Origin of the sequence: Mesorhizobium sp. M1406, assembly GCF_040317555.1 — a bacterium.
In the GTDB taxonomy this organism is placed as follows: Bacteria; Pseudomonadota; Alphaproteobacteria; order Rhizobiales; family Rhizobiaceae; genus Mesorhizobium.
On the sequence record NZ_JAMYKW010000004.1, the window covers coordinates 171,089 to 228,577 of the forward strand.

Annotated in this window: 50 protein-coding genes (2 of these 50 only partly in view); 32 read left to right on the top strand and 18 right to left on the bottom strand. The window is 62.7% G+C overall.

All coding sequences use genetic code 11. The annotated features are described in order from the left end of the window. The 3 genes in view from NKH03_RS06065 to NKH03_RS06075 are tightly spaced (at most 31 nt apart) and all read right to left on the bottom strand, a layout consistent with a single transcriptional unit that may run on beyond the window. On the bottom strand, positions 1-390 hold the 5' portion of the coding sequence (locus NKH03_RS06065) for an enoyl-CoA hydratase (RefSeq protein ID WP_352967611.1). 384 nt of this gene lie to the left of the window's left edge; the window shows 390 of its 774 coding nt (coding positions 1-390); its start codon is at positions 388-390; its stop codon lies off the left edge, out of view. Between the two features lie 31 nt (positions 391-421). After that, a complete protein-coding gene (mutM, locus tag NKH03_RS06070) occupies positions 422-1,309 on the bottom strand; it encodes a bifunctional DNA-formamidopyrimidine glycosylase/DNA-(apurinic or apyrimidinic site) lyase (protein WP_352967612.1) in 888 nt (295 codons plus the stop codon). Then, positions 1,302-2,543 carry a phosphopentomutase gene (locus NKH03_RS06075; protein ID WP_352967613.1) on the bottom strand — a complete coding sequence of 414 codons (1,242 nt, stop codon included), beginning with the start codon at positions 2,541-2,543 and terminating at the stop codon, positions 1,302-1,304. The genes mutM and NKH03_RS06075 overlap by 8 nt, the downstream gene beginning before the upstream one ends. A gap of 240 nt (positions 2,544-2,783) precedes the next feature. Between NKH03_RS06075 and NKH03_RS06080 the strand changes: the two genes are divergently transcribed. Beyond that, positions 2,784-3,668, top strand: coding sequence for a phosphate/phosphite/phosphonate ABC transporter substrate-binding protein (locus NKH03_RS06080; RefSeq protein ID WP_352967614.1), 885 nt, complete (start codon positions 2,784-2,786; stop codon positions 3,666-3,668). A 103-nt stretch (positions 3,669-3,771) separates the two neighbouring features. Here NKH03_RS06080 and NKH03_RS06085 read toward each other — a convergent pair whose 3' ends face one another. From NKH03_RS06085 to NKH03_RS06095, 3 genes are all read right to left on the bottom strand, one after another. Further along, positions 3,772-4,365, bottom strand: coding sequence for a TadE/TadG family type IV pilus assembly protein (locus tag NKH03_RS06085; protein WP_352967615.1), 594 nt, complete (start codon positions 4,363-4,365; stop codon positions 3,772-3,774). A gap of 46 nt (positions 4,366-4,411) precedes the next feature. After that, complete coding sequence (locus tag NKH03_RS06090) at positions 4,412-4,993, bottom strand: TadE/TadG family type IV pilus assembly protein (RefSeq protein ID WP_352967616.1); 582 nt, start codon at positions 4,991-4,993, stop codon at positions 4,412-4,414. A 139-nt stretch (positions 4,994-5,132) separates the two neighbouring features. Continuing rightward, positions 5,133-5,555, bottom strand: coding sequence for a pilus assembly protein N-terminal domain-containing protein (locus tag NKH03_RS06095; protein WP_352870162.1), 423 nt, complete (start codon positions 5,553-5,555; stop codon positions 5,133-5,135). Between the two features lie 335 nt (positions 5,556-5,890). On the opposite strand from NKH03_RS06095, the gene NKH03_RS06100 reads away from it, so the two are divergent. From NKH03_RS06100 to NKH03_RS06140, 9 genes are all read left to right on the top strand, one after another. Then, positions 5,891-6,067, top strand: coding sequence for a Flp family type IVb pilin (locus NKH03_RS06100; RefSeq protein WP_352967617.1), 177 nt, complete (start codon positions 5,891-5,893; stop codon positions 6,065-6,067). Positions 6,068-6,239: 172 nt separating this feature from the next. Beyond that, entirely contained in the window at positions 6,240-6,758 is a 519-nt protein-coding gene (locus tag NKH03_RS06105; RefSeq protein WP_352967684.1) for an A24 family peptidase, read from the top strand. Between the two features lie 213 nt (positions 6,759-6,971). Beyond that, the gene (gene cpaB, locus NKH03_RS06110; RefSeq protein ID WP_352967618.1) at positions 6,972-7,784 is read left to right on the top strand and encodes a Flp pilus assembly protein CpaB; all 813 of its coding nucleotides are present in this window, start codon (positions 6,972-6,974) and stop codon (positions 7,782-7,784) included. Then, positions 7,781-9,301: a type II and III secretion system protein family protein gene (locus tag NKH03_RS06115; RefSeq protein WP_352967619.1), complete on the top strand. Its 1,521-nt coding sequence runs from the start codon at positions 7,781-7,783 to the stop codon at positions 9,299-9,301. The genes cpaB and NKH03_RS06115 overlap by 4 nt, the downstream gene beginning before the upstream one ends. Positions 9,302-9,315: 14 nt before the next feature. After that, complete coding sequence (locus NKH03_RS06120) at positions 9,316-10,053, top strand: CpaD family pilus assembly protein (protein WP_352875861.1); 738 nt, start codon at positions 9,316-9,318, stop codon at positions 10,051-10,053. A gap of 38 nt (positions 10,054-10,091) precedes the next feature. Beyond that, positions 10,092-11,381, top strand: coding sequence for a CpaE/TadZ family protein (locus NKH03_RS06125; protein WP_352875859.1), 1,290 nt, complete (start codon positions 10,092-10,094; stop codon positions 11,379-11,381). A gap of 29 nt (positions 11,382-11,410) precedes the next feature. Beyond that, positions 11,411-12,913 carry a TadA family conjugal transfer-associated ATPase gene (locus NKH03_RS06130; RefSeq protein WP_352875857.1) on the top strand — a complete coding sequence of 501 codons (1,503 nt, stop codon included), beginning with the start codon at positions 11,411-11,413 and terminating at the stop codon, positions 12,911-12,913. 29 nt (positions 12,914-12,942) lie between these two features. Beyond that, on the top strand, positions 12,943-13,956 hold the full coding sequence (locus tag NKH03_RS06135; protein ID WP_352967620.1) for a type II secretion system F family protein: 1,014 nt from the start codon (positions 12,943-12,945) through the stop codon (positions 13,954-13,956). 9 nt (positions 13,957-13,965) lie between these two features. Further along, positions 13,966-14,985, top strand: coding sequence for a type II secretion system F family protein (locus tag NKH03_RS06140; RefSeq protein ID WP_352967621.1), 1,020 nt, complete (start codon positions 13,966-13,968; stop codon positions 14,983-14,985). A 90-nt stretch (positions 14,986-15,075) separates the two neighbouring features. On the opposite strand, the gene NKH03_RS06145 is transcribed toward NKH03_RS06140, so the two are convergent. Further along, positions 15,076-15,897, bottom strand: coding sequence for a tetratricopeptide repeat protein (locus tag NKH03_RS06145; protein ID WP_352967622.1), 822 nt, complete (start codon positions 15,895-15,897; stop codon positions 15,076-15,078). Positions 15,898-16,023: 126 nt separating this feature from the next. Here NKH03_RS06145 and NKH03_RS06150 point away from each other — a divergent pair, with 126 nt between their 5' ends. The 5 genes from NKH03_RS06150 (at position 16,024) to pdeM (ending at position 22,004) form a co-directional block, all read left to right on the top strand. Continuing rightward, positions 16,024-17,388 carry a leucyl aminopeptidase family protein gene (locus NKH03_RS06150; RefSeq protein WP_352967623.1) on the top strand — a complete coding sequence of 455 codons (1,365 nt, stop codon included), beginning with the start codon at positions 16,024-16,026 and terminating at the stop codon, positions 17,386-17,388. 58 nt (positions 17,389-17,446) lie between these two features. Next, positions 17,447-17,797 (top strand): MarR family winged helix-turn-helix transcriptional regulator, encoded by a 351-nt coding sequence (locus tag NKH03_RS06155; protein WP_352870173.1) that lies wholly within the window; start codon positions 17,447-17,449, stop codon positions 17,795-17,797. A gap of 16 nt (positions 17,798-17,813) precedes the next feature. Next, positions 17,814-18,674 carry a C40 family peptidase gene (locus NKH03_RS06160; RefSeq protein ID WP_352967624.1) on the top strand — a complete coding sequence of 287 codons (861 nt, stop codon included), beginning with the start codon at positions 17,814-17,816 and terminating at the stop codon, positions 18,672-18,674. A gap of 67 nt (positions 18,675-18,741) precedes the next feature. Then, positions 18,742-21,291: a ligase-associated DNA damage response DEXH box helicase gene (locus tag NKH03_RS06165; protein WP_352967625.1), complete on the top strand. Its 2,550-nt coding sequence runs from the start codon at positions 18,742-18,744 to the stop codon at positions 21,289-21,291. Then, on the top strand, positions 21,288-22,004 hold the full coding sequence (gene pdeM, locus NKH03_RS06170) for a ligase-associated DNA damage response endonuclease PdeM (protein WP_352870176.1): 717 nt from the start codon (positions 21,288-21,290) through the stop codon (positions 22,002-22,004). Before NKH03_RS06165 ends, pdeM begins: the two co-directional genes overlap by 4 nt. Before the next feature lie 7 nt (positions 22,005-22,011). Here the strand turns inward: pdeM and NKH03_RS06175 are convergent, their stop codons facing one another. From NKH03_RS06175 to NKH03_RS06185, 3 genes are read right to left on the bottom strand one after another with little or no spacing between them, the layout of a single operon-like run. Further along, positions 22,012-22,947 carry a dimethyl sulfoxide reductase anchor subunit family protein gene (locus NKH03_RS06175; RefSeq protein WP_352967627.1) on the bottom strand — a complete coding sequence of 312 codons (936 nt, stop codon included), beginning with the start codon at positions 22,945-22,947 and terminating at the stop codon, positions 22,012-22,014. Positions 22,948-22,950: 3 nt separating this feature from the next. Continuing rightward, positions 22,951-23,685 carry a 4Fe-4S dicluster domain-containing protein gene (locus tag NKH03_RS06180; RefSeq protein WP_352967628.1) on the bottom strand — a complete coding sequence of 245 codons (735 nt, stop codon included), beginning with the start codon at positions 23,683-23,685 and terminating at the stop codon, positions 22,951-22,953. After that, positions 23,682-26,612, bottom strand: coding sequence for a molybdopterin oxidoreductase family protein (locus NKH03_RS06185; RefSeq protein WP_352967630.1), 2,931 nt, complete (start codon positions 26,610-26,612; stop codon positions 23,682-23,684). Before NKH03_RS06185 ends, NKH03_RS06180 begins: the two co-directional genes overlap by 4 nt. Positions 26,613-26,890: 278 nt before the next feature. On the opposite strand from NKH03_RS06185, the gene NKH03_RS06190 reads away from it, so the two are divergent. After that, positions 26,891-27,784: a LysR substrate-binding domain-containing protein gene (locus NKH03_RS06190; RefSeq protein WP_352967631.1), complete on the top strand. Its 894-nt coding sequence runs from the start codon at positions 26,891-26,893 to the stop codon at positions 27,782-27,784. 8 nt (positions 27,785-27,792) lie between these two features. Here NKH03_RS06190 and NKH03_RS06195 read toward each other — a convergent pair whose 3' ends face one another. From NKH03_RS06195 to NKH03_RS06210, 4 genes are all read right to left on the bottom strand, one after another. After that, the gene (locus NKH03_RS06195) at positions 27,793-29,049 is read right to left on the bottom strand and encodes an Hsp70 family protein (protein ID WP_352967632.1); all 1,257 of its coding nucleotides are present in this window, start codon (positions 29,047-29,049) and stop codon (positions 27,793-27,795) included. 273 nt (positions 29,050-29,322) lie between these two features. Next, positions 29,323-30,114, bottom strand: a complete 792-nt coding sequence (locus NKH03_RS06200; RefSeq protein ID WP_352967634.1) for a TIGR02186 family protein — start codon at positions 30,112-30,114, stop codon at positions 29,323-29,325. Then, on the bottom strand, positions 30,114-31,037 hold the full coding sequence (locus NKH03_RS06205) for a sulfite exporter TauE/SafE family protein (RefSeq protein ID WP_352870183.1): 924 nt from the start codon (positions 31,035-31,037) through the stop codon (positions 30,114-30,116). The genes NKH03_RS06200 and NKH03_RS06205 overlap by 1 nt, the downstream gene beginning before the upstream one ends. Before the next feature lie 192 nt (positions 31,038-31,229). After that, positions 31,230-35,237 carry a peptidoglycan-binding protein gene (locus tag NKH03_RS06210; protein ID WP_352967635.1) on the bottom strand — a complete coding sequence of 1,336 codons (4,008 nt, stop codon included), beginning with the start codon at positions 35,235-35,237 and terminating at the stop codon, positions 31,230-31,232. 453 nt (positions 35,238-35,690) lie between these two features. On the opposite strand from NKH03_RS06210, the gene NKH03_RS06215 reads away from it, so the two are divergent. The 7 genes from NKH03_RS06215 (at position 35,691) to NKH03_RS06245 (ending at position 44,630) form a co-directional block, all read left to right on the top strand. Next, entirely contained in the window at positions 35,691-36,149 is a 459-nt protein-coding gene (locus NKH03_RS06215; protein WP_352967685.1) for a MerR family transcriptional regulator, read from the top strand. Positions 36,150-36,470: 321 nt separating this feature from the next. Next, the gene (locus NKH03_RS06220) at positions 36,471-38,282 is read left to right on the top strand and encodes an acyl-CoA dehydrogenase (RefSeq protein WP_352967636.1); all 1,812 of its coding nucleotides are present in this window, start codon (positions 36,471-36,473) and stop codon (positions 38,280-38,282) included. A 113-nt stretch (positions 38,283-38,395) separates the two neighbouring features. Continuing rightward, complete coding sequence (locus NKH03_RS06225) at positions 38,396-39,565, top strand: acyl-CoA dehydrogenase family protein (protein WP_352875824.1); 1,170 nt, start codon at positions 38,396-38,398, stop codon at positions 39,563-39,565. 29 nt (positions 39,566-39,594) lie between these two features. Then, positions 39,595-40,803: an acetyl-CoA C-acetyltransferase gene (locus tag NKH03_RS06230; protein WP_352967639.1), complete on the top strand. Its 1,209-nt coding sequence runs from the start codon at positions 39,595-39,597 to the stop codon at positions 40,801-40,803. A 14-nt stretch (positions 40,804-40,817) separates the two neighbouring features. Beyond that, positions 40,818-43,037: a 3-hydroxyacyl-CoA dehydrogenase NAD-binding domain-containing protein gene (locus NKH03_RS06235; protein WP_352967640.1), complete on the top strand. Its 2,220-nt coding sequence runs from the start codon at positions 40,818-40,820 to the stop codon at positions 43,035-43,037. Between the two features lie 82 nt (positions 43,038-43,119). Next, entirely contained in the window at positions 43,120-43,770 is a 651-nt protein-coding gene (locus NKH03_RS06240; RefSeq protein WP_352870189.1) for a S24 family peptidase, read from the top strand. An 8-nt stretch (positions 43,771-43,778) separates the two neighbouring features. Further along, positions 43,779-44,630 (top strand): thermonuclease family protein, encoded by an 852-nt coding sequence (locus tag NKH03_RS06245; RefSeq protein ID WP_352967641.1) that lies wholly within the window; start codon positions 43,779-43,781, stop codon positions 44,628-44,630. Here the strand turns inward: NKH03_RS06245 and NKH03_RS06250 are convergent. Continuing rightward, positions 44,596-46,242 (bottom strand): lysine--tRNA ligase, encoded by a 1,647-nt coding sequence (locus NKH03_RS06250; RefSeq protein WP_352967642.1) that lies wholly within the window; start codon positions 46,240-46,242, stop codon positions 44,596-44,598. The genes NKH03_RS06245 and NKH03_RS06250 overlap by 35 nt on opposite strands. A 175-nt stretch (positions 46,243-46,417) precedes the next feature. Here NKH03_RS06250 and NKH03_RS06255 point away from each other — a divergent pair, with 175 nt between their 5' ends. Beyond that, entirely contained in the window at positions 46,418-46,825 is a 408-nt protein-coding gene (locus NKH03_RS06255; protein ID WP_352967643.1) for a tellurite resistance TerB family protein, read from the top strand. Positions 46,826-46,864: 39 nt separating this feature from the next. Here NKH03_RS06255 and NKH03_RS06260 read toward each other — a convergent pair whose 3' ends face one another. Further along, entirely contained in the window at positions 46,865-47,713 is an 849-nt protein-coding gene (locus NKH03_RS06260) for an ABC transporter substrate-binding protein (RefSeq protein WP_352967644.1), read from the bottom strand. Between the two features lie 259 nt (positions 47,714-47,972). On the opposite strand from NKH03_RS06260, the gene NKH03_RS06265 reads away from it, so the two are divergent. The 3 genes from NKH03_RS06265 to NKH03_RS06275 all read left to right on the top strand — a co-directional run bounded on the left by NKH03_RS06265 (position 47,973) and on the right by NKH03_RS06275 (position 50,204). Continuing rightward, complete coding sequence (locus NKH03_RS06265; protein ID WP_352870194.1) at positions 47,973-48,704, top strand: helix-turn-helix transcriptional regulator; 732 nt, start codon at positions 47,973-47,975, stop codon at positions 48,702-48,704. Positions 48,705-48,801: 97 nt separating this feature from the next. Beyond that, positions 48,802-49,440, top strand: coding sequence for an acyl-homoserine-lactone synthase (locus NKH03_RS06270; RefSeq protein ID WP_352870195.1), 639 nt, complete (start codon positions 48,802-48,804; stop codon positions 49,438-49,440). Between the two features lie 14 nt (positions 49,441-49,454). Then, positions 49,455-50,204, top strand: a complete 750-nt coding sequence (locus NKH03_RS06275; RefSeq protein ID WP_352967645.1) for an enoyl-CoA hydratase-related protein — start codon at positions 49,455-49,457, stop codon at positions 50,202-50,204. A 181-nt stretch (positions 50,205-50,385) separates the two neighbouring features. Here NKH03_RS06275 and ppk2 read toward each other — a convergent pair whose 3' ends face one another. Then, entirely contained in the window at positions 50,386-51,288 is a 903-nt protein-coding gene (gene ppk2, locus NKH03_RS06280) for a polyphosphate kinase 2 (protein WP_352967647.1), read from the bottom strand. Between the two features lie 117 nt (positions 51,289-51,405). Here ppk2 and NKH03_RS06285 point away from each other — a divergent pair, with 117 nt between their 5' ends. From NKH03_RS06285 to NKH03_RS06295, 3 genes are all read left to right on the top strand, one after another. Next, positions 51,406-52,665 (top strand): ATP-binding protein, encoded by a 1,260-nt coding sequence (locus NKH03_RS06285; protein WP_352967648.1) that lies wholly within the window; start codon positions 51,406-51,408, stop codon positions 52,663-52,665. Positions 52,666-52,778: 113 nt separating this feature from the next. Beyond that, positions 52,779-53,504: a phosphate signaling complex protein PhoU gene (gene phoU, locus NKH03_RS06290; RefSeq protein ID WP_352870199.1), complete on the top strand. Its 726-nt coding sequence runs from the start codon at positions 52,779-52,781 to the stop codon at positions 53,502-53,504. A 90-nt stretch (positions 53,505-53,594) separates the two neighbouring features. Next, positions 53,595-54,605, top strand: a complete 1,011-nt coding sequence (locus tag NKH03_RS06295; protein ID WP_352967649.1) for a magnesium and cobalt transport protein CorA — start codon at positions 53,595-53,597, stop codon at positions 54,603-54,605. A 157-nt stretch (positions 54,606-54,762) separates the two neighbouring features. Here NKH03_RS06295 and NKH03_RS06300 read toward each other — a convergent pair whose 3' ends face one another. Continuing rightward, a complete protein-coding gene (locus tag NKH03_RS06300; protein WP_056588322.1) occupies positions 54,763-55,281 on the bottom strand; it encodes a GcrA family cell cycle regulator in 519 nt (172 codons plus the stop codon). A 358-nt stretch (positions 55,282-55,639) separates the two neighbouring features. Between NKH03_RS06300 and NKH03_RS06305 the strand changes: the two genes are divergently transcribed. After that, positions 55,640-56,839 carry an aspartate aminotransferase family protein gene (locus NKH03_RS06305; protein ID WP_352967651.1) on the top strand — a complete coding sequence of 400 codons (1,200 nt, stop codon included), beginning with the start codon at positions 55,640-55,642 and terminating at the stop codon, positions 56,837-56,839. 17 nt (positions 56,840-56,856) lie between these two features. Next, a protein-coding gene (gene argF, locus NKH03_RS06310; protein ID WP_352967652.1) for an ornithine carbamoyltransferase crosses the window boundary here: on the top strand, positions 56,857-57,489 show its 5' portion. It continues 279 nt past the right edge of the window; 633 of the gene's 912 nt are visible here — the first part of the coding sequence; its start codon is at positions 56,857-56,859; its stop codon lies beyond the right edge, outside the window.

Genomic DNA, 57,489 nt, shown 5'->3' on the forward strand with positions numbered 1-57,489 from the left:
GGGCTGGCCGAACTTTGCCGTGTCGGCGGCGATGATGAAATCGCACATCATCGCCAACTCGCAGCCGCCGCCGAGTGCATAGCCCGCTACGGCCGCGATAACAGGCTTTCGCGCCCGCGTAAGCTCCTCCCAGCCGACGAAGAAGTCTTGGGCGTAGGCGTCCGCATAGGAGATCGACTGCATCTCCTTGATGTCGGCGCCGGCGGCGAAAGCCTTTTCGGAACCGGTGATGACCATGGCGCCGATATCGGCATCGGCACCGAAACCGTTCACGGCCGCGACCACTTCGGTCAGGATCCGCGAGTTCAGCGCGTTGAGCGCCTGCGGCCTGTTCAGCCTGATCAGTCCGACCTTGCCATGCGTCTCGATGATGATCGTTTCATAGGTCATGACTGCTTCTCCTCGCTCGCGCTCGTCTAACTCACCGCTGACATGTCCGGCAATAGAAGGTCGATCGGCCGCTCTGCACGATCCGTTCGATGTGGCCACCGCAGCCGGGTTTCGAACAGGCCTCGCCTTCGCGGTCGTAGACGGCGAAGGAATGCTGGAAATAGCCCAGGGACCCATCGGTCTGCATATAGTCCCGCAGTGAGGACCCGCCTGCCGCGATCGCATCTGATATCACCGAGCGAATGGCTCCGGCGAGGTGTTCGCTTTGGGCCTGGGCTTTCTTTCCGGGCTTGGCGATCGTGCCCGCCTCGCGCAGCGGCGACAGGCCGGCGCGCCACAGCGCCTCCGACACATAGATGTTGCCGAGCCCGGCGATCAGCCTCTGGTCGAGAAGCGCTGCCTTCAGCGGCGATCGCCGCCCTTTCATCAATGAGGCAAGCAGGGCGCCGTCCAACGCGTTGCCCGTTGGCTCAACGCCCAGTCCGGCCAGCATCGGATGAACGTCCGGCCCTTCCGCAAACAACATGAAGCCGAAGCGGCGCGGATCATTGAAGATCACGCGAGATCGGACGCCTGCCGGAGATACGACATGGAAGACGACGTGGTCGTGGTTGGAACTCTTCGAGCGGTCGTGCTGGAAGATGCCAGGCATGTCGCTGCCGTCCGCCGTTTCGATGCGGAATGAGCCCGACATGCCGAGATGGCAGATCAGCACGGGACCGCCTTTCAGGTCCATCGTCAGATATTTGGCCCGGCGACCAAGTGCCGTGATCGTCTTGCCGGTCAGCCGCTGCGAGAATTTCTCGGGAAATGGAAAGCGCAGATCCGGTCGGCGCGCCTCGACACGGGCAATGGTTGCGCCTTCCAGAACCGGCTGCAGTCCGCGCCGGACGGTTTCGACCTCCGGCAATTCAGGCATGACCGCCAATCGCCGTATAGAAAGAAGTGCCATAGCGGCCGTGCGCCAGCCCAAGATGCTCGGCCACGGTTTCACCGATGTCGGCGAATGTCGTTCTCAGCCCGATGTCGCCGCCCTTGAAACCCGGTCCGGTGCCGACCACCGGAATGCGCTCGCGCGTATGATCGGTACCGCGCCAGGTCGGATCGTTGCCGTGATCGGCCGTCAGGATGAGAAGATCGCCCTGCCGCAGCCTTGCAAATGCCTCCGGCAGTCGCCGGTCGAAGGCTTCGAGCGCGGCGGCATAGCCTGCAACATCGCGGCGATGACCGAATTCGGTGTCGAAGTCGACGAAATTGGCGAAGACGAGATCACCGTTGCCGGCATCATCCATCGCGCCCAGCGCCTCGTCGAACATCGCCATGTTGCCCGCCGCCTTGCGCACTTGCGAAATTCCGCGATGAGCGAAGATGTCGCCGATCTTGCCGATGGCGATGACACGGCTGCCACGCGCCGTCAGCCGGTCGAGCAGCGTCGGCTCCGGCGGCGGCACGGCGTAGTCACGGCGGTTGTAGGTCCGCTCGAAAGTGGCGGCGGTTTCGCCGACGAAGGGCCGTGCGATAACCCGTCCGATCCTCAGCGGGTCGACCAGCTTGCGTACCACCTTGCAGAATTCATAAAGCCGCTCGAGACCGAAATGGACCTCATGCGCGGCGATCTGCAGGACCGAGTCGACAGACGTGTAACAGATCGGCATGCCGGTACGGATGTGCTCCTCGCCGAGCCGCTCGATGATCTCGGTGCCCGGCGCATGACAATTGCCGAGAATGCCCGGCACCTTGCCTTCGCGGATCATCGCCTCGGTCAGTTCAGCCGGAAAGGCGGGAACCGTATCCGGGAAATAGCCCCAGTCCAGGCGCACCGGCAGGCCGGCGATTTCCCAATGGCCCGATGGTGTGTCCTTGCCGCTTGAAATCTCCTGCGCGGCACCGTGGAAGGCCGTGGCAAGCAGATCCGTCCCGCTGCTGGCAAAGCCCAGTCCCGTCGCGGTTTCGGCAGCCTTGCCAAGCCCGAGCGAGGCCATGTGGGGGACAAACAGCGGTCCAGCGCGAAGCCCCTCGCGATCCGCGCGGCCTTCGGCACAGGCCTCGGTGATGTGCGCGAATGTGTTGGCGCCGGCATCGCCGTAGCGGTCGGCGTCGGTCGCGCCACCGATGCCGAAAGAGTCAAGAACGAAGAGGAAAGCGCGCGCCATCGAGTTGTTGCCAGTTTGAACGACCAGACATAGGGTTCCGCGACTTCATTGGCAATTCGGAAACCAAACGGCAACGGCTTGGCGCGATAGTCCAGTGATGTCGCCCAAAGGTGCGCAGCGGTTTTGGGCAACGACATGCACGAACAAGGAATGCATGTCGCAACGATGCGACGGATGGGTATGGGTCGAGGAAACGAGACGGCGGTTCGGAGCGTTGCACTGAAGGCCTCTGCTGCCCTCATGCTGGTGCAGGCCGTGGTCTGCTCCAGTCCGGCGCATGCCGACTGGCGCGATGATATCCGCACGTTTCGCATCGGCATCGTTGCCGAACCAGACGCCGGCAACACCGTTCCCAGGCTGGCTGTGTTGACCGACGCCTACACCAAGGCCCTGGGCATGAAGGTCGAGTTTGTCGTTGCCCGTGACTATGCCTCGCTGATCGAGGCGCAGGCCAATGCCCGCATCGAATACGCGATCTATTCGGCGACCGCCTATGCGACGGCCTCGCAGCGCTGCGAATGTATCGAGCCGCTTGTGGCTCCGGTCGATTCCGACGGTGCGATCGGCATCCGCTCCGTTCTGCTGACGCGGGACGGCAAGCTGCCCGACCTGGCTGCGATGGAGAGCCATCGCATCGCCATGGCGCCTTCTGACAGCGTCGGCGGTTCCCTCTTGCCACTTGCGGCTTTGACCGGGGAAGGCCGCGAGGTCGCTGAAGACGCACCGTTTCTGGTCCATGCCGACTCGGCCGCGGCCGCCGAGACGATGCTGATCGATGGTAGGGCCGATGGCCTGTTCGGCTGGGCGACGGCCGTTGCCGACGGTCAGCCGGAAGCATCGGGCACGCGGGCGAGGTTGGAGGCGGCAGGGCTCTCGGTAACGGCCCTTCGTGTCGTGTGGACGTCGGGCCTGCTGAGATATGGCCCCCACGCGGTGCGCAGCGATCTTGATCCTGAAGCCAAGCGCCGGCTCACCGTGTTCCTCACCAACCTCAAGTCGATGACGCCTGATATCTACGACCTCCTGGAAACGAAGCATTCCGGTGGCTTCGCTACCGTTACCCCAAAGGATTACGAGATGGCTGCTTCCATCGTGCGCTTCGTCTCGGCCAGAGGTCAGCAGTAGTAGCGCAATTCCAAAACGGAAAATTTGCGTAACGGCTTCTCATCTGCAATCGCGTGGCAACCAAGAGCCAAAACGGTTCTGCGAACCGCCTGGCCGTCTCGGTTCAACAGTCGCCGCAAGGGACCGTCACGCTTCTGCGGGGACGCAGATAGTAGGTTTCGCCCATCGGCAACTTGTTGAAAACCGAGGTCAAGGCAAGCTGGATGACCGGCTCGTAGACGAGATTGCTTTCGACGCGGATGAGGAAGGTATTGGCGACCTTGAGCGATGCTGGAACTGTGGTCTCCGTGGTCGCGACTGCGCCGGGGCTGGCGACGCCCGCGACCAACTTGCGTGACCATACCACCAATGCCTTCGTCCCGTCGGCCGAGACCTGTATCGCCGTTATGGTGATGCTCGGGGCCGAGCGGCTGTAGGGCTGAAGGGTGACGGTGCCGATCTTCATGATGCCCTCGACATCCGCCTTGACGACGCTTGTCTGCTGGGTGACGAGATCGGCCACCATGCTGCCGATACGACTGACCTTCTTGCTGGTCTCGATGGCTTGTGACGCCTCCATGGTCACGAAATACATGATCAGCAGAATGGGCATGATCAAGGCGAATTCGACCGCTGCGATGCCGCGGCGATCGGACCAGAATCGACTTGCTTTCAGCCAAACTCCCGTAGTCCCGAGATGTGCCCCCGCACGCATCATGCCCATTGCCCTTTATCTTTCTACTGCTCGTGCATCCGCCTCGAACTCAGTTGTCGAACGGCTCGTTCTGCCAGGTCACGGATGCGAAATGCAGAGTCTTGTTGCCGCCCATCGACTGGGCCAAAAGGTCGGTCATGATGGGCCATTTGTAAAAGACCCGCAGCATGTTCCTCGATTCCGCCGCACCCGCCGTAACGACAAAGTTCTGCTCGGTGGTGCCGTTCGTCAGCTTGACATCGTTGTCCTTGATCTTGAAGCCGGCCAAGGCCGCGTCGGCGAATGTCGCATATTGGCGAAGATCCACCATCAACTGAAGCTTGCAATCCTGGGCGACGATGATCTGCAGTTTGTTGCAGATCGTGGTCTTCAACCCGTCTTCAGTGACGGTGGCCGCCTTTAACTGGCCGGTGCGCAACTGGCGCGCGACATCGTCGGTGATGTTGGCCATCACTTCCTGCGCGGCAAACGAGATGCAGCTTTCCAGAATGGCAAAGACAAGCAATGCGAACGGGACTGAAAGGATCGCGAATTCGATTGCCGTGGCGCCGCGGCGGTCGCGAAGAAAACGGGCGAAAAACCTTGGGCTTCTCGCCTTGTGTTCGCCTGCGGAGCCGAATTCCTTGCTCATGTCTGATCCTGCCGATCTCTATGCGGTCTCGGAAGGAGCAACTAGCGCAAACCGATTGAGGTCCGGTTTGGATGATCGCTAAAGTCGGCGCTGGCTTCTTAACCAGCCGATAACCTGAACGGCATTCGGCTGCACCATCCTAATGGCTGACACTCATCTCCGCTTCGGAGGACTTCTCCGCATCGCTCTTGTAGGAGCTTTCGCAATAGGGCGTGCAGGACATCGTCTGGATTTCGGCACGCCTATAGATACGCACGGACGAGGCGGCCTGGCGCACGACGGTAACCTGCTCGTCGACGATTGGGCTGCCGTCGGTGTCGAGCACGACCAGATTGGTGACGCCGAAGCCCTTGCCGGTCAGCACGATCGTCGAGGCGTCCTGCACGGAAGCGTCGGCGATTGCCGGGTTACCGACCACGATGGTGTCGGCGGGGCGCGACAGTTTGACGATCTTGGCCTGGTTCATCGTGACCTCGATGCCGGGGCCGGCCATGGCTGGCGCGACGAAGGTCGTGGCGGCAAGAAGCGCGGCAATCACGATTGACGATCTCGGCTGGGCCATTGAGGCGCTCCACGCAAGCAGACTGATCAACGGAACATGAACGAGATTGGTGAACCAACGGTTAAGCATGCGGTGCTGCCAATGGTGCCATGGCCAACAAGGGCGCCCGCGAGGCGCGATCCGGTCGGGGGCCGCAAGCCCACCAAACCCGGGACTGGAAGGCTCGGCGATACTTTAGCCCGAAGTTAACCACGCAATATGTTCGAACCGGGAAAGGAATCGGTAAGGCTGTTTATTAAGCCGATCGAAAGAGCTTCTCCCTAGATTGGCAGCATCCGATCAACCATCACAGAAGTTGACGGAAGTGCTGTAACACGTGGAGTAGGAGCTCTCGAATGTCTAATCTCATCGCACGTTTTGTGAAGGACGAATCCGGCGCGACCGCTATCGAATATGGTCTGATCGCCGCTCTCATCGCGCTCGCCATTATCACCGGCGCCACCTCGCTCGGAACTGCGCTCAACGGTAAGTTCACCGCCATCGGAACCACCTTGACCAACAGCGGCGGCTGATCGGCCCTATCGCCGAGCATTTGGATTGCGTTTTGGAAAAGGGCCGCCGCATGGCGGCCCTTTTTCCATGCCGCTGCCAACATCACTCGTCTTTTCGTTCCGGGCCTCATCAATCGTTAATCGAACATTCCTAGATTGAGCCCTGTGAAATCGGACAATAGGCATGGCGCCGATGCTTGAAGCCCTGATCTTCGTCGTTTTTCCGTTCTGCATGCTGTTTGCCGCGATCTCCGACATGCTGTCGATGACGATCGCAAATCGCGTGCCGGTTCTGCTCGTCGTTGTTTTCGCACTGGTCGCGCCGCTGACGGGTATGGAATGGGCGGCCTATGGCGGGCATTTCGCCGCCGGCGCCCTGGTTCTGGCCGTGACGTTCGGCCTGTTTGCGATGGGCGGCATGGGCGGCGGCGACGCCAAGCTTTTGGCCGCCACCGCGATGTGGATGGGTCTCAATGTCAGTCTCGTCGAGTATCTTGTCGCCTCGACCATCATCGGTGGCCTGCTGACGCTCGCGATCATCCTCTACCGGAAGTCGTTGCTTGCGGCAGTTACCGGCCAGAATCCGTTTCTGCGCCATTTCGCCGACGAGGCAAAAGGCGTTCCTTACGGCGTAGCGCTCGGCCTTGGTGGGTTGCTGACCTATCCGGATTCGCCTTTGATGGTATGGGCGCTCACTAGGCTCGCGACCTGACCGCGAATTAATTTTGTTGTCTGTCAGCATTGCCGCAACCGGTTCTCAACAGGCCCGGCCCCGGCCATTTTGGCCGATCAGGGCACATTCCGGCTAATTTATGTAAACCTTAAATTAATCACGATCGTAAGCATTACATTAACCTTGTTTTGACGATTGCCGCTGCAAAGTCCGGCCTGGCTACGTGGTTTGCCAGGGCAAGGGTTCGGACAGATGCCAGCATCGCGATTGATAATTCTGATCGTGGCGGTGGCCGCGGCCGGTGGCGCGGGCTATGTCGCGAAAAACATGGTGGCACCGCCGCCCCAGGTCGTCGTCGATTCCGGCCCCCAGGGCCCGGCCGTGGCTCTGCAGGATGTGCTTGTGCTTTCGGGCGACGTTCCGATGGGCAGCCCGATCGAAAACAACATCGCCTGGCAATCCTGGCCCGCCGACGGCGTCAATGCGAATTTCATCACCCGCACCGCCGAGCCCGAGGCGCTGGAGAAGCTGAAGAGCTCTCTTGCCCGTGTGGCGATGTATGCCGGAGAGCCTCTGCGGCGTTCCAAGCTGATCGGCGAGGGGCAAAGCTTCATGTCGTCGATCCTGCCTTCCGGCATGCGGGCGGTCGCCACGGCTATTTCGGCCGACACGTCGGCCGGCGGCTTCATTCTTCCGAACGATTTCGTCGATGTGATCATGACCCGCAGAGCCGATGCCAGTGCCGCTGGCGCCGGTTTCAACACCGAGACCATCCTCAAGAACATCCGCGTCCTGGCCATCGACCAGACCATTCAGGAGGACGAGGAAGGCAAGAAGACCAGGGTGGGCCAGACCGCCACGCTGGAACTGACGCCCAAGCAGGCCGAGATCATCACTGTCGCCCAACAGATGGCCGATCGCTTGACCCTGGCGCTGAGGGCGGTCGCGGATACGCAGGAAAAGAATCTGGGTGAGGCCGACTACCTCGTTTCCGGCAATGGCCACAGGGGAACGGTGAGGCTGATCAAGTCGGGCGAAGTTTCCGAAGTAGGGGCAAGGAAATGAGGCTAAGTGGTAAACTGCCGGCAATCGCAGCCGCGGCATTCGGCCTGCTGCTCGTCGGAACGAATGTGCAAGGCAGCGCTGTCGAGGCAAAGAATGCCCAGGTCACGGCATCGACGGCCACCCAGCGCGTCAAGCTTGGTCTTAACAAGTCGGTGGTCATCGACCTGCCGAGCGATGCCTACGACATTCTCGTCGCCAACCCGGCGGTGGCCGATGCGGTGACCCGCACCGCAAGGCGCATCTACCTGTTCGGCAAGGCGGTCGGCGAGACGAACATCTTTGTCTTCGGCCCGAATGGCGAGCAGATAGTCAGTCTGGATCTGGCCGTCGAACGCGACGTTGCCGGCCTCGAGGATTATATCAGGCGCTTCCTGCCGACGTCGGCCGTCAAGGTGGAACTGCTGAACGACAACGTCGTTCTCACAGGAACCGTGGATACTCCCTTAGATGCCAAGCGGGCCGAAAAGCTGGCAAATATGTTCGTGTCGGGTGGTGAAGCGACGACAGGACAATATTCCCAGACCGCGGCCGGCGGATCGGCCCAGAGCGGTGTCGACATCAACAACCCGGACCAGGAGCGCCGCACCAGCCAGATCGTCAACCTGATCCAGATCATCGGCGACGACCAGGTCACGCTGAAGGTGACGGTCGCCGAGGTCAGCCGCTCGGTGATGAAGCAGCTCGGCGTCAACATGGTCGGCAGCGGCGGCAGCAACGGCATCAGCTACGGCGCGCTCAGTGACCCTTTCACGGGTCTCGGCAAGCCGCTGTCGAATGCGGGCTTCAATATCGCCGCCTCGGGGCTGCAGGCCTATATCAACGCCATGGAGCAGTCGGGGGTCATGAAGACCCTGGCTGAGCCGACCCTGACCGCCGTGTCCGGTGAGAAGGCGACCTTCAAGGTCGGTGGTGAATACAATATGGTGACCGGCGTTTCCGCGAACGTATCGCAAGACAACCAGACCGGCCTGAAGACCTACAGCGTTGAAAAGATCGAGTACGGCATCGGCCTGGAATTCCAGCCGGTGGTGTTGTCTCCCGGCCGCATAAGCCTGAAAGTCAGAACCTCGGTTTCCGAACCGACAACCGAGGGGTCCGTGTCGGCATCCACGGACAATCAGAGTATCGGCATGAATGCCCTTTCGCTGCGCAAGCGTCTTGCCGATACGACGGTGGAATTGCCATCTGGCGGCTCTATGATGATCGCCGGCCTGGTTCGCGACGATGTCAGGCAAGCCGTCAACGGCTTGCCGGGGCTGACAAAGATACCGGTACTCGGCGCGCTTTTCCGCAGCAGGGACTTCGTGCGCAACGAGACCGAGCTCGTCATCATCATCACGCCCTATCTGGTGAAGCCGGTGGCGCGCAACGACCTTGCCAAGCCGGACGACAATTTCAACGCCGCCAGCGATGGCGCCGGCATGTTCCTCGGCCGCGTCAATCGCGTCTACGGCACCATGCAGACCGACAAGCCCAACGGCCGCTACCACGGCGTCGTCGGCTTCATCTACAAGTAAGCGGGGAAGCGGACATGTCTCAGTTAGTATTGAAGGCAAGCACCATCGCCACAACGATGCGCTTTGGCCGTTCGCAAGTTTGCCGGCGAGCCGTTCCAGTCGTGGCGGTTGCGGTTGTGGCGCTGCTCGCCGGCTGCGCCCATCGCGACAGCATCACCGTCGGCGCCATCCCGGATGATTATCGCACCAACCATCCGATCGTGATCGCGGAAAAGAATCAGAAGATCGACCTGCCGGTGGGCGCCGGCGATCGCGGCATGACCGGCTCGCAGCGCGATACGCTTTCGGGCTTTCTCGACGGTTACGACAAGAGCGCCGCCCCGGCGCTGACGATCGCAATCCCGAGCGGATCGGCCAACGAGGTCGCTGCGACGGCGGCGGCCCGCGATTTTGGCCGGCTCGCGATCGCCGCCGGCGTCAAGCGCAACCGGATCGTTGTCACCTCCTATCAGGCTGCCTCGAGCGAGGTATCGTCGCCGGTTCGCGTCGCCTTTGTAGCGGTGAGGGCGCAGACCGACAAATGCGGACGCTGGCCCGACGACCTCGTCGATACGTCGGAAAACAAGCACTATGCCGACTTCGGCTGCTCCTATCAGAACAATCTTGCCGCCCAGATGGCCAACCCGACCGACCTGCTCGGCCCGCGCAAGCCTGCCAATATTGATCCGGCAAATCGTAGCCAAGCCATCGACGTCTACCAAAAGAGAGGCATCTCAGATGAGTTCCTCGGCAATTCGGAAGTGACGTACTGAGCCGCCAGTCTCGGATTGAACAGGCCACGGGAAAGAGCATGACGATGAGCAACCTTGCCTACGACGCCCCGGTGGACGGCAGCGATACCTCGCAGCAGGACATCGCCGCGATGCAGGCATTGCGGCCGATCCCGCGCATCTCGATCCAGGCATTCTGCGAGACCGAGGGCGTGGCCAATCCGGTCGAGCGCGCCGGCGAGGACCGCCGCATGACGAAGGCGCATCTCAAGGTCCACATGGGCGGCGTCCCCACCGCCATCGAATTCTACCAGTCGGCGCCGACGCCCAACCTGATCCTGCTGGAATCGCGCAGCGAGCCGAAGCAATTGCTGGAGCAACTCGCCCAGCTCTCGGAATATTGCGATCCGACCTCGAAGGTGGTGGTGATCGGTCATTACAATGATGTTGGTCTCTACCGCGAACTCATCCGCAACGGCATTTCCGAATATGTGATCGCACCGGTGTCGATGGCCGACATCGTCAGCGTGATATCGTCGATTTTCATCGATCCGGAAGCCGAGCCGCTCGGCCGCTCGATCGCCTTTGTCGGCGCCAAGGGTGGTGTCGGCTCCTCGACGATTGCCCACAATGTAGCCTGGGCGATGTCCACCCTATTCAAATCCGAAGTGGTCGTCGCCGATCTCGATCTGGCGTTCGGCACGGCCAACATCAACTTCGACCAGGATCCGGCGCAAGGCATCGCCGAGGCGGTGTTTTCGCCGGAGCGTATCGATGAAGTCTATCTTGACCGGCTGCTGACCCAGTGCGCCGAGCATTTGTCGCTGCTGGCAGCGCCTTCGACGCTCGATCGGGTTTATGATTTCGATTCCGAGGCCTTCACGCAGCTCATTGACACCGCTCAGCGCAGCGTGCCGCTTTTGGTTCTCGATGTTCCCCATGTCTGGACGGGCTGGACCAAGAACACCCTGATCAAGGCCGATGAGATCGTCATCACGGCGACGCCGGAACTGGCCAATCTGCGCAACACCAAGAACCTTGTCGACATGCTGAAGCGGCTTCGTCCCAACGACCCGCCGCCGAAGCTGGTCATCAACCAGGCCGGCGTCCCGAAGCGCCCGGAGATTTCGCCGTCCGATTTCGCCGAGCCGCTCGGCCTGTCGCCGATGTCGGTCATTGGGTTTGATCCGTTGCTGTTCGGCAATGCCGCCAACAACGGACGCATGCTCGGCGAAATGGATGCCAAGAACCCGGTTGTCGCAATGATCAACGAAATCGCGCATGTGCTGACCGGGCGCAGCGAAATCAAGGCCAAGAAGAAGGCCGGGCTTGGCAATTTGCTCGGCAAGCTCTCGCGCAACAAGAAGTGATGCTTCAGCAGTGGAATCGGTAGTCGATCATGTTTGGTAAAAGAGGCAGCGACGACGGCAGCCGGTTCACGCCGGAATTTCGCCAGCCAGCACCGGCGCCTGTTGCGCCGCCGGCTGCAAGTTCCGCGGACACGGCGGTTCTGGCCCGGCCTGCGGCCGCGCCAAGCGCACCTGTCGCGCCGCCGGCGCGCCGTGCGGTCGAGGCGCCGCCATTGGCGCCTGAGCCGAAGCGGGCACAGCGCGAAAAGAGCGAAACTTACTACGACACCAAGAGCCAGGTTTTCTCCGCGCTCATCGACACGATCGATCTATCGCAGCTTTCCAAGCTCGATCCTGAGAGCGCGCGCGAGGAAATCCGCGACATCGTCAACGACATCATCGCGATCAAGAATTTCGCGATGACGATCGCCGAGCAGGAAGAGCTGCTCGAGGACATCTGCAACGATGTGCTCGGCTATGGGCCGCTCGAGCCACTGCTCGCACGCGACGACATCGCCGACATCATGGTCAACGGGTCCAAGAACGTCTACATCGAAGTCAACGGCAAGGTCGAACAGACCGGCATCCGCTTCCGTGACAACCAGCAGCTTCTCAACATCTGCCAGCGCATCGTCAGCCAGGTTGGCCGCCGTGTCGACGAGTCCAGCCCGATCTGCGACGCCCGCCTTCCCGACGGCTCCCGCGTCAACGTCATCGCGCCGCCGCTCTCTATCGACGGCGCCACGCTCACCATCCGCAAATTCAAGAAGGACAAGCTGACGCTCGATCAGCTGGTCAAGTTCGGCGCGATCTCACCGCAGGGCGCCGAAGTCCTCAAGATCATCAGTCGTGTTCGCTGCAACATCGTCATCTCGGGCGGTACCGGCTCGGGCAAGACGACGCTGCTCAACTGCCTGACCAACTATATCGACCGCGAGGAGCGCGTCATCACCTGCGAGGATTCGGCCGAGCTGCAATTGCAGCAGCCGCATGTCGTCCGCCTCGAAACCCGTCCGCCCAATCTGGAGGGCGAGGGCGAGGTGACGATGCGCGACCTGGTCAAGAACTGCCTGCGCATGCGGCCCGAGCGCATCATCGTCGGTGAAGTGCGCGGACCCGAAGTGTTCGACCTTCTGCAGGCGATGAATACCGGCCATGACGGCTCGATGGGAACGATCCACTCGAACAGCCCGCGCGAATGCCTGAACCGTATCGAATCCATGATCGCCATGGGCGGTTATTCGCTGCCGCAGAAGACAGTGCGCGAAATCGTCGTCGGCTCCATCGACGTGATCATCCAGGCGGCGCGTCTGCGCGACGGATCGCGCCGCATCACCCACATCACTGAGGTGATCGGGATGGAGGGCGACGTCATCATCACGCAGGATATCGTCCTCTACAATATCAAGGGCGAGGACGCCAATGGCAGGCTGCTGGGAGAGCATGTATCGACCGGCATCGGTCGCCCGCATTTCTGGGACCGTGCCCGCTACTATGGCGAGGAGCAGCGCCTCGCCATTGCGCTCGAGGCGATGGAGAAACGCGCTGACTGACGCATCCTGGGGCGTAAGGGTTCGGGCCAATGTTTGGAATTGACGGTACAGTACTGGCGTTTGTCGTACTCGCCGGCTTCAGCGCCGGCGCCGTCGCCTATGCATTTCTGTTCACTCGGATCAGCAACGAGAAACAGGTCGGCAAGCGACTCGAATCAATCAGGACCGCCGAGACGGATCGCTCGGTCGTCAAGGCCTCGCGCGATCGCGCGGCGGAAGCCACCAAGCGGCGCAAGTCGGTTCAGGATTCGCTCAACGAGCTCGACGCAAAGCAGAGAACCAAGGACAGCGCCGTCAAGAAGCCGCCGCTGAAAGCCCAACTCCGTCAGGCCGGCCTGAAGGCTACCGTAGAGCGCTTCTATATATATTCCGCCGTATGCGGCCTCGTTTTGACGATGGCCGCCTTTGTGGCCGGAGCGCCGATGCTCGCCTTGCCGGGCGTGCTGGTTGCTGGGGGGCTGGGCCTGCCGCGCTGGTTCGTCTCGTTTCGTCGCGCCCGCCGGGTCAAGGCATTTCTCAACGAATTTCCAAACGCGCTCGACATCATCGTGCGCGCGGTCAAATCCGGCCTGCCGCTGAACGACGCCGTGCGCCTGATCGCCAACGAATCGCCCGAGCCTGTGAAGTCCGAGTTTCGTCGCATCGTCGATTCACAGCAGATGGGCCTCTCGATCCCCGACGCAACCTTGCGCATGCCTGAAACCATGCCTTGCACGGAGGCAAGCTTCTTCGGCATCGTCATCCAGATTCAGTCGCAGGCAGGCGGAAATCTCTCCGAGGCGCTGGGCAATCTTTCGCGCGTGCTTCGCGACCGCAAGAAGATGAAAGCCAAGGTCCAGGCGCTGTCGATGGAAGCGAAGGCGTCCGCCGCGATCATCGGTGCGCTGCCCTTCATCGTCGCCTTTCTCGTCTACCTGTCGAGCCCGGCCTACCTGATGCCGCTTTTCAACACCAGCGTCGGAAATCTGATCCTTGGTTGCGCCGCGGTCTGGATGTCGATCGGCATCCTGGTGATGCGCAAGATGATGAACTTCGAAGTCTAGGATGCTGGCATGACCGAGCAAGTCATCAAAACCCTGACGGATCCGAGCTTTCTGATCGCGCTGCTGGTCGGAATAGCGGTGTTTGCGACCGTCTTCACCTTGCTGCCGGCGTTTGGCGGAAACCAGCTCAAGTCACGCATGAAAAGCGTTGCCCTGGAACGCGACGAACTGCGTGCCAAACAGCGCGCCCGGCTTGCCGTCGAGGCGGATCGCCGTCGCAAGGGCCTGCGCGAGGAACAGTCTGTTGGCATGCGCAACATTGTCGACCGGTTGGATCTGAGGCGCGCGCTCGCCGACGAGGGCACGTTGCAGAAACTCAAAGTGGCCGGATTTCGTGGCCAGAATCCGCTGACGCGGTTCCTTTTCTTCCGTCTCGTGCTTCCCTTCGTCGGCTTCGCGCTGGCCACAATCTACATCTTCGTGCTCGGAGGATTGCCCGACAAGCCATTGGTCATCCGGCTGTTCGTCTGCATCTTCGTTGCGTATGGCGGCTTCTACGCACCGGTCGTCTATATCAACAACCGCGCCACCAAGCGCAAGCAGTCGATCCAGATGGCGTGGCCGGATGGGCTCGATCTGATGCTGATCTGCGTCGAATCGGGCATGTCGGTGGAAGCCGCGCTGCGCAAGGTCGCCGACGAGATCGGCGCGCAATCGGTGGCGCTGGCGGAAGAATTCATCCTCACCAATGCCGAGCTTTCCTATCTGCCGGAGCGCAAGCAGGCCTACGAGAACCTGGCAAGTCGCACCGGCCTGGATTCGGTCAAGGCGGTGTCGCAGGCACTCGTCCAGGCCGAGCGTTACGGCACGCCGGTGGCGCATGCACTGCGCGTGCTTGCCGCCGAAAGTCGCGACATGCGCATGAACGCGGCCGAGAAGAAGGCCGCCGCCTTGCCGCCAAAGCTCACCGTGCCGATGATCCTGTTTTTCCTGCCTGTGCTTTTCGCCATCATTCTGGGCCCCGCCGGCATTCAGGTCAGTCAGCGCGGTATCTTCGGAGATCATCCGGCGCCGGCGGCAGCTCAGTAGCAGTGCGGCAAATCCCGTAGTACGACATGTGAAGAAGCCGCGCTGGATGCAGCGCGGCTCTTCATTTCAAGGCCCTTGCAGATTGTCGTCTCAGTTGGTCGCGGGCTTTGACTTGTCCTGATCCTTGAGCTGGCTCCAGGCATTCTGCTGCGCCAGCATCTGCCTGAGATAGGCGACGTTTGCCTGCGCCTGTTCAGGCGAGAGTTCCTGTGAGGCGATCTTCTCGGCCTCGTCGAAACGGCCCTGCAGGCCGACGACCAGCGCCAGGTTCTGGCGGACCCGGCTGTCCGCATTCGACTGCTGCGCGGCCGAGCGCATATAGGTTTCGGCGGTGCGCAGATCCCCTTCCAGCACATAGGACATGCCAAGGTTGGAGAGCACCGAAGGCTCGTTCGGCTTGAGTTCGAGCGCCTTGCGGTAAAGCTGGCGCGCATCGGCCTTCTGGCCGGTCTGGTCGAGAATGGCCGCTTCGGCCGACACCAGCCTCCAGTCGGGATATTCCGGCGTTTGAGCGCGGCGTACGGCGTCGAGTGCCGCCTCGAACTGGCCATTGGCGGCCAGCGCCTTGCCGTAGGCGGCAAGCACGTCACGATCCTTCGGCAGAGCGATCGCCAGCTTGCGCATCACGGCGAGCGACTGGTCGGCGTCGCCATCCATCTGCAGTGCCGCCGCATAATTTGTCGCTATCCGCTTGTCGTTGGGGTTCCTGGCGTAGGATTGGCCAAGTGCGCCGGTGGCATTGTGCAACTCTCCGGCCGACATGGTTTCCAGAGGTTTGCCGCCGGTGCGTCCGATAGAGCCGGTGGAGAGCTTGTCGGTTCCGCAACCGGCGACGCCCGCCGCGAGCGCCAGCATAAGGGCCGTGGTGATGAGCCGTTTTCCCCTGGCGTTGATCGTGCGGTTGGTCGGCATCGGCACCGGGCCTCCATTCATGCGCGGCCATTGCGTGGCCGTCTTCCCTCCCGCAGAAATATTCTGTTAACCCTAACGGACAGTTAAGAACGCCGACTCAGGCGCCCGCCGCACGGAGACCATCGAATGCCTGTCGAACTCGTCGAGAAGAAATTGCCGGGCGCACTGCCGGTTCATCTGGTCGCCAGGGACGGCCTGGACGCGGCCGGTCTTGCGCCAGCCGCTATCGCCTGGGCCAGAGCCAACGGCTTTTCCGGCGAGGCAGGCAGGACGCTGGTCGTGCCTGGCGAAAACGGAGCGCTCGGCGGCGCCTTGTTCGGTATCGGCGATGGCGAAGGCGCGCTCGCCCTCGGCGCATTGTCGAAAGCCTTGCCGGCAGGCGACTGGCATTTCGCCTCGATGCCGGTCGAGCCGGAACTCGCGGCAACCGCGCTGGTGCTCGGCGGCTATGTCTTCACCCGTTATGGCAAGAAACCCGGCAAGGCGCTGCGCTTCGGCCTGCCTGCCGGAGTCGATGCCGGGCGGGTTCGCCGCATCGCCGATGGCGTTTTCCTGGCCCGCGATCTGGTCAACACGCCAACCAGCGATATGGACCCGGAAGACTTGGAGAAGGCGGTGCGGACCCTGGCCGGCAGCCACAAGGCCAAAGTCTCGGTGGTCACGGGTGACGATCTCCTCGAGCAGAACTTCCCGATGATCCATGCCGTCGGCCGCGCGTCGACCGCCGCGCCGCGCCTGATCGACATGCATTGGGGGCAGCAAGGCGCGCCGAAGGTGACGCTGGTCGGCAAGGGTGTCTGTTTCGACACTGGCGGTCTCGATATCAAGCCGTCGTCCGGCATGCTGTTGATGAAGAAGGACATGGGCGGTGCCGCCAACGTGCTCGGCCTGGCCTCGATGATCATGGCTGCCGGGCTGAATGTGCGGCTGCGCGTGCTCATTCCCGCGGTCGAGAATTCGATTGCCGGCAACGCCTTCCGGCCTGGCGACGTACTGACGAGCCGCAAGGGCATCACTGTCGAGATTGGCAACACGGATGCCGAGGGAAGGCTGGTGCTGGCCGATGCGCTGGCGCTGGCCGACGAGGAGGAGCCGGGGCTTCTGGTCGACATGGCGACGCTGACCGGGGCTGCCCGCGTCGCGCTAGGTCCCGATCTTCCGCCGTTCTATACCGGCGACGAAGTGTTGGCATCCGATCTCGCTGAGGCTTCCGTCGCGGCCGAGGATCCGCTGTGGCGCATGCCGTTGTGGCGGCCTTACGATGCCAAACTGTCGTCGAAGATCGCCGACATCAACAATGTCACCACGGACGGCTTTGCCGGCTCGATCACAGCGGCACTGTTCCTGAAGCGCTTTGTCGAAAAGACCGCGGGCTGGGCGCATTTCGACATCTTCGCCTGGAACCCCGCCGACCGCCCGCATGGCCCCGCCGGCGGCGAGGCGCAAGGCATCCGCGCGCTGGAGCGGATCATTTCGAAACGCTTTGGCTAGCAACAAGAAGGTTAGCGACTGAAACGGAACCGAAACAATTTGCCGTCATGCTGGCGCGATGTCGATTGCGATGCGCCCAAGCCAGGCCTTGCGACTGTGGCAGCAAGTGATGCTGTCGCAGGTGCGCGACAATGCGCCTGATCTGACCATGCGCCAGACCGCGATCCTGTTCACAATCTATCTTGACCCGCCGCCACATACCGTGCGCGGGCTAGCCGCCCGCCTCAACGTCACCAAGCCGGTGATCACCCGCGCGCTCGACACGATGGGTGCATTGAAACTGGTGTCGCGGCATCGCGATGAGCTCGACAAGCGCAATGTTCTGATCAGGCGCACGGTCGAGGGCGCGCTCTTTGTCGAGCGCTTCGGCGATGGTATCATCGCCAAGGCCCACGAGTTACCCATCTAATTTCAGAGTTGCCGATTTGACTGCCAGGGATGCCCGCCTTCACGCTTTCCGTTCCGACCTTGCCGATGCACGGCTGAAGGGCGAGGTCGCCGCCGACCGCTTCGTCGCTGGCCGACCAGCGCGGATCACCGCGTCCGTGGCCGATATCCGCAAGGCGCCGCGGCCGGATGCCGGCGTCAACACGCAAGCCCTGTTCGGCGATGATGTCCTCGTCTTCGAGGTCACTGAGGGCTGGGCCTGGATCCAGGCCGAACGCGACGGCTATGTCGGCTATGTCGCCGATACCATGCTGGGCGGGCGGGACCATGCGCCCACGCATATCGTCTCGGCACCACGCACTTTTCTTTATCCTGGACCCGATCTGCGGTTTCCGATCTCAGGACAATTGTCGATGGGATCGACGGTGACAGTGACGGATGCCGCCGAGACACGCGGCACCCACTATGCCGTCCTACCCTCCGGCGAAGCGATCATCGCGGGTCATCTGCGGCCTCTCGGTGAAGTGGCCACCGATTATGTTTCGGTGGCTGAGATGTTTCTCGGCACACCCTATCTCTGGGGCGGCGCTTCCGGCTTCGGCATCGATTGTTCGGGCCTGGTGCAGCTGGCGATGCGCATGGCCGGCGGGAACGTGCTGCGCGATACCGACATGCAGGCGGCGACGCTCGGCGAGCCGCTCGAACCGGGACCTGATTTCTCGGGACTTCGGCGCGGCGATCTGGCGTTCTGGAAGGGCCATGTCGCCGTCATGACCGACGCCGACACCATGATCCACGCCAACGGCCACACCATGCTGGTGTCGCGCGAAGGGCTGAAGGATGCCGTCGCCCGCATCGGCTACCTCTATGGCGGCCCGACGGGGTTTCGGCGGCCATAGGAAAGAACGATCCCCTTTTGTTCCGATTCTTCTTGGCGATTGACTGCCGTCGCGCTACCTCTGGCACGTGACAGAGCAGCCGCGCCTTGCCGAACAGAATGCCACCGTGGCCCTGCCCGAACCATTCATCCGATGGTTTGGCGAGAAAGGCTGGTCGCCGCGCGCCCATCAGATCGAGTTGTTGGCGAAGGCTCAAGCGGGGCAATCGGTGCTGCTGATCGCGCCGACCGGCGCCGGCAAGACGCTGGCCGGGTTTATGCCCTCGCTGACCGAATTGGCCAACCGGCCCAAGAGGAAACCGGGCCAGGCGCAGCGCGGCATCCACACGCTCTACATCTCGCCGCTGAAGGCACTGGCCGTCGACATCGAGCGCAATCTCGGCAAGCCGGTGGAAGAAATTGGTCTGCCTGTCACCATCGAGACGCGCACCGGCGACACGCCCGCCCACAAGCGCCAGCGCCAGAAGCTGGTCCCGCCCGATATTCTGCTGACCACGCCCGAGCAACTGGCGTTGCTGATTGCAGCAGGCGATGCGAGACGCTTTTTCGAGGACCTGCGCTACGTCGTGCTCGACGAGTTGCATTCACTGGTCACGTCGAAACGCGGGCATCTGCTGGCGCTCGGGCTGGCGCGGTTGCGCGGCTTTGTCCCTGGCCTGCAAACGATCGGGTTGTCCGCGACGGTGGCCGAGCCGGACAAGTTGCGGCGCTGGCTGGTCAGCCAGAATCCGCTCAAAGATTCGACGAGCCCGGGGATGGCCGAATTGATCGTCGTCACCGGCGGCGCGAAGCCCGAGATCTCCATCCTCGATTCGGAAGAGCGCGTGCCGTGGGCAGGACATTCGGCACGCTACGCCACGCCGGAGATCTACCGCGAGATCAAGCGCCACAGGACGACCTTGCTGTTCGTCAACACCCGCAGCCAGGCAGAGCTGCTGTTCCAGGAATTGTGGCGGGTCAACGAGGACACCTTGCCGATCGCGCTGCATCACGGCTCGCTCGACGTCGCCCAGCGCCGGCGCGTCGAGAAGGCGATGGGAGACAACGCACTGCGTGCCATCGTCGCGACGTCGACACTCGATCTCGGCATCGACTGGGGCGATGTCGACCTGGTCGTCCATGTCGGTGCACCGAAGGGTGCGAGTCGGCTGGCGCAGCGCATCGGCCGTGCCAATCACCGCATGGACGAGCCATCCAAGGCGATCCTCATCCCGGCCAACCGTTTCGAGGTGCTGGAATGCCGGGCGGCTCTCGACGCGAATTATCTCGGCGCGCAGGACACGCCGCCATTGATCGATGGTGGGCTCGATGTGCTGGCCCAGCATGTGCTGGGCTGCGCATGCGGCGCGCCGTTTCGTGCCGATGATCTGTTCGAGGAGGTGCGCACGGCTGCGCCCTATGCAAGTCTCGATCGGTCGACATTCGACCGCGTTGTCGATTTCGTCGCCACTGGCGGCTATGCGCTCAAGAACTATGAGCGATACGCCCGCATCCGGCTGAACAACGACGGGTTGTGGCGGGTGTCCAATCCCCGCGTTGCCCAGCAATACAGGTTGAATGTCGGCACCATCATCGAAGTGCCGGCGCTCAATGTGCGTTATGTGCAGGCTGGCAGCAGAGGCGCGGCTTCGCGCGGCGGCCGGGTTCTCGGCAAGATCGAGGAAGCCTTCCTCGAAACATTGACGCATGGCGATACGTTCATGTTTGCCGGCAAGGTGTTGCGCTTCGAAGGCATTCGCGAGAATGAGTGCTTCGTGTCGAACGCGCCTGGCAGCGATGCCAAGGTGCCTTATTATGGCGGCGGCAAGTTTCCGCTTTCGACCTATCTCGCTGAACAAGTCCGCATCATGCTGGACGACCCGCAGCGATGGAAGAAACTGCCCGAGCAAGTGGCTGATTGGCTGCGATTCCAGGCCGACAAATCGGTACTGCCGAAACGCGACGACCTGTTGATCGAGACCTTTCCGCGCGGCAACCGCCACTATCTGGTGGCCTATCCGTTCGAAGGCCGGCTGGCGCACCAGACGCTTGGCATGCTGCTCACCCGCCGCTTGGATAGGGCGGGAGCCAGGCCGCTTGGCTTCGTCGCCACCGACTATGCATTGGCGATATGGTCATTGGGCGATATGGGCGCGATGTTCAAAGCCAGGAAACCTTCGCTTAGTGCGCTTTTCGACCAGGACATGCTGGGCGACGACCTCGAAGCCTGGCTGGCCGACAGCTGGCTCCTCAAGCGCACATTCCGCAACTGCGCGCTGATCTCGGGACTGATCGAAAAACGTCATCCAGGCCAGGAGAAAAGCGGCCGCCAGGTCACCGTCTCGACCGACTTGATCTACGATGTGCTGCGCAGCCACGAGCCCGACCACATCCTGCTGCAGGCGACGCGTGCCGATGCGGCGACCGGTCTGCTCGATGTCAGCAGACTTGGCGACATGCTCTCGCGCATCAAGGGTCGAATCGTGCATAAGGCGCTCGAACAGATATCGCCGCTCGCCGTGCCGATTATGCTCGAGATCGGCAAGATGCCGGTGAACGGTGAGGCCGATGAAATGCTGCTGATGGATGCGGCTACACTGGTCGAGGAGGCGATGGGGCCGGGAATGCGTGAGGAATGAATTTTTCGCTGGCGCGCGTATCGCTGATAGCCGAGGCCGACCTTGTCGGCATCGCCGGCGAGCGCGCGGTATGCGACCCGCGTGGCGTGCTCTATTTTCCGGATCTGCGGCTTCTGGCCGTGTCCGATCTGCATCTGGAAAAGGGTTCGTCGCTGGCAAGGCGCGGCACGCTGATCCCGCCCTATGACACCGGCGCAACCCTGCTCAGACTGCAGGCGGTGATATCAGACTATCAGCCATCCATCGTCATCAGCCTGGGCGATAGCTTCCACGATGCCGGTGGCGCCGAACGCATGCATGCGAGCTTCCGTGAACGGCTGGAGGCGCTGATGGCAGGCCGCGACTGGTTCTGGGTTGCCGGCAATCACGATCCGGAAGCGCCCGCCGACCTGCCCGGCGAAACAGTGCGGGAACTCGCCATTGGCTCGCTGCTTTTCCGACACGAGCCGTCGAAGGTGCGCGTCGAGGGCGAAATAGCGGGCCACCTGCATCCCTGCGCCCGCATCGTGCAGCAGGGCCGCTCGGTGCGTCGGCGCTGCTTTGCCGGTGACGGTGGCCGCATGATCATGCCGGCCTTCGGCGCCTATACCGGCTCGCTCAACGTGCTCGATCGCGCCTATGCCGGACTGTTCCGCCTGGACACGCTGATGGCCTATATGCTTGGCACGGGCCGTATCTTCGCCATCTCGCACTCGATGCTCAGGCCCGGCTGAAACAGCCCTACCTTCCGTAATAGAGCGTGACGGTGTGCTTCGCCTCGGCGAAGAACAGCCAGCGTTCGACCAGCATGCCGGCGAACTGCACGATCGCGGCGAGCACCGATAGCGCCGCTGCGAAGGGCCAGGGCAGGGCGAAAGTAGCGGCGAACAGCAGGAGGGGCAAGGCGAAGGCCAAAGCCTGCGTGATCTGACGCAGCCGCGCGCCGTGCTTGCGCGCGATGCGAAAGCCCATTTCCTTGAGCAGGTAGTTTTCCTCTGTATGCGGCCATTCCAGCGAGCGCACCGTGCCGCCGGCCAGCCCGGTTGCGGTGTTGGCGGTGGTCGGGATTTCCAGCCGGTCGTTGTAGCGCCAGGTCGCCAGCTTCCAGCCCCAGCCGAGCAAGGTCAGAAGCACGGAAGCCACCACGATCGTTTTCGAGCCGAGAGCAAATCCCTGTAGCAGCGCGTTCAGCAGCACGCTGCCGGTCATCGCCGAAAAGATCAGGTAAGCCGGCAGCGTGTAGCGGCTGTGCCACTGGGCGATCGGTTTCAGCGAGGCATAGATCATGCCTGTGGTGCAGACGGTGACAACCGCGCCGCACGCGGCCAGTAGTCCAGCAATGGCCACCCAGCCACTGGTGCGGCCAAAAAATACCCAACCGATGCCGAACAGTCCCGCCGGGATGAAGGTGATGACCGAGGCGACGCCTTCACGCGACAGCCATGAACTGCGCCATTGCGAGAACGCCCGCCAGGCGCGCTCGGGCCTGCCGAGATGACCCGCCGAAGACAACAATCCGGCCGCGATCAAGCCGAGTGCTAGGCCCATGCCGACGAGGCCGAGCCAGAAATCAGGCGGAATCATCTGGAATCCTCCGAGCACGCCAAGCAGCGCCAGCAGTCCATAGCCGGCGCCGGTGACGGTGGTGAAGAAGACGACGGAGAAGGCTGGATGCATGGGCTAGTTCGAAAGCATGCGGTCGACCCAGCCGAGGAAGCCGCCTTCGGCCTGCACAGGTTCGAGGGCCGGCGCGGCCACCGATGCGGCGCGCTTGGTATGGGCGCGTGGCGGCAGGTATTTGTTGGTCGGGTGATAGCCGAGCTCCGGCATCAGGTCGACACCGCCGCGCTCCGCCACCAGTTGCGAGACAGCCGACAGGGGATCGCCCAGGTCGCCGAAATGCCGGGCGCTGGTCGGGCAAGCGGCGACGCAGGCCGGCACGCGGTCTTCTTCGGCCAGATTGTCATTGTAGATCCGGTCGACGCACAGCGTGCACTTCTTCATGACGCCGACATCGGTGTCGAATTCGCGTGCGCCGTAAGGACAGGCCCAGCTGCACAATTTGCAGCCGATGCACTTGTCCTCGTCGATCAGCACGATGCCGTCCGAAGCCCGCTTGTAGGAGGCGCCGGTCGGGCAGACGGTGACGCAGGCCGGCGTCTCGCAATGCAGGCAGGAGCGGGGAAAGTTGACGGTGCGCCCGCCCATCTCGGTGGTGTGTTCGTAGCTGTGCACGCGGTTGAACCAGACGCCGTCGACATGGCCGCCATAAGGGTCGATGTCGGTCAGCGGCGCCATGTGGCCGCCGGTGTTCCACTCCTTGCAGGCGGTGACGCAGGCTTGGCAGCCAACGCAGGTGTCGAGGTCTATAACCAGACCGAGTTTCTTGCCGCTTTGACTTGGCAGGCAGGTCATTCGGCCGCCTCTCTCGCCCTGCGGAACTCAGCGCCGAAAGTCAGCCTGTCGGGCGAGGGTTCGAAATGCGGTGGCTGCTGGAAACGCTCGAATTGCGGCTCGGTGAAGCCGGCCTCTTCCGCCGCGCATTTGACGATGCGCACGCGCAGATCGAACCATGCCGCCTGGCCGGTGACCGGATCGGAATTCGAATAGCGCTTGCCGTTGGCGTCGGCCGAGGTCTGGTCGCCGATGATATGGTTGAGCAGGAAGCCGCGATTGGATTCAGCCGCGTCGTCCTTCAGCCCCCAGCTGCCGCGCCGCTTGCCGATGGCGTTCCAGGTCCAGACCGTGCTTTCGTTCACTCCGTCGATCAGCTTGATCTGTCCCTTAACCCTGCCATTGATGCTCTCGATCCACACCCAGTCGTCATCGACAAGGCCTAGATCTGCTGCCGTCCGTTGATGCACGAACAGCCGGTTCTGGCTGGTGATCTGCCGCAGCCACGCATTCTGCGATCCCCAGGAATGGTACATGTGCATTGGCCGCTGCGTCAGTGCATGCAGCGGATAATTTTCGAGGCCGACGACCGCTTCCTCGAAGGGCATGTACCAGAACGGCAGCGGGTCCATGTAGGTCTCGATGCGTTGGCGATCGCCCTCCGGTGGCAAGACGCGGCCATGACCGCGCGCGGCCAGCCGGAAGCGTTGCATCGGCTCGCAATAGAGCTGGAAGACGATCGGCTCTGCCTTGGGGATGAAGCCCATCTGCACCGCGAAATCGAGATAGGAGCGGTTGGACATCTTGTAGTAACGCTGGTCATCCGCGAAATCATGATGCCAGAAGCCGCCATTGTCGATGTAGCGTTGCAACTGGTCCGGATTGGCCTCGCCCCTGCCGGTCGAGGTTCCATCCTTGCCACGCCAGCCGGCGAGCGGGCCGATGCCGGGCGTGCGCTCATGGTTGACGATGTAGTCGGCGTAGTCGCCATACTTGGCCGAGCCATCGTCGTTGACGAAGCCGGGCAGGCCGAGCCGCGCGCCGAGTTCGATCAGCACCGACTGGAACGGCCGGACATCACGGTCCGGCTCGACAACAGGATGACGAATGGCGTCCCCCGGCCCGTCGGCATGGCTGATCGGCCGGTCGAGCAGGCTGATGCAGTCATGCCGCTCAAGATAGGTCGTGTCCGGCAGCACGAGGTCGGCGAACGGCACGGTCTCGGAATAATAGGCATCGGAATAGATGATGAACGGGATCTTGTAGTTGCCCTCGTCATCATAGTCGGTCAGCATTGCCATGGTTTCGACGGTATTCATCGAGGAATTCCACGCCATGTTCGACATGGACATCATCAGCGTGTCGATCCTGTAGGGATCGCCGGCCCAGGCGTTGCGGATGACGGTGTGCATCAGGCCATGCGCGGCCAGCGGCGCATCCCACGAATAGGCCTTGTCGATACGGGTCGGTGTTCCGGCCGCATCGACCAGCAGGTCGTCCGGCCCGCAGACGAAACCGAGTGGCATGCCGTCGAGCGGCGTCATCGGCTTGATGGTCTTGCCGGCCGGTTTCGGTTCGGGCGGCGCGGATCGGGGATAGGGCGGCTTGAAGCGGAAGCCGCCCGGCACATCCACGGTGCCCAGCAGCACCTGAAGCAAATGGATGGCGCGGCATGTATGAAAACCGTTCGAGTGGGCGGAGATGCCGCGCATGGCGTGCATCGAGACAGGCCGCCCCTTGATCGTCTCGTGCCTGCGCCCGGCCCAGTCGGTCCAGGCGATAGGCAATTCGATCGTCTGTTCGAAGGCGACATGGGCGAGTTCGGCGGCGATCCTGCGGATCGTATCGGCGGCAATGCCGCAGCGCTCGGCGACCGCGTCCGGTGCATAGCTCTCATCAAGGTAGCGGTCGGCCAGCAACTGGAACACCGGAACGCAGCGGCGTCCGCCGATCGTGAAGCTGCCGGTCAGCGCGGGTTTCGCAATGGCATCGGTGGCGCTGACCGGCGTCTTTACCACCCTGTCCCAGCTCAACGGGTTACCGTCGGCATCGCGGACGAACAGACCGTCATCGGCCGCCCCCGGCTCCTGGATGACGAGGACATGGGCATTGGTGTAGCGCAGCAAATAATCGAGATCGACGCGGCCCGCCCTGAGCAATTCGTGGATGAGGGCGAATACGAACAGGCCGTCGGTGCCGGGCCGGATACCGATCCAGTCGTCGGCAATCGCATTATAGCCGGTGCGGCATGGATTGATCGACACCACCTTGGCGCCCCGCGCCTTGAGTTTGCCGAGACCGATCTTGATCGGGTTGGAATCATGGTCCTCGGCGACGCCGAACAGCATGAAATATCGGGTGTTGTCCCAGTCCGGTTCGCCGAATTCCCAGAACGAGCCGCCGATCGTGTAGAGGCCGCCCGCCGCCATGTTGACCGAACAGAAGCCGCCATGGGCGGCGAAATTCGGCGTGCCGAACTGGCTCGCCCACCAGCCGGTGAGCGATTGCGACTGGTCGCGGCCGGTGAAAAAGGCTAGTTTCTTGGGGTCGGTCCGACGGATGTTGGAGAGCCGTTCCGTCGCGATCGAGAACGCCTCTTCCCACTCGATCTCGCGGAATTCGCCAGAGCCGCGCGGGCCGGTGCGCAGCAATGGCTTCTTCAGCCTTGCCGGGCTGTAGTGCTGCATGATGCCGGAGCTGCCCTTGCCGCAGATCACGCCGCGATTGACCGGATGGTCCTTGTTGCCGTTGATGTAGCGGACCTTGCCATCCTTGATGTGCACATCGATGCCGCAACGGCAGGCGCACATGTAGCAAGTCGTCTTGGCGATGCTGTCGGAAACGGCAGGCGAGGTGTCGACGCCATCGCCTTCATCCGGTGCGCGGGTGTCGGCAAGCGGGCGTTGCGATGGTGCCGAATTCGCGCCGCGCGGCGGTCCCTGCATCATGATCCGGGGGTGCCCGTGCGGCCAACGGATTTGGCCCGTGTCTTCGGTCCGGGGCCGCGCATGTAGTGCTCTTCCGGATGATATCGATCGCCGGCCAGCCGCCGCCTTATGCTGCGGGTCCAATGCGCAAGCAGGGATCTGAACCGCCCGATCATTCTGCTCTCTGCGATCTCTCGGCGAGTTTTTTCTAACTTCGCCGTAAAACTTAGAATAAAGATATCGATCTGTCTAATCAGTTGTTCTTGTAAATTCGATCGATATTGGTTCTTAATGCGCCCATGACCCTGGACCAATTGCGGATTTTCGTCGCCGTCGCCGAGCGCGGCCATGTGACCAAGGCGGCGGAACTGCTGGGCATTTCGCAGTCGGCCGCATCGGCGGCCATCCGGGCGCTTGAAGAACAGCACGGCGTCCATCTGTTCAACCGGGTCGGCCGCAACATCGAGCTTGCCCAGACCGGTCACCGGTTCCTGCCGGAGGCCAAGGCCGTGCTCGAACGGGCCGCCGCCGCCCGCAATGTGCTGGAACATGTCTCGCAGACGGTCACCGGCAGCCTCTCGATCGCCGCCAGCCAGACCATCGCCAGCTACTGGCTGCCGCGCCGGCTGGCTTCCTTCCACGAAGCCTATCCCGCCGTCAGACTGAGCGTCAGCATCGGCAACACCAGGCAGGTCGAGGCCAATGTCCTCGATGGCGCGGCCGATCTCGGTCTGGTCGAGGGGCGCACCGAGTCCGACATCCTGCGCCGTGCCAAGGTCGACATCGACAGGCTGATGCTGGTCGTTGCCAGCTCGCATCCGGAGATCGCCGAAGTTACGCCCGGCCATCCTGACATCAAGGGCCTGCGCTGGATCATCCGCGAGGGCGGTTCGGGCACGCGCGAAGTGCTGGAGGATCTGGCGCGCCGCGAAGGAATTTCGCTCGCCGACCTCCAGATATTCCTGGTGCTGCCGAGCAATGAGGCTATCCGCCAGGCGGTCGAGGCGGGAGCCGGCGCCACCATCATTTCAGAGCTTGTCGTGGCGCGCTCCGTGGCCGAAGGCTTTCTCAGGTCCGTGCCGCTAGACGTGCCGAACCGCGACTTCGCCGTGATCACGCATCGCGATCGCCAGGCAAGCCTGGCCCAGATGGCGCTCAAAGCGCATCTGGGTACGTCAGCAGACCATGGGTGAGACGCGCGTCAGCCGAATTTTCGCTGAGCATCCAGTGCCAGGCCAAGTCCGACCGAGCCGAACATGTCGCCTTCGATGACGGATGCCTGCGGCACCAGCGACAGGATCTCTCGCCTTGCCAGCGGGATCGCGGTCGATCCGCCGGTCAGGAACACCGCGGTGATGTCGAACGGCCTGACCTGGGCGTCCTGGATGGTCTGCGCCACCGTTGCTGTGACCCGCTCGATGTCCCGGGCAATCGTGGCGTCCAGCCCGCTGCGCGTGATTTCGGCGGCGAACTCCGCGCCCGGCAACTTTACCGCGACCTCTGCGGACGAGCTGTCGGTCAGCTCGATCTTGGCCTTTTCGACAAGTGCGGCCAGCGCGTGTCCGTAGCGGTGTTCGACGATGTGGATGAAGCGGTCGACAAGGTCGGCGCGCTCGGCCTCGTAGCGGATCTGGCGCAGATGCGTCATCGCCTTGGCGGTGTAGACCAGGTTGATGCGCTGCCATGTCGCGAGGTCGATGAAGTAGCTTGCCGGCAGATTGCGCTTGCCGTCCTTGGTTGGCGTCAGGTAGCCGAGTTGCGGCATCACATGGGCGATGCTCAGCAGCCGGTCGAAATCCGTGCCACCGATATGAATGCCCCGGCTGGCCAGGATGTCGTCCTTGCGGTCGAGCGAACGGGAACGCTGCGGTGAAACGCGCACGATCGAGAAGTCCGACGTGCCGCCGCCCATGTCGATGATCAGCGCCAGTTCCTCGCGCGTCACCTTCTGTTCGTAGTCGAGCGCCGCCGCGATCGGCTCGAACTGGAAAGCGATGTGCTTGAAGCCCTGGGCGTGCGCGGCGTTTTCGAGTTCGCTTTGCGCCTTCGTGTCGGCCTCGGTATCGTCGTCGACGAACTGCACCGGCCGGCCAAGCACCACGGTCTCGACCATGTCGCCGGCATCTACCTCCAGCTTCTTCTTGAGATGGCCGAGGAACATGCCGACGATCTCCATGAAGCCAATCGACCGCGATTTGATGCGTGTCTTTTCATGGGCAAGCGAACTGCCGAGCACGCTCTTCAGCGAACGCATCAGCCGGCCCTCGATGCTGTCGGTGTAGTTGGCGATGGCCTGGCGGCCGAAACAGGTGCGGTTGTCCTCGAAGTTGAAGAACACGGCACTGGGCAGCGTGACCTGACCGTCTTCAAGCACGACGAGGCGCGGCTGCCCGTTCCGGACCACACCGACGGTGGAATTGGAAGTGCCGAAGTCGATGCCGCCGAAGGCTGGTCGCATGACAAGTTCCTGTATTTGTCGTCGGCGAGCCGATAGGCGCCATGAGAAATCGCGCGCTGCCCGGGGACAGGCTGCTCTGCCGAACCGAATTGTTTGTGTCTGCCAGTTGGCTGGGGAGCGCGGTCTACCGCATGCTCCCGCAAAGGGAAACCACTTTTCGGGAAAAGTTCTAAAGCGCGTCGTGTTTGAACGGATTCAGGCGACGCGCTTTAGGTTTTGATTCGATGCATGTCGTTTTCCCAAAACCGGGGGCCACTTTTGGGCGACATTGCATTAGTCTCGCCGGAAGATCAGCCTTCCGAGCCAGCCTGTCAGCATGGCCAGCGATATGGCGAAGACGCCATAGAGGAAGGAATAATTGTGCGCGACACGGAAGATCGACTGTTCGAAACCGGATTTGCGGATTTCGAGCTGCGCCGAGCTTTCCTTGATGAACAGGCCGCTCTTGAACAGGAAGGCGCGCGCCTTGTGGGTGCCGACCGGAACATTCGGCGCCAGCCTGACGGTGGCGCGAAACAGGTTCTGCGACAGGAATTGCACGCCGCCGACATTCTCGCTGTAGAGGCCGGTCGCCGACTTGCGCTCCCGCAATGCAGCGGTGAATTCCTCGATCGTCGCCGGGCTGTCGCCGGCATCGGCGGGCTGCATGTAGAGGTTGGAGGCGCCGAGCGACAGCTGCTTGTAGCTGTTGGGTTCGGTGATGTCCTGCAGCGGTCGCGTCGTCGCCACCGAATAGGACATCGGGACGTTCTCGAAGGTCTCGGAGTCCAGATTGACCCAGACGCCGAGCACCCGGTCCTTGCGGCGCACCACCACCGGTTTGGGCGGACCTTCGAGCACGACGATGACATCGTAACGGCCCTGGCGCGCGACGAATGGATCGGGATTTTCCAGCGAACCGAAGATGGTCAGGTCGGCGCCGGAAAAGCCGGCGGTGATCGAGACATTGTCGGTGGAGAGCCCGATCTGAATGCCTTCCGTCAGCGGGATCTGTGCCTTCGCCGGCACGGTGGCCGCAAGGAAAGACAGGTAAATGGCGGTTGCGAACGCGTTCGGAGCCCTCATCAGTTGAGGCCCGTGGCGGACAGCGAATAGAGATTGGGCGGGGTGACGAAAAGATCGATGGCCAATCGTATCGCCACCGCCAGCACCAGCAGCGCCAGCAAGGCCCTGAGCTGCTCGCCGCGCAGCCTCTGGCCGGCCTTGGCGCCATATTGCGCGCCGGCGACGCCGCCCGCCATCAGCAGGAAGGCCAGCACGACGTCGACCGTCTGGTTGGTAGTGGCATGGACGAGCGTCGTGTAGGCGGAGGTGAAGATGATCTGGAACAGCGAGGTGCCGATGACGACATTGGTCGGCACTTTCAGGAGGTAGATCAGCGCCGGCACCATGATGAAGCCGCCGCCGACGCCCATGATCGACGATAGGAAGCCAATGCCGGCGCCAAGGCCAAGCACCGGGATGACGCTGACGAACAGTTTTGATGCCCTGAAGCGCATCTTCAACGGCAAGCGATGGATCCAGTTGTGCTGTCCGGATTTCTTCAGCACCGGTGCCGCGCCGCTGCGCGTGGCGCGTAGCGCATTGACGCTTTCGACCAGCATCAGCCCGCCGACGGTGCCGAGCAGCACGACGTAAAGCAGCGAGATGAACAGATCGAGCTGGCCGAGGCGGCGCAGGAAGGCGAAGACGTAGATGCCGCCGGTGGAACCGATGATGCCGCCGGCCAGCAGCACCCCACCGAGCTTGAAGTCGAGCGTCCCTCGCTTCATGTGCGAAAGGACGCCGGAGACGGAGGAGGCGATGACCTGGTTGGCGCCGGTGGCGACCGCGATCGCGGGGGGTATGTTGTAGAAGATCAGCAGCGGCGTGATGAGGAAGCCGCCGCCGACGCCGAACATGCCCGACAGGAAACCCACCGCCGCACCCATGGCCAGCAGGACGAAGACGTTGACGGAAATTTCCGCGATCGGGAGATAGATGCCCACCCGTCAGTCTCGATCAGTTCTGCCTGTCGGTGAATGCAACCGTTGCGGGCATCTTGGCCCGACAAGCCAATTCGTTCTTGCGCCGGAGGTGCCGCGAAGTCAAACCACGCTACGCCGCCGAAACAAAAAACATCTCAATCAGTTAACAGGCAAATGTGTGGCAAGGGCGTCGTGGAAGCGACGCCTCTGCCGTTATTTGCGCGCCAGCAGCGCCTTGACCAGTTTTTCATCGACCTCGCCGGTCGCCGGCATCTTGTTGTCGGTCTGGAAAGCCATGATCGCGGTCTTCGTCTTCTGGCCCATCTTGCCGTCGGTGCCGCCGGCATCGTAGCCATTCTTGTTGAGAATGCGCTGGATGTTCTGGACGGCCTTCTTCATGTCGATACTGGCCGTCGTCTGCGGTGCGCCGTCCTGCCAGGATTCGGGAACGTCGGCCGAATTGGCCGCCGCGTCCAGCGGCTTGGGCTTCCACAGTTCGACTGCGGCGCGGGCGCGTTCGAGCTGCTCGGGCCGCAGCGCATTGGCGATCTCGTCACGCTTGGCCGCCGCATCCTTGTCGCCGGTCTTGGCGACGAGCGCGAACCATTTGTAGGACTCTTCAAGATTCTGCTTCATGCCGACGCCCTTGGCGGCGAGGATGCCGAGATTGAACTGGCTGTCCTTGACGCCGACGTCGGCCGCCGCCTGGAACCAGTGCGCCGCCGATTCATTGTCGGTCACGCCGTCCGCGGCCATGGCGAACAGCACGGCCAGATTGTGCATGCCGCTGGCGTTGCCCTGCTCGGCGGAAAGCTGGTACCAGGTCTTCGCCTTCTTGATGTCGCGCGCGACACCGATGCCCTTTTCGTAGAAGTTGCCAATGCGATATTCGGCCGGCGCGAAGCCGAGTTCCGCCGACTTCTCGTACCATTTGGCAGCTGCCGCCATGTCTTCCTTGACGCCGCGCGACTCAGCATAGCGCGAGCCGATCTCGAACAGCGCCTTGGCATCGCCACTGGCGGCGGCATCGCGCAAGGCGACCGGGCCGGCGTCAGCGGGAATGTCGATCTTGGCCGTGGTCGCCGCCGGCGAAGCATCCGTTGGCGGAACCGCGCCCGTGGTGTCCTTGGCGGCGGCCGGCTGGGCCGTCATCGGCTGGGTGCTTGTGTCGGCATCGCTTGTATCCGTGGCGGTTGAAACAGTCGGGCCCGGGGCAGTCGTGGCCGGCGCGGTCGAAGCTGTCGTGTCGGCCGTCGCCGCGTTGGCATCGGCGGGCGTAGCCGAAGCGACGGGGGCAGGAGCCGGCTCGGCTGCCGGCGCGGCATCCATCGACGGCTCGGCGCCTGGCGGCGTCGCCATCGTGCCTTGCGCCGCCATGTCGTCGTTGGTTGCCGGTTCGGACGGCTCGGCCTGTCTCACGGTACGATCCGGCGCGCTTTCCACTGCCGCGGGCTGAACGTCTGTCCGTGGCTGGCCAGCGGCGTCGAATGAGGCGGTTTTCACCGGCTGCGAGGCGACGATCGGCGCGACGTCGTTGCTCGCCACCTGGGCGGGATCGGCGAAGAAGGCCTTGCTCAGTTGCAAGGCGCCCAGCGCCAGCAATATCGCGGTTGTCCCCATCAGGATCGGCTTGCGCCGTGCCTTGAGCAGCTCGCCGATCCGCAGCGCCTTCACCGGTCCGGTTATTGTCGACTGGCGCTTCACCGCGTCGGCCTCGGCGGCGGCTGCCTGCGCCGCGCGCCGGGCCGCGGCGATGAAATCCGATTTCGCGGCATCGGTGTCGCTGGGCTTGGCCGGCTGGCCGCGCTCGTCGCGCACACGCTTCATGATGGCGTTGAGGTCAGGTGCGCCGGAGCCGGGCTCCAGCGGCCGGTTGGCCATTTTCGGATCGAGCGGCTCGTCGAGATCGACGCTCGGTACAGGGGCACTCGGCGCCGAGCCGGCCAATGGCGGAATGTCCGCCTCCTTCTTGCCCTTGAATGCGCGGGCCAGGCTGCCGAACATTGATTTGCGGCCGCCCGCCTGTTCGCTTTTCTCGGCAATCGGGTCGGAGCCGAGCGCCGCCATGGCCGCAGCAGCGGCGGCCTCGGCGGGCGTGCGAGTGCCCAGGCCCAGGCCGCTGCGAGCGCCCGGCTCGTTGCGGGGGATCGCGGCGGCGCGGCCATCGAGATCGGCCATGTCCCCAGTCAATGGCAAGGGCTGATCGATATCCATCGACGGCGGCTCGACGGCCATCTTGGGTCGCCGGGCGCCGCGCCAGTTGCTCGGTTCGGCCGGTGCCGCATCCAGCAATTCGCTCATCGCCTCGATTGGCTCGCTGGGCTCCAGCGAACCCAGCCGGTCGACGATCTTGAGCAACGTGTCGTGGATGGCCTCGAACGTTCGCGAATTGCGCTCGTCGGAGCGGCGCGTCAGCGTTTCAAGCGTCTTCAAATCCTGGGCAAGGCCGGAAACGGCCGTCGTGTTGGCACTCGAACCGGCCAGCGATCGCACCGCGTTCTCGGCCGCTTCGCGCGCCGCGCCGAGGATGGAATCACGGGTTCCGGCCAGCGACTTCTCGATTTCGTTGAGGCGCGGGCTGATGTCCTCGAATTCCGGCAGCGGCGTGCTGGGCCTGGAAAGATGGGCGGACAGGCCGGCGACCTGCGCCTCCAGGCTGCGGATCAGCGCCGGATCGATGCCGGCCACCTGCGCGGCCGACGCATCCAGCCGGCTTGAAATGTCTTCGAGCCGGCTTTCCAGGCCGCGGATCGCCGCTTCGCCGATGGGATCGGGAACACGCGTTTCCATGCGCTTGGCCAGCGCGGTGAAGCGGGCATCGATGGCATCCATGATGCCGGCGCTATCGACTTGCGGCATCCGCTGGTCAAGCCTGTCGGCAACCTCATCAAGCCGGCGTTCGAGATCGCGAAACAGCATGTTGCCCTGTTCGATGGCGTCGCCCTGTCGGCGTTCCATCATGCCCGACAGCACGTCGAAGCGTTGCTCCAGCCCGTGGAAGATGTAGTCGGCGTCAGGCATGGCGGGCGCCTGGTCGATCTTGTCGGCGATGAGTGCGATCTGCTTGGCCAGGCGCTCCATTGCCTGCTCGGGTAGATTGGCACGGCCAGCGAGCTCGTCGACCCGGCTCGATAGGGTGCTCAGCCGGTCCATGACCGCGTTGTCGGGCCGATCCTGCGCCACTTCCTCGATCTGCCGGGCAAGCGAGTCGATCCGCTTCTCGATGCGCTCGAAGGCCTCGTGGTCGAATGAATTGGCTTGCGCCGCGACCGTCGATGCAACGATGGCGCGGGAAATCTCGTCCAGCCGCTCGTCGATCATGCCAAGCGTGTCGCTGCCGCGATTGTCCTGCTGGCTGGCGAAGTGATCGACGGCGCCGGCAAGCGTGCGCACCTTTTCCTCCAGCGAGCGTAGCGACAGCGATTCCGGCAGGTTGTTGACGGCATTGCTGATCTGCTCCAGCCGGTCGGTCAGCATGGACAGGCCTGGATCGTCCGAGCGCTTGCGCTGATCGGCGTCGACGCGGTCCTCGAAAGCCGTCCAGCGGCGATCGAAATCGTCCCAGCGGCGGTCGACCTTCTGCACGCTCTCTTCACGTGCCAGCGTGTCGATCGCGGCTTTGACCTGTTCGAGCTCGAGTCGCAGCATGTTGACGCTTCTGTCGTCGCTCTTTTCGGCCAACGTCTGGATGGCGCCGGAAAGCCGTTCGAATTCAAGGCCGAGTTCGGCGCTGCCCTTGGCCGAGGCACCTGGCCTGGCGCCCGACTGGAAAGCCCGCTCGATGTCCTTGCGCAGTGCTTCGAATTCACGCTGCAGCCCGGCGGTCATCTGGTGGCGCAATTCCTCGCGCATGCCGCGCAGTTCACCGGCGATCTTGCCGACCATGGCAACGCCGTCTTCCTGACCGCGCACGCGATCGATGTCGCGGGCAATGGCCTGGTAATTCTGCCCGAAAGCGGCGGCTCCCTGCATCGGGGTCTTCGGGCGCGGCGCGGGCTGCGGATCCTCATACCAGCGCTGCTGGCTGGCGGGTCGGGCGGCGGGATAATGTGCATCGGCGCCATATTGACGGGGATCGGGACGTGCCATCGGGTCCTCGCGCGTCCGCTCCAGCCGCTGCTCCAGCGTTTCCAGCGACCGGTTCAACTGGTCAAGCGCGGTCTGCGGCCTGCGCTGCCTGCCGGCGTTGAGTGTGTCGAGATAGGACCGCTTGCTGTTCATAGGTGCGTCCGTCTTTCAGAATGGCTGGCTCGCGGCCAGTTCCCTCAAGTCCCTGTCGGAACGAGGCGACCGGCGGCTATGCCGCGGTGGAAGACGAGCTTCCCGGGTTCTCACCCGCGCTCCGAAAAACCGTGAAAAATTCGATACAGGATAAACACGGGTAGCCGACGCGCTCACATTTCCCCCAACGTGGTAAACAACGCGTTAACCAAACTTAAGAAATTGAAAGGATGTTGGCTCGCCTGACGGTGCGGCATAAAGTTCGGACCGCGGAACGCCCTTGCGTCATGAGTCGGCAATCGGTATAGAATTGACGTAAACGTAAAAGGCGCGTCGAGCGTGCTTTTTTGCGATTTGTTTGTTGAAACCACGACTGGAAGCAGGCCCCCGCTTCCAGTCAGGCGACACACGGTCTAGGACCGCGACGCCATCAGACGGGGAAAGCCAGTGACTATGAAGCTTATCTCGGCCGGCGAGACCGCGGCCAATACCAATATGTCCGTCGAAGCCGGCGAGGACCTTGTCCGCATCGGCGAGATGGCAAAAAAATACGGAGTGACGCTGCGCACGCTGCGTTTCTACGAAGACAAGGGCCTGCTCAACCCGCGGCGTGACGGTTCGACCCGTCTCTACACGCGCCGCGACAAGGCCCGGCTGAAGCTGATCCTGCTTGGCCGCAAGGTCGGGTTCTCGCTGCGCGACGTCAAGCAGATGATGGATCTTTACGATCCGACCGGTTCAAACACCAAGCAGCTGCGGCTGGCGTTGGACAAATCGGAAAAGCAGCTTGCCCGCCTGCAGAAGCAACGGGCGCTGATTGACGACGCCATCAACGAGCTGAGCGGCTCGATGTCGGCGGTGCGCCGGATGCTGGCCGAGCGGTCCGCACTGCAGGCGAGCGCCGCCAGCTAAAGCAATTCCAGGAAAAGTGCGAAACGGTTCTTCCGGGAAGGCGCGTAGCGCTTTACCTTCGGAATTGCGTCAAGCTGTAAATCATCCGCTGATTGTCTGATTATCAAAGCCGCGCGGCTTTCGTTATCCTCGCCCGCCTATGCAAGCGCTGCCGCGCCGCTACGGCCATTACCGCAAAGGGCGGGAAATCTTGTCGCATCGAAAAAATTGACGTTTACGCAAACGTCAATTTTTGCTATCCCGCTCCCAGCATCGGTCCGCATGCCGCCCCCGGCTTATAATCGGGGCGTTCGGACCGGGTTCGCAGGGTGGAGAAAACGCATGCCGACATACAGGGCTCCGGTCCAGGATACGCTGTTCGTGCTCAACGAGGTGCTGGGCTACCAGCGCTATTCGAACCTTCCCGGATTTTCCGACGCCACACCCGATGTGCTCGAGGCGATCCTCGCCGAAGGCGCCAAGCTCGCCGAAAACGTCATGCACCCGTTGAACCGTGTCGGCGACATGGAAGGCTGCGTTCGCCACGACGATGGTTCGGTGACGACGCCGAAGGGCTTCAAGGAGGCCTTCAACCAGTATCGCGAGGGCGGCTGGATGGGACTGGCCGCACCGGTCGAGTTCGGCGGCCAGGGCCTGCCCTACGCCGTACACACTGCAGTCTCCGAATACATGGTCTCGGCCAACATGTCGCTGATGATGTATCCGGGCCTGACGCAAGGCGCGATCGCGGCGATCATCACCCACGGCACCGACGAGCAGAAGACCCAGTGGCTGCCCAGGATGATCGAAGGCGCCTGGACCGGCACCATGAACCTGACCGAGCCGCATTGCGGCACCGATCTCGGCCTGCTGCGCACCAAGGCGGTGCCGAACGGCGATGGCACCTACAAAATATCAGGCCAGAAAATCTTCATTTCCGCCGGCGAACACGACATGTCGGACAACATCGTCCATCTGGTGCTGGCCCGCATCGAGGGCGCGCCGGAAGGCGTCAAGGGCATCTCGCTGTTCATCGTGCCGAAGCTCATGCTCGACGCATCGGGCAATCCGGGCGCCAGGAACACCGTCTCCTGCGGCTCGATCGAGGAGAAGATGGGCATCCACGGCAATTCGACCTGCGTCATGAACTATGACGAGGCGCAAGGCACGCTGCTCGGCGAGGCCAATGGCGGCCTGAAGGCGATGTTCACGATGATGAACGAGGCGCGCCTCGGCGTCGGCCTGCAAGGGCTGTCGCTTTCTGAGATCGCCTACCAGAACGCTGTCGCCTACGCCAAGGACCGCCTGCAGGGCCGCTCGCTGTCGGGGCCGAAGGCGCCCGACAAAAAGGCCGACCCGATCATCGTCCACCCCGATATCCGCCGCAGCCTGATGACCATGAAGGCCTTTAACGAGGCCGGTCGCGCGCTGGCGCTGTGGACGGCGATCAAGTCCGATATCGCCCACCGCTCCGGTGACGACAAGGACCGCCAGGCCGCCGACGACTACACCGGCCTGATGACGCCGGTGGTCAAGGGCGTGCTCACCGACAAGGGCTTCGACCACGCGGTGATGGCGCAGCAGGTGTTCGGCGGTCACGGCTACATCGAAGAGCATGGCATGAGCCAGTTCGTGCGCGATGCCCGCATCGCCATGATCTATGAAGGCGCCAACGGCATCCAGGCGCTCGACCTCGTCGGCCGCAAGCTCGGCCTGAATGGCGGCCGCGCCGTGCAGGCCTTCTTCAAGGATGTCGGCGAATTCTGCGAGGAGAACCGCTCCGATGAGAAGATGGCGCCGTTCACCAAGGCCTTGAAGAAGGGTCTCAACGATCTGCAGGCTGCGACCATGTGGCTGGTGCAGAACGGCATGGCCAAGCCCGACAATGCGGGCGCCGCCTCGACCGACTATATGCATCTCTTCGGCCTTGTCGCGCTCGGCTACATGTGGGCGCGGATGGCCAAGGCGGCTCTTGGCAAGACGGGCGGCAATGGCGCCCAATCCTCTTATGAAAACAACGTGGCCTTCTACGACAACAAGGTCGTGACGGGGCGCTTCTTCATGGAGCGGATCATGCCGGAGACATCAGCGCATCTCGCCCGCATTTCGAGCGGCGCCGACACGCTGATGGCACTGCCGGCGGAAGCGTTCTAAAGTTGGTTTCCCTCCCCGTGAGGGGAGAGTGGCCCGAAGGGCCGGGTGGGGTCCTGCGTAAAGCGCGCCGACCTCAACTCTGAAGATGCGCTCTGGGAGGAGTATCATACAGCATGACCAACCCAGCCGAAATCCTTGGCCTTCCCAAGCCCGCCTGGGCGGCGGACGAGGTCGGCATGCTCTACGACATGGCGCACCGCTTCATGTCGGAAGAGATCGCGCCGCGCTACGACGAGTTCGAAAAGAACGAGATGGTCGACCGCGAAAGCTGGCTGAAGGCCGGTGCGGCTGGCCTGCTCTGCGCCTCGATGCCGGAGGAATATGGCGGCTCTGGCGGTACCTTCGCGCATGAGAGTGCCATCATCGAGGCCATCGGCCATGTCGGTGTCGATGGTTTCGGCATCGGCCTGCACAATTCGATCGTCGCTCCTTACATCCTCCATTACGGCTCCGAAGAGCAGAAGAAGAAATGGCTGCCGAAGCTGGCGACAGGCGAGCTGATCGGCGCCATCGCCATGACCGAGCCCGGCGCCGGCTCGGACCTGCAAGGCGTCAAAACGCGGGCCGAGAGGGATGGCAACCAGTACAAGGTCAACGGTTCCAAGACCTTCATCACCAACGGCCAGCTGGCAAACTTCATCATCATCGTCACCAAGACCGATCCGGAGAAGGGCGCCAAGGGCACCTCGCTGATTGTCGTCGAGACCGACGAGGTCGAAGGTTTCCAGCGTGGCCGCAACCTCGACAAGATCGGCTTGAAGGCCAACGACACATCGGAGCTGTTCTTCAACGACATGCGCGTGCCGACCTCCAACCTACTCGGCCACGAGGAAGGTCAGGGCTTCGTCCAGCTGATGCAGCAATTGCCGCAGGAGCGGCTGCAGATCGGCACCGGCGCAATCGCCATGATCGAGCGGGCGCTGGCGCTGACCATCGACTACGTCAAGGAGCGCAAGGCGTTCGGCAAGGCGATCATCGATTTCCAGAACACCCAGTTCAAGCTGGCCGAGCTCAAGACCGAGGCCACCATTGGCCGCGTCTTCTACAATGATTGCGTCACTCGCCACATCAATGGCGGCCTCGATCCCGTGACCGCATCGATGGCCAAGTATTGGCTCAGCGACCTGCAGGGAAAAGTCGTCGACGAATGCCTTCAATTGCATGGGGGCTATGGCTACATGAATGAATATCCGATCGCCCGCATGTTCCGCGACGCCCGCGTCCAGCGCATCTACGGCGGCACCAACGAGATCATGAAATTGCTGATCGGACGCTCGCTCTGAGCAGCGTCGGATAAACCAAGGAGCAAGAGATGGCCGAAGCTTATGTCTATGACGCCGTGCGGACGCCGCGCGGCAAGGGCAAGAAGGACGGATCGCTGCACGAGGTGCCGGCGGTGCGGCTTGCCGCCAAGACGCTCGAAGCGCTGCGCGACCGCAATGGGCTGGACACCGGCACTGTCGACGACATCATCTTCGGCTGCGTCGATCCGGTCGGCGAGGCGGGCTCGGTCATTCCGCGCGCCGCCGCCTTCGAGGCCGGCTACGACACCAAGGCGCCCGGCATGCAGATCTCACGCTTCTGCGCTTCCGGGCTCGACGCCATCAATCTCGGCGCCGCCAAGATCGCGCAGGGCGCCGACGAGATCGTCATCGCCGGTGGCGTCGAATCGATGTCGCGCGTCGGCATGGGTGCCTCCGGTGGCGCCTGGTTCATGGATCCTTCGGTCGGCCTGCCCGGCTGGTTCGTGCCGCAAGGCATCTCCGCCGACCTGATCGCCACCAAATACGGCTTCAGCAGAGACGACGTCGACGCCTATGCGGTCGAGAGCCAGAAACGTGCCGCGAAATCCTGGGCCGACGGCTGCTTCAAGAAGTCCGTCATTCCGATCAAGGACCAGAACGGCCTGACCATTCTGGACCATGACGAGCATATGCGCCCGTCGACCGACATGCAGTCGCTGGCCTCACTCAACCCGTCCTTCATCATGCCTGGCGAGATGGGCGGCTTCGATGCCGTCGCCGTGCAGAAGCATCCTGAGGTGGAAGAGGTCAACCACGTCCACCACGCCGGCAATTCATCCGGGATCGTCGACGGCGCGGCGGCCGTGCTGCTCGGTTCGAAGAAGGCCGGCAAGGCGATGGGCATCAAGCCGCGCGCCCGCATCCGCACCTTCGCCAACATCGGCTCCGAACCGGTGCTGATGCTGACCGGCCCGGTCGACGTCACCGAGAAGCTGTTGAAGCGCGCCAAGATGAAGCTGTCCGACATCGACCTGTTCGAGCTCAACGAGGCCTTCGCCTCGGTGGTGCTGCGCTACATGCAGGCGTTCGACATTCCGCATGACAAGATCAACGTCAATGGCGGCGCCATTGCCATGGGCCATCCGCTCGGCGCCACCGGTGCAATGATCTTGGGCACGGTGCTGGACGAACTCGAGCGTCGTGATTTGAACACCGCCTTGGTGACGCTGTGTATCGGTGCCGGCATGGGCACCGCAACGATCATCGAACGCGTCTGACGGGGAGAGAAACGATGAGCTATACAAATTTCACCCTCGACGTAGACGCCGACGGCATTGCGCTTGTCACCTGGGACATGCCTGGCCGATCGATGAATGTCTTCACCGAAGAAGCGATGCGGGAACTGAACGCCATCGTCGATCACGTGACGGCTGATGCCGCTATCAAGGGCGCGGTGATCACCTCCGGCAAGGATACCTTCTCCGGCGGCGCCGACATCACCCTGCTGCAGAAGATGCTGACGACCTTCGCCGCTGAAAGGGGAAAGGACCCCGAAAAGGCCACCAAGGCCCTGTTCGACAATGCCGGCATCATGACCGGCCTGTTCCGCAAGCTGGAGACTTGCGGAAAGCCGTGGGTGTCGGCGATCAACGGCACCTGCATGGGCGGTGCCTTCGAACTGTCGCTGGCCTGCCACGGCCGTGTCGCCGCCGATAGCGACAAGGTGAAGATGGCGCTTCCCGAGGTGAAGATCGGTATCTTCCCCGGCGCCGGCGGCACCCAGCGCGTGCCGCGGCTGACCGACCAGCAGCAGGCACTGCAGATGCTGACCTCCGGCCAGACGCTGTCGCCGCAAAAGGCCAAGTCGATGGGCCTGATCCATGAGATCGCCGAGCCGGCAAGGCTGGTCGATACCGCCAAGGCGATGATCAGGAACGGCCTGAAGCCGGTGGCGCCGTGGGACGAGAAGGGCTTCAAGCTGCCCGGTGGCCAGATCTATTCGCCCGCCGGCTTCAATCTGTGGCCGCCGGCCATCGCGATACTGCGTCGCGAGACATACGGCAACTATCCGGCCGCCGCCGCGATCCTCAAATGCGTCTATGAAGGCCTGCTGGTGCCGTTCGACACCGCCTTGCGCATCGAGCAGCGCTATTTCACCGAGATCATGCGGACCAGGGAAGCGGCGGCGATGATCCGCTCGCTGTTCGTGTCGCTGCAGGAACTGAACAAGGGCGCGCGCCGCCCAGCCGGCGTACCCGAAACCAAGTTCAAGAAGATCGGCATTCTCGGCGCCGGCTTCATGGGCGCCGGCATCGCCTATGTCACCGCCAAGGCCGGCATTCCGGTGGTGCTGCTCGACCGCGACATGGAGTCGGCCGCCAAGGGCAAGGCGCATTCCGACAACCTGATCTCGGATCAGGTGAAGAAGGGCCGCGCCAAGCCGGAGGACAAGGACAAATTGCTGTCACTGATCACGCCGACGGCCAACTATGCCGACCTTGCCGGCTGCGATCTGGTTGTCGAGGCGGTGTTCGAGGATTCGGCCGTCAAGAAGAGCGCCACCGAACAGGCGGAAGCCGTGTTGAAACCATCGGCGATCTTTGCGTCGAACACCTCCACCATCCCGATCTCGGCGCTGGCCAAGAATTCGGCGCGGCCGAAGAATTTCATCGGCATCCACTTCTTCTCGCCAGTCGACAAGATGATGCTGGTCGAGATCATTTTGGGCAAGAAGACCGGCGACAAGGCGCTGGCCACGGCGATCGACTTCGTCCGCGCCATCAAGAAGACGCCGATCGTCGTCAACGACACGCGCGGCTTCTACGTCAACCGCTGCGTGCTGCGCTACATGTCGGAAGCCTACAAGATGCTGATCGAAGGTGTCCCGGCGCCGATGATCGAGAATGCCGCGAAAGCCGCCGGCATGCCGGTCGGACCCCTGGCGCTGACCGACGAGACGGCCATCGACCTTGCCCAGAAAATCATGAAGCAGACCATCAGGGATCTCGGCGACAAGGCGGTCGATCCGAAGCAGATGGCGCTGATCAACACCATGGTCGACGATCACGGCCGCTTCGGGCGCAAGAACGGCAAGGGTTTCTACGATTATCCGGCGAAACCCGCCAAGAAGAAGCTGTGGCCGGGGCTCAAGGATCTCTATCCGCAGCTTGCGCCCGAGAAGGTCGACTATGAGGAGCTGCAGCAGCGGCTGCTGGTCACCATCGCGCTGGAGGCGGCCCGGGTGATGGAAGAGGGCATCGTCACCGACCCGCGCGAGGCCGATGTCGGCTCGATCCTGGCCTTCGGTTTCGCCCCTTACACCGGCGGCGCGCTGTCCTACATCGACGGCATCGGTGCCAAGGGGTTCGTCAAGATCGCCAAGAGCCTGCAGAAGAAATACGGCGCCGAGTTCAAGGCGCCCAAGCTGCTGCTCGACATGGCCGAGAAAGACGAGAGCTTCTACCAGCGCTTCAATCCCTATGCGAAGGGCGAGACCAGAAAGGCGGCATGAGGCAGCCCTGGACTGTGGACAAGACGGTGGCTCGGGGTTAGAACGGAAAAGGTATTTTTTCCTGTTTGAAGGAGAGCAAGACATGCTCTCACATGACCGTGTCTGGGCCGCCATCGATGCTCTTGCCGAGCGCTATTCGCTTTCGGCCTCGGGTCTGGCCAAGCGCGCGGGGCTTGATTCCACTGCCTTCAACAAGTCGAAGCGTCTGTCGTCGGATGGTCGGCCACGCTGGCCTTCGACCGAATCGCTGGCCAAGATCATCGAGGCGACGGGCGCTTCGCTCGACGAATTCACCGGCCTGATCGAAGGCCGGGCCGGGATCCGTCATGGCGCCTCGATTGCCCGCGGAAGCTCCGTGCCGTTGCTCGGCTTTGCCCAGGCCGGCGCCGGCGGCTTCTTCGACGATGCCGGTTTTCCGGCCGGTCAGGGTTGGGATCTGGTCGAACTGCCGGCGCAATCGACGGAGAGCTCCTATGCGCTGCAAGTGCAGGGCGATTCCATGCTGCCGCTCTACCGCAATGGCGATATCCTTATCGTCGAACCGGGCGCGATCACCCGCAAGGGCGATCGCGTCGTCGTCAAGACCACTGCCGGCGAGGTCATGGCCAAGGTGCTCGAGCGCCAGACCGTTAAGTCGATCGCGCTGGTCTCGCTCAATCCCGACCATCCCGACCGCGATATTCCCATGCGCGATGTAGAATGGGTGGCGCGGATTGTGTGGGCAAGCCAGTAGGTCGGCTGGTGCGTCTCCTTCATATCGCCCTTTCGATTCTGATGGTCCCGGTGATGGCGGCCATGGTCGTCACGGGCGGCCGCACGCTGAATGGAAGCGACAGTGTGGTCACGGTGGACCAGCTCGATCCGGGCGCCGATACGATTTCGCAGCAAGGCGCCGAGACAGTGCCCGACGAGCCGGCCACATCGGCCATTTCAAATCCACAGCCGCCGAAGCCGGCGCCGCATTCGAGGGCGATTGATCCCGACCTCGTTGCGCCGCCTGAGCTTCCGGCCGAGGAACTGGAACGGGTCGAGCCGCGCGAGCCGCTGAGCAAGCTGGCGCTGGCCGTGCCGCCCAAGCCGAAAATGCCCGACGACTGGAACGGCACAAAGCTGTTCCAGCCGGTCGCGCCGGCCGCCGGCCTGATCGAAGCGAAGGGTTACTCGGTCGCGGTTTCCGGCATCGACATCGTCAGTCAGGACGAGATTTGCAGCGATGACGGCAAATCCTGGCCGTGCGGCGTCCGTGCGCGGACGGCGTTCCGCGCCTTCCTGCGCGGCCGCGCGGTGGCCTGCATCGTACCGCCCGAGGGCGGCCGCGACCTGATCGCCGCCGAATGCCGGATCGGCAAGCAGGATGTCGGCCAATGGCTGGTCGAAAACGGCTGGGCGCGCGCCGCCAAGGGTGGCCCTTATGTCGAGGCCGGCGACAAGGCACGCATGGCGAAGAAGGGCATTTTCGGATCGGCGCCCGATCTGTCCGGCATGCCGGCAATGCCGGCCGCGCCAAGCCCGGCGCCTCAGGCGCCGAGTTCGATCCTGGAAGGGGTGGACGGCGTTCTCAAGCCAGCTGACCAGCCAGCGCCCGCTCAATAAGCGCCCGCGTTTCGGCAATGCCATAGAGCGCGACGAACGATCCGAAGCGCGGGCCGCGCTGCTGGCCGATCAGCACCTGGTAGATCATCTGGAAGAAGGCGCCCGATACGCCGGGGCCGCCTTCCGGGCTCTGCTTGGAATGGTCCTGATAACGTTCGATCCTGCGCGCGACGTTGAGCGAAGCGTTCTGGATCGCTTCGCCATTGGCGTCCGCCGGCAGCGCGCCAAGCGCCTCGTCGAGAGCTTGCAGTGCCTCGCGCTCGACCTCGTCGGCCGGGCGGAAGGTTTTCGTCGGCTTCACGAAATCGTCGAAATAGCGGATCGCGTGGCCCACCAGCCGGTCGAGCTCGGGATGCGTCTTTGGCGTCACCCCCACCGTATGGCGCGAGATGAAGCCCCACAGCACATCCTTGTTCTGCGCGTTGGAGGCGCTGACTAGGTTGAGCAGCAGCGAGAACGGCACCGGCATGTCGATGGCGGGCGGGTTGCCGTCATGCATATGCCAGACCGGATTGCCCAGCCGTTCCTTCCAGTCCTGCCGGGGATACGCGGTAAGGAAGGTGTAGTACTCGTCCACGGCCCGCGGGATGACGTCGAAATACAGCTTCTTGGCCTGCCGTGGCCGCTGGTACATGTAGAGCCCGAGGCTTTCGGTCGGCGCATAGGTCAGCCAATCGTCGATGGTCAGCCCGTTACCCTTCGACTTCGAGATCTTCTGGCCGTTCTCGTCGAGGAACAGTTCGTAGACGAAATGCTCCGGCGCCCGTCCACCCAGAATGTTGCAGATGCGGTCGTAGACCACAGCATTCGTCTGGTGATCCTTGCCGAACATCTCGAAGTCGACGCCAAGCGCTGCCCAGCGCATGCCGAAATCCGGCTTCCACTGCAGCTTGACGCGGCCGCCGGTGATCGAAAGCGTGGTCTCCGTGCCTTCGTCGTCGAAGGTGATGGTGCCGGCCTTGGCGTCGACATGCTTCATCGGCACGTAAAGCACGCGGCCGCTCTTCGGCGAAATCGGCAGGAACGGGCTGTAGGTCGCCTGGCGCTCGGGGCCGAGCGTCGGCAGCATCACCGCCATGATCTGGTCATAGCGTTCGGCGGCGCGCAGCAGCATCGCGTCGAAACGGCCGGACTTGTAATATTGCGTCGCGCTGGCGAACTCGTAGTCGAAGCCGAACGTGTCGAGGAAGCGGCAAAGCATCGCGTTGTTGTGGTCGGCGAAGCTCGCATAGTCGCCGCCGAACGGATTGGGAACCGACGATAGCGGCTTGTGCAGATGCTGCTCGAGTGCGACGCGGTCCGGCACGCTGTCGGGTATCTTACGCATGCCGTCCATGTCGTCGGAAAAGCACAGCAGCTTGGTCGCAACCTTATCCTGCGTCAGGACGCGGAACGCATGGCGCACCATAGACGTGCGCGCCACCTCGCCGAATGTGCCGATATGCGGCAGGCCGGATGGTCCGTAGCCGGTCTCGAACAGGATCGTTTGGGGAAAGTCGGCGCCTTTGTAGCGTTCGATTATCTTTTTGGCTTCCTCGAACGGCCACGCCTTGCTCTCGGCCGCGGCCGCCAGCACCTCGGGATTGAGATCGACGATGTTTGATCTCGCCATGTCACTGTTTTCCAAATCATTCGCCGGCCCAAATCATTCGAAGGCGGGGCCGGAGCAGGGTTTTTTCAACCGGTCTCTAGGCGTGCAGCGCCGGAGCGTCAACGCGTGCGGCGCTTTTTCCTTGCGGTGCGGAGAGTGCGTTCCTACCTTCGAAGCCCGGTTCAAGGAGAAAAAATTGCCGACGCCGCATGAAGCCCTGATCTACCTGATGGTCATCACCTCGGCCTCCGATCGCGACATGACCGATGTCGAACTGGCCAGGATCGGCGACGTTGTCCGCTCGTGGCCGGTGTTCGAGGATTTCAACCACGACCGGCTGGTCGGTGTCGCCCAGGCCTGCCAGAGGCGACTGCACGAAAAGGATGGGCTGAAAGGCGTTCTGGCTGAAGTCGCCGAGGCCCTGCCCGAGCGCTTGCGCGACACCGCCTACGCCGCGGCCTTCGAGGTGGCCGCCGTCGATCTCGAAATGCGCATGGAAGAAGTGCGGGTGCTGCAGCTGATCCGGCGTCAGCTCGATCTCGACACACTGACCGTCGCCGCCATCGGCCGTGCCGCCAAGGCGCGGCTGCGCACGCTCACCTGAATATCCGCAGCTCCCTAGCAAAACCTGACGGAGACCGGATCAAAAAAAATTGACCGGGAAATAGCGCAAATAAAATTCGGCGAACGTGCCTTTCATCGAAATCTCCTGCAGCGCGTAGTCGAACGCGGCGGCCAGTGCCGGATTGTCCGCCCGGGTTGCGATGGCCATGCCCGAGCCCAGATATTCAGGCGCTAGGTAAGGGCCGCCGGTAAAGCGGCAGCAGCCCGCTGAATCCGAGCCGCCCAGCCAGAAAGCCAGGCGCATGCCGTCGCCGAAGGCGGCGTCGAGCTTGCCGCCCTTGAGATCGGCATAGAGGTTTTCCGGCCTGTCGAAGGGGACGATCTGAACGGTGTTGAAATAGTCGCGCAGCATGCTCTCATGCGCCGAGCCGGCGATCACGCCGACACGCTTGCCGCGCAATTTGGCAAAGATCGGTTCGGCCAGCGCCTTGCTCTTCGGCATGATGAAGCGCGCCGGAAACTGTAGATAGGAGCGCGAGAAGGCATAGGTCGCGCGCGATTCCGGCGTTGCGGCGATGCCGGCGATGATCGCCTCGCCTTCACCTTTCCGTAGCGCGCCTTCCAGCTCGGCCCAGGGCAAGGCCTGGATCTGGCATTTCTCGACAATGCCAAGCTCGGCGCAGATGGCACGTGCCAGATCGATGTGGAACCCGGACAGCTTTCCGGAGCCGTCGAGGAAATTGAAGGGCGGGAAATCGGTGGTCGTCAGGAATCTCAGCCGGGGCAGCGCCGAAAGGTCCGGCTTGGGCAGCCGCTCCTTGGCATCCCACAGAACCGGAACCTGAGGCGCCGCGGCGCGCGCGCCGTCGGCGAACGACAGCAATTCGATCAGCATCGCAAGGGCGAAGGATCTCCATTGGAACGCCAAGATAAAACTCCGCCGCGGTCGTGCTCGCACCGGTTTTCGTACGAAAATGGGACAGGCACAATGGTTTTTGATTTCAACACGCCGATTTCAGGATATGATTTAGCCGGTTTGCAAATCAGCTTTGGCCGCCTTGGTGAGAGGATCGAGGTCGGAGCCACAGAATAAGCATGCGGTTTGCAATCCGTGGTCGGTGGCGAAGTGTAACTCAGGCACGCATCATAGGCCGCAATGCATGAGGCAACATGGGGTTGATGTTGCGATGGGTCAGTTCGATCGCACGCTGGAATTCATAGACCAACTGCAGCACGCCGCGACGGCGGCGGCGGTCTGCGAAACGCTGCTGGGCATAACGTCGGATTTCGGTCTCACCGCACTGATGGCGGGAACCGTACCGCAGCCGGGCACGCCGGCCGGCCAGCAAAAGCAGCATGTGCTTCTCTGCGATTGGCCTGGCGAGTGGCTCGAGCGCTACGTCGCGCGCAACTATGTCGATCATGACCCGGTCGTCAGCCACATGAAACAGCTGCAGGCGCCCTTCCAGTGGCGCGAGGCCTCGCAGAGCATCCGCATAGACAAGAGCAGCGGCGAAGTCATGGGCGATGCCGGTGCTTTCAAACTGCGTGACGGACTGGCCTTCCCGCTGATCACGCTCGACGGCCAGATCGTCATGGTGTCGCTGGGCGGGGAGGCCGTGGAATTGTCCGCCGCCGAGTTCGGCCAGGTGTCGCTGGTGTCGACCTACGCGGTTGGCCGCGCCATGCAACTCCACACGATGGCGAGCAAGGCCATCGATCATATCGTGCTGACGCCGCGCGAGCGGGAATGCCTGCAATGGGCCGCCGTCGGCAAGTCCGAATGGGAGATTTCTCAAATCCTCGGCATCTCCGAACACACCTCGGAGAAACATCTTCTTAACGCCAAAAGCAAACTCGGTGCCGTCAACCGGGTGCAGGCCGTCGCGGAAGCGATACGGCGCGGCTACATTAGCTAGGTCGGCCGTGCCGACTTAGAAGTTCTTGCATACGCGATCACGCAATTTTCTCATCGAAGCACGGCCGTATCTTCCTCTGAACACAGGAGACGGCGGAATGCTATTTTCCCTTACAACCCAGGAATTGATGGAACGTCCCGACCTTTGGGAGGCCGTCCACCGGCTGCGCTACAAGATATTCGTCGAGGAGATGGGGTGGGACGATCTCCGGCGCCCCGACGGGCTCGAACTCGACCAGTTCGATCATGACGAGGCGGTGCATCAGATTGTCATCAGAGGTGACGAAGTCGCAGGCTATCAAAGGATGTTGCCGACCACGCGGCCACATCTGCTGACCGAGGTTTTGACCGACCTTTCCGAAGGAACGCCGCCATCGGGCCCAAACATCTGGGAATTGACCCGCTATGCGGTGGCTCCCGGTTTTCGCGATGGCCGCCGCGGCGTTTCAACCGTCGGCACCGAATTGATCGCCGGCTTCGTCGAGTGGGGGCTGAAGCGCGGCGTCGACAAGGTGATCATCGAATTCGAGCCGATGTGGGTGCTGCGCGCCTTGCAGCTGCATTTCCTGGCGACCCCGCTGGGTTATCAGCGCACCTATGGCAACCAGCAGGTCGTGGCCACCCTGCTGACCTTCAACGAACACACCCTCGACGTGGTGCGCTCGCGCCGCAATCATTTTGCGCCCGTGCTGACCAGGGGGTACCCCGACATGCTCGGGCAAAGGCGTGCGTCATGAGATCGGAGACAGTCATGGGCACACACCCACAACCTGAGCTTCGCAACCACACGCTGGTGGTCACCGTGTCGTCGAATGACGGCCGGCCGGTGCTGGACAGGAGAGCCTATGAAAGCCTGGCAAAGACCTTCCATGAAGCCGCCGACGATGAGGAGGTGCGCGTCGTCGTTTTGCGCGGCCTGGCAGGCTGTTTCTGTCTCGGCGGCGACTTCTCCGAATTCCTCGACGCCACCAAGCACCAGAAACTGATCGCCGCCGTCACCGACCTGTTCCGCACGCTGGCGACATTTCCAAAGCCCATCCTTGCCTGCGTCGACGGCGATGCCGTCGGGGTCGGCTGCACCATCCTGTTCCATTGCGACATGGTGATCGCGTCCGATGAAAGCACCTTCCGGGTGCCGTTCGTCGATTTCGGCCTGGTGCCGGACGCGGCGACCAGCATCCTGGCGCCGCAGAAGCTTGGCTACGCCGGTGCTTTTCGCTTCTTCTGCCTCGGCGACACGCTTCGCGCCGAAGATGCCAGGGCGCTCGGCCTCGTCGCGGAGATCGTGCCGGGCGGCAGCGTCGAGGAAGCGGCGCTCGGCCGGGCAAGGCAGCTTGTCAAGAAGCCGGTCGCCGCCCTGCTGCAGACGCGCGGCCTGCTGAAGGGGAACACGCAGGCGCTATGCGACCGCATCGACCAGGAGATTTCGCTTTTCCAGCAGGCGCTGCAGGACGACACCACCCTGCGGCGATTGCAGCGCATCGCCCGGCTGGCGGCTTGATGCATGTCGCTCAAAAGTGGCCCGGTTTTGAGACAGCGGCATGCATGGAAACAAAGACCTAAAGCGCGGCGCATGAATCCGTTTCGACGCGACGCGCTTTAGGACAGACGAGGAAAAAAGCATCGCCGCGCGGCCTTGGCTGCGCGGCGCAAAATGCGTCAGTCCTGGTTCCCAGGCCAGCCTATTCTTTCAAAAACGACGGCCCTTCGCCGATGATCTTCTTGTCCTCCTTGCCGATCACGTCGAGGTCGCGCCCGTCATAGGGCAGCGACAACAGGATGCGCCGCATGACCGCCAGCCGCGCGCGCCGCTTGTCATTGGCCCGCACGATGATCCACGGTGCGAACTCCTTGTGAGTGTGCTCGAACATGGTATCGCGCACCTCTGTGTAATCATCCCACTTGGTGATGCCGGCAACGTCGATCGGCGAAAACTTCCAGCTCTTCAGCGGGCTGTAGCGACGATCGTGGAAGCGCTCGAGTTGGGTTTCCCGGCCGATGTTCAGCCAGAACTTGAAGAAGTGGATGCCCTCGTTGGAGATCATTCGTTCGAAATGCGGCGTCTCGTCGAGAAACTGCTCGTGCTGCCGCGGCGTGCAGAAACCCATCACCGGCTCGACGCCGGCGCGGTTGTACCAGGATCGGTCGAAGGTGACGAATTCGCCAGATGTCGGGAAATGATCGACATAGCGCTGGAAATACCATTGCCCCATCTCGGTCGCGGTCGGCTTGGTCAGCGCCACGTTGCGTGCCGTGCGCGGGTTGAGGTACTGGCGCACCACGAAGATCGTGCCGCCCTTGCCGGCGGCGTCGCGGCCCTCGAACAGCGCCATCACCCGCTTGCCGGTCGACTGCAGCCAGGCCTGCGCCTTGACCAGCTCGATCTGCAATTTCTCGAGCGTCTCGTCATACTCGTCGCTTTTCATCTTCTTGTCGTAGGGATAGCCGCCGGCGGTCAGCTTGTTGTCCTCGACCCAGCCGGGAAGCACGGGATTTTCGATGTCGAACTCCCGCTCCTTGCCGTCGATCCTGATCTTCAGCGGACCCGAAGTCGGCGCGGCGGGACTTTCCTTGGCATTTTTCATCGAGACGAACCCTTTTCAGCTTCCGGACTCATGCTATTGGGAGCCTCCGGAGCGGTCCAGCGGAAGTTTCCGCCGCCGCGCGACCGGCGAATGCATGTGGTGCGGGCGCGCGAGCGAATGGCTGACCTGGAACAGAAAGGGATGGCGCAAACGCTGGCCATCCGGCTGTGGAACAGCCGCTGGCTGCTTGCGGCCGGCGTCGTCGCTGTTCTGATCGCCTTTGCCTTTGCGGGTATTTCTGCCTACGCACTGTTGCCGGCGCTGCTCCTGCTGCTTGCGGCGGCAATGCTGCCGGCCGCCGGCGCGGGCCAATCCACCGATAGCGGCGCGGCCATCGAGGCGATCGGCTTGCAGCGGCTCTCCGGTGAATATCTTGCGGCCGCCGTTGCCGATCCGCTGATCATCTTCGACCGGACCGCCACCATCGTGCATGCCAATGCCGCCGCCTATGCCGCCTTCGGCGGGATCGCGCCCGGCATGTCGCTGTCATTGAAGTTCCGGGCGCCGGAAATGCAAGCTCTGCTGGACGGCGTGCTGTCGGGCGATGTCGCCTCCGATGTCGTCGACTACACGGAGAAGCTGCCGGTCGAACGGTCTTACCGGGTGAGCGCGTCCTCGGTCGGTCATGCCACCGATCTCTACGTGCTGGTGTTCAAGGACCAGAGCGAAACGCGCAGGATCGACCGCATGCGCGCCGACTTCATCGCCAATGCCAGCCACGAGCTGCGTACGCCGCTCGCCTCCATCGCCGGCTTCATCGAAACGCTGCGCGGGCCGGCCCGCAACGATCCGGCGGCGCGCGATCGGTTCCTGCAGATCATGGAGAGCCAGACCAGTCGCATGGCGCGTCTGATCGACGATTTGTTGTCGCTGTCGCGGCTCGAGATGAAGCCTTATCTGAAGCCGGGAACCGAGGTCGATCTGCGCGAGACACTCGACAGCGTCATTGATTCACTCGGACCGCTGGCCAGGGAAAACAGCGTTGCCATCGAGCGGGATTATGCCGATGGGCCGCTCGATGTGCCCGGCGATCGCGACGAGCTTTTCCAGGTTTTCGAGAACCTCCTGGAGAACGCCTGCAAATACGGGCAGTCGGGCGGGCGCGTGGTGGTGTCGATCGCGCACGGCGATGCCGGCTCGGAGCCCGGCATCGACGTGACCATCACGGATTTTGGCCCCGGCATTCCCGAGGAGCACATTCCGCGCATCACCGAGCGCTTCTATCGCGTCGATGTCGAGACCAGCCGGACCCAGAAGGGCACAGGCCTTGGCCTGTCTATCGTCAAGCATATCCTGACGCGCCACAATGCCAGGCTTTCGATCAAGTCCGAGGTTGGCAAGGGCGCCGCCTTCTCGGTTCATTTGCCGACGCACTGATATCGCCCTAGTTTAGAGGCGACTGTTTCTTTTTTCTGTCATCCGGCTAGCGTATCAGCGGGGATTCGAGGAACGACTCAAAATCAAAACACTCCATGGGAAGGCGTATTGCCATGCAGTCCGTGCACATCGTCAGCGCCTATGACGACGAGCTGAAATATCTGTCGAAGCGCATCGCCGCGATGGGCGGCCATGCCGAGCGCATGGTCGAGCAGGCAATCGCCGCTTTGGTCAATGCCGATCCTAGCCTCGCCGAGAAGGTCATCCGCGACGATGCCGTGCTGGATGAAGGGCAACGCGAAATCGACGATAAGGCGATCATCATCATTGCCAGGCGTCAGCCGATGGCGACGGATTTGCGCGAGATCGTCGGGACCATTCGCATCTCCGCCGACCTCGAACGGGTTGGCGACCTCGCCAAGAACGTTGCCAAGCGGGTGGTCGCCGTCACCGACGGACGCCAGCCGACCAGCCTGTTCCGCGGCCTCGAGGCCCTGGCCAACCTGGCGCTGACCCAGCTCAAGGAAGTGCTCGACGTCTACGCATCCCGCTCGGTGGAGAAAATCGGCTTCGTGCGCGACCGCGACGACCAGATCGATGCCATGTACACATCGCTGTTTCGCGAATTGCTGACCTACATGATGGAAGATCCGCGCAACATCACGCCCTGCACGCACCTGCTGTTCTGCGCCAAGAACATCGAGCGTATCGGTGACCACGCCACCAACATCGCCGAGACCATCTACTATATCGTCACCGGCGAGCAGTTGCCGGCTGAGCGGCCCAAGGGCGACAAGACCGACAAGATAGGTCTTTCCGAGACGCTGCCGGTGAAGTGAACGGCCGCCTCTCGAACCGTCATCCGAATTAAGCTAAGCTTTCCGGGCTTGCCTCTATCCTCGTCCGTGGATTTGCTTCGGGAGGTCGTGATGGAAAATGTTCGGAACCTGACCCCGGCGTCTGCGCCGACATCCGGCATTATCGCTTGCGGCGTCTACACGGCCGGGCGTCGCATCGCCGACATTCCCATCGAGGAAGCCGGCGAATGGGCGAAAAAATCCGGTCATGTCGTCTGGATTGGCCTGCTCGAGCCCGACCGCAACCTGCTGCTGCGCGTCCAGGCGCAGTTTCACCTGCATGAGCTGGCGATCGAGGATGCCGAGCACCCGCACCAGCGGCCGAAGATCGAGCAATATGGCGATGCACTGTTCATTGTCGCCCGCACCGCGCAGCTGATCGACGGCCGGGTCACCTTCGGCGAGACCCATTTGTTCGTCGGCAGCGGCTACATTGTCAGCGTCAGGCACGGCCCTTCGACCTCCTATGCCGCCGTTCGTCAGCATTGGGAAAGCTGCCCGCATTCGCTGGCCAAGGGCGAGGATTTCGTCCTCTACGCCATTCTCGATTTCATCGTCGACAATTACATGCCGGTGCTCGAGCAGATCGAGGACGAGGTCGAGGCGATCGAGGACAAGGTCCTGATGAAGCCGATGACCGGCCCGGACATCGAGCGCCTCTATATGCTGCGCCGCGATCTTTTGCGCCTGCGCAATGCGGCGCTGCCGCTGGTCGAGGTCTGCCGCCGGCTGACCAGCGCCGAGCTGCCGCAGATCCATACGGCCATGCATCCGCTGTTCCGCGATGTGACCGATCACATCCGCACCGTCCAGGAAAAGATCGACAGCCTGCGCGAGGTGCTGGCGTTCGCCTTCGAAGCCAGCCTGCTGGTCGGCCAGAGCCAGGAGACGGCCAACACCAAGAAGCTCGCCTCCTGGGCCGCCATCCTGGCGGTGCCGACGGCACTCGCCGGCATCTACGGCATGAATTTCAGCGATATGCCGGAACTGAAGATGGAATACGGCTACCCGATGGTGCTGGCTACGATCGCGCTGATCTGCGCGTTTCTCTACTGGCGGTTTCGCAAGAATGGGTGGCTGTGAAAGAGAGCGAATAGCAAATAGGGAATAGCGAATAGCAACGGCTTGCTTCCTGTCACAGAAGCCAAGCCGTTGCTATTCGCTATTCGCTATTCGCTATTCGCTATTCGCTATTCGCTATTCGCTATTCGCTATTCGCTATTCGCTATTCGCTATTCGCTCAGCGACTCCGCCGCCGCTCCGATGCCGGCTGGAACGCCACGCGGGCGTGGTACTTGCAGTAGGGGCCGGTTTCGGCGGCGTCGTTGCCGCAGAAATGGAAGTCCTCCGAAAGCGGATCGCCGTTCGGCCATTTGCAGGTACGCTCGGTCAGCTCGACGAGTTGCAGATGCCGCGAGATCGGCAGCACGACATTCTCGACCGGGCGGATGTAGTGGCGTGCCACCGGTTCGGCGTCGAACTGCGTCTGCAAGGCAGTCGCGCCGATCGATGTCGTGACATGGCGTGTGGCGGTAGCGGCGCGCGATACCGATTTCTGAACGGTCGATCCTTGCGCCGCCTTCTTCTGGCGTGCCGGCGTGGCGGTCGAGCGCCCGCGGCCCGACAGTTTCAGCCGGTGCACCTTGCCGATGACCGCATTGCGGCTGACCCCCCCAAGCTGCGCAGCAATCTGGCTTGCGCTCAGACCCTCCGACCACAGTTTCCTGAGAAGTTCTACCCGCTCGTCAGTCCAGTTCATGAGACCGCGCTCCTGCTAAGCGTGCGGCAATCGGAATCCATTCCCAACCCGGCAATATTTGCCGGGGCAGACACCACATATATCTGGTGATTAGGTCCGCCGCACGAAATCTAGTTATTTCTCGTCTACAACTACTCTATGCGCTGACTCGGTGACAAGAGTCCCAAGTGCAACACGAATCGGTTTTTTCGGTTTTCCCCAACTTGCCCGGTCGCTTATGAGCCGGCGTCTCGTCAGAGGGCTTGCCGCGCGGCACTACGCGACGTTTTCGTTGACTTCATGGCCGAAAAACACGATAAGCCGCAAAGGCCGCCGCTTTGGCGGCTTTTTTGATTTTCCGGTACCGGAGACGCATATAATGAGCGGTTCGGCGCTTTACGAGACCTTTGCTCGCGCACCCCTGGCCTTCGACCACGGGGAAGGCACCTGGCTGGTTACCGACAAAGGCGAGCGATATCTCGATTTCGCCGGCGGCATCGCCGTCAATTCGCTGGGCCACAGCCATCCGCATCTGGTGGCCGCACTCACCGAGCAGGCCGCCAAGCTCTGGCATGTCTCCAATCTCTATGAGATTCCGGGGCAGAGCCGGCTCGGCGAGCGGCTGGTGGACGCCACTTTCGCCGACAAGGTGTTCTTCACCAATTCCGGCGCCGAGGCGCTGGAATGCGCGATCAAGACGGCGCGGCGCTACCAGTTCGTCAACGGACATCCCGAGCGCTTCCGCGTCATCACCTTCGAAGGCGCCTTCCATGGCCGCACGCTGGCGACCATCGCGGCTGGCGGCCAGCACAAATATCTCGAAGGCTTCGGCCCCAAGGTCGAAGGTTTCGATCAGGTCGGTTTCGACGACATCGACGCCGCCGAAAAGGCGACCACGCCGGAGACGGCCGCCATCCTGATCGAGCCGGTGCAGGGCGAGGGCGGTATCCGTCCGGTGCCGACGCAATCGCTGAAGCGGCTCAGGCAATTGTGCGAACAGCACGGCCTGCTGTTGATCTTCGACGAGGTCCAGTGCGGCATCGGCCGCACCGGCAAGCTGTTCGCGCATGAATGGTCAGGGGTTACGCCAGACATCATGGCGATCGCCAAGGGCATTGGCGGCGGCTTCCCGATGGGCGCCTGCCTTGCCACGGACGAAGCGGCCGTCGGCATGACCGCGGGCGTGCATGGCACCACGTTCGGCGGTAACCCGCTGGCCATGGCTGTCGGCAACGCCGTGCTAGATGTCGTGCTGGAAGACGGCTTCCTCGAAGACGTCCAGCGCAAGGCGCTGCTGATGAAGCAGGGTCTCGCGTCGGTCGCCGACGAGTTTCCCGAGGTCATCGAGGACATCAGGGGCACCGGGCTGATGCTGGGCCTCAAATGCGCCATGCCCAACACCAAGGTGAACATGGCATTGCGCGACCAGCACCTGCTGGCGGTTCCGGCCGGCGACAATGTCATTCGCCTGTTGCCGCCGCTCACCGTCACCGACGCCGAGATCCACGACGCGCTCAACCGCATCCGCGCCGGCGCCAAGGGCCTGGCGGAGGCGATCGCCTCCGCCGCCGCGAAGTAATCCCGGAACCATTGCTGATGTCAGTTCGCCATTTCACCGATCTTTCCGCCGTTTCCGAAGGCGATCTGCGTCTTATGCTGGACGATGCGGTGGTGCGAAAGGCCCGCCTCAAGGCTGGCGAGCGCAGCAAGCCGCTCGAAGGCAAGGTGCTGGCGATGATCTTCGACAAGCCGTCGACCCGCACGCGTGTGTCCTTCGACGTCGGTATGCGCCAGCTTGGCGGCGAGACCATCATGCTGACCGGCACCGAGATGCAGCTCGGCCGTTCCGAGACCATCGCCGACACCGCCAAGGTGTTGTCGCGTTATGTCGACGCGATCATGATCCGCACCACCTCGCATGAGCGGCTGCTGGAGCTGACCGAGAATGCCACCGTGCCGGTGATCAACGGACTGACCGACGACACCCATCCCTGCCAGCTTATGGCCGATATCATGACCTTCGAGGAGCATCGCGGTCCGGTCGCCGGCAAGACCATCGCCTGGACCGGCGACGGCAACAACGTGCTGCATTCGCTGCTTGAGGCCTCTGCGCGCTTCCGCTTCAACCTCAACATCGCCGTCCCCGAGGGCAGTGAGCCGGCGCAGAAGCATATCGACTGGTCGCAGTCGCATGGCGGCAAGCTGCATTTCACCCGCTCGCCCGAGGAA

Excerpts from the sequence above, each read along its gene's own strand:
- mutM (WP_352967612.1), bottom strand. The coding sequence starts at position 1,309 with ATGCCTGAATTGCCGGAGGTCGAAACCGTCCGGCGCGGACTGCAGCCG.
- NKH03_RS06075 (WP_352967613.1), bottom strand. The coding sequence starts at position 2,543 with ATGGCGCGCGCTTTCCTCTTCGTTCTTGACTCTTTCGGCATCGGTGGC.
- NKH03_RS06080 (WP_352967614.1), top strand. The coding sequence starts at position 2,784 with ATGCTGGTGCAGGCCGTGGTCTGCTCCAGTCCGGCGCATGCCGACTGG.
- NKH03_RS06085 (WP_352967615.1), bottom strand. The coding sequence starts at position 4,365 with ATGATGCGTGCGGGGGCACATCTCGGGACTACGGGAGTTTGGCTGAAA.
- NKH03_RS06090 (WP_352967616.1), bottom strand. The coding sequence starts at position 4,993 with ATGAGCAAGGAATTCGGCTCCGCAGGCGAACACAAGGCGAGAAGCCCA.
- NKH03_RS06095 (WP_352870162.1), bottom strand. The coding sequence starts at position 5,555 with ATGGCCCAGCCGAGATCGTCAATCGTGATTGCCGCGCTTCTTGCCGCC.
- NKH03_RS06100 (WP_352967617.1), top strand. The coding sequence starts at position 5,891 with ATGTCTAATCTCATCGCACGTTTTGTGAAGGACGAATCCGGCGCGACC.
- NKH03_RS06105 (WP_352967684.1), top strand. The coding sequence starts at position 6,240 with ATGCTTGAAGCCCTGATCTTCGTCGTTTTTCCGTTCTGCATGCTGTTT.
- cpaB (WP_352967618.1), top strand. The coding sequence starts at position 6,972 with ATGCCAGCATCGCGATTGATAATTCTGATCGTGGCGGTGGCCGCGGCC.
- NKH03_RS06115 (WP_352967619.1), top strand. The coding sequence starts at position 7,781 with ATGAGGCTAAGTGGTAAACTGCCGGCAATCGCAGCCGCGGCATTCGGC.
- NKH03_RS06120 (WP_352875861.1), top strand. The coding sequence starts at position 9,316 with ATGTCTCAGTTAGTATTGAAGGCAAGCACCATCGCCACAACGATGCGC.
- NKH03_RS06125 (WP_352875859.1), top strand. The coding sequence starts at position 10,092 with ATGACGATGAGCAACCTTGCCTACGACGCCCCGGTGGACGGCAGCGAT.
- NKH03_RS06130 (WP_352875857.1), top strand. The coding sequence starts at position 11,411 with ATGTTTGGTAAAAGAGGCAGCGACGACGGCAGCCGGTTCACGCCGGAA.
- NKH03_RS06135 (WP_352967620.1), top strand. The coding sequence starts at position 12,943 with ATGTTTGGAATTGACGGTACAGTACTGGCGTTTGTCGTACTCGCCGGC.
- NKH03_RS06140 (WP_352967621.1), top strand. The coding sequence starts at position 13,966 with ATGACCGAGCAAGTCATCAAAACCCTGACGGATCCGAGCTTTCTGATC.
- NKH03_RS06145 (WP_352967622.1), bottom strand. The coding sequence starts at position 15,897 with ATGCCGACCAACCGCACGATCAACGCCAGGGGAAAACGGCTCATCACC.
- NKH03_RS06150 (WP_352967623.1), top strand. The coding sequence starts at position 16,024 with ATGCCTGTCGAACTCGTCGAGAAGAAATTGCCGGGCGCACTGCCGGTT.
- NKH03_RS06155 (WP_352870173.1), top strand. The coding sequence starts at position 17,447 with ATGTCGATTGCGATGCGCCCAAGCCAGGCCTTGCGACTGTGGCAGCAA.
- pdeM (WP_352870176.1), top strand. The coding sequence starts at position 21,288 with ATGAATTTTTCGCTGGCGCGCGTATCGCTGATAGCCGAGGCCGACCTT.
- NKH03_RS06175 (WP_352967627.1), bottom strand. The coding sequence starts at position 22,947 with ATGCATCCAGCCTTCTCCGTCGTCTTCTTCACCACCGTCACCGGCGCC.
- NKH03_RS06180 (WP_352967628.1), bottom strand. The coding sequence starts at position 23,685 with ATGACCTGCCTGCCAAGTCAAAGCGGCAAGAAACTCGGTCTGGTTATA.
- NKH03_RS06185 (WP_352967630.1), bottom strand. The coding sequence starts at position 26,612 with ATGATGCAGGGACCGCCGCGCGGCGCGAATTCGGCACCATCGCAACGC.
- NKH03_RS06190 (WP_352967631.1), top strand. The coding sequence starts at position 26,891 with ATGACCCTGGACCAATTGCGGATTTTCGTCGCCGTCGCCGAGCGCGGC.
- NKH03_RS06195 (WP_352967632.1), bottom strand. The coding sequence starts at position 29,049 with ATGCGACCAGCCTTCGGCGGCATCGACTTCGGCACTTCCAATTCCACC.
- NKH03_RS06200 (WP_352967634.1), bottom strand. The coding sequence starts at position 30,114 with ATGAGGGCTCCGAACGCGTTCGCAACCGCCATTTACCTGTCTTTCCTT.
- NKH03_RS06210 (WP_352967635.1), bottom strand. The coding sequence starts at position 35,237 with ATGAACAGCAAGCGGTCCTATCTCGACACACTCAACGCCGGCAGGCAG.
- NKH03_RS06215 (WP_352967685.1), top strand. The coding sequence starts at position 35,691 with ATGAAGCTTATCTCGGCCGGCGAGACCGCGGCCAATACCAATATGTCC.
- NKH03_RS06220 (WP_352967636.1), top strand. The coding sequence starts at position 36,471 with ATGCCGACATACAGGGCTCCGGTCCAGGATACGCTGTTCGTGCTCAAC.
- NKH03_RS06225 (WP_352875824.1), top strand. The coding sequence starts at position 38,396 with ATGACCAACCCAGCCGAAATCCTTGGCCTTCCCAAGCCCGCCTGGGCG.
- NKH03_RS06230 (WP_352967639.1), top strand. The coding sequence starts at position 39,595 with ATGGCCGAAGCTTATGTCTATGACGCCGTGCGGACGCCGCGCGGCAAG.
- NKH03_RS06235 (WP_352967640.1), top strand. The coding sequence starts at position 40,818 with ATGAGCTATACAAATTTCACCCTCGACGTAGACGCCGACGGCATTGCG.
- NKH03_RS06240 (WP_352870189.1), top strand. The coding sequence starts at position 43,120 with ATGCTCTCACATGACCGTGTCTGGGCCGCCATCGATGCTCTTGCCGAG.
- NKH03_RS06250 (WP_352967642.1), bottom strand. The coding sequence starts at position 46,242 with ATGGCGAGATCAAACATCGTCGATCTCAATCCCGAGGTGCTGGCGGCC.
- NKH03_RS06265 (WP_352870194.1), top strand. The coding sequence starts at position 47,973 with ATGGGTCAGTTCGATCGCACGCTGGAATTCATAGACCAACTGCAGCAC.
- NKH03_RS06270 (WP_352870195.1), top strand. The coding sequence starts at position 48,802 with ATGCTATTTTCCCTTACAACCCAGGAATTGATGGAACGTCCCGACCTT.
- NKH03_RS06275 (WP_352967645.1), top strand. The coding sequence starts at position 49,455 with ATGGGCACACACCCACAACCTGAGCTTCGCAACCACACGCTGGTGGTC.
- ppk2 (WP_352967647.1), bottom strand. The coding sequence starts at position 51,288 with ATGAAAAATGCCAAGGAAAGTCCCGCCGCGCCGACTTCGGGTCCGCTG.
- NKH03_RS06285 (WP_352967648.1), top strand. The coding sequence starts at position 51,406 with ATGGCTGACCTGGAACAGAAAGGGATGGCGCAAACGCTGGCCATCCGG.
- phoU (WP_352870199.1), top strand. The coding sequence starts at position 52,779 with ATGCAGTCCGTGCACATCGTCAGCGCCTATGACGACGAGCTGAAATAT.
- NKH03_RS06295 (WP_352967649.1), top strand. The coding sequence starts at position 53,595 with ATGGAAAATGTTCGGAACCTGACCCCGGCGTCTGCGCCGACATCCGGC.
- NKH03_RS06300 (WP_056588322.1), bottom strand. The coding sequence starts at position 55,281 with ATGAACTGGACTGACGAGCGGGTAGAACTTCTCAGGAAACTGTGGTCG.
- NKH03_RS06305 (WP_352967651.1), top strand. The coding sequence starts at position 55,640 with ATGAGCGGTTCGGCGCTTTACGAGACCTTTGCTCGCGCACCCCTGGCC.